The organism is Xylanibacillus composti (assembly GCF_018403685.1).
In the GTDB taxonomy this organism is placed as follows: Bacteria; Bacillota; Bacilli; order Paenibacillales; family K13; genus Xylanibacillus; species Xylanibacillus composti.
On record NZ_BOVK01000013.1, the window covers coordinates 57,672 to 114,904 of the forward strand.

General features: G+C 52.8%; 55 protein-coding genes and 1 other RNA gene (1 of these 56 only partly in view). 36 read left to right on the plus strand and 20 right to left on the minus strand.

All coding sequences use genetic code 11. The annotated features are described in order from the left end of the window. Nucleotides 1-143 precede the first annotated feature (143 nt). The 3 genes from XYCOK13_RS04955 to XYCOK13_RS04965 all read left to right on the plus strand — a co-directional run bounded on the left by XYCOK13_RS04955 (nt 144) and on the right by XYCOK13_RS04965 (nt 4,543). Nucleotides 144-2,348 (plus strand): alpha-galactosidase, encoded by a 2,205-nt coding sequence (locus tag XYCOK13_RS04955; protein WP_213410779.1) that lies wholly within the window; start codon nt 144-146, stop codon nt 2,346-2,348. A gap of 186 nt (nt 2,349-2,534) precedes the next feature. Then, on the plus strand, nt 2,535-3,182 hold the full coding sequence (locus tag XYCOK13_RS04960) for a bifunctional 4-hydroxy-2-oxoglutarate aldolase/2-dehydro-3-deoxy-phosphogluconate aldolase (RefSeq protein ID WP_213410780.1): 648 nt from the start codon (nt 2,535-2,537) through the stop codon (nt 3,180-3,182). Between the two features lie 119 nt (nt 3,183-3,301). Further along, nucleotides 3,302-4,543 carry a CapA family protein gene (locus XYCOK13_RS04965; RefSeq protein ID WP_244865003.1) on the plus strand — a complete coding sequence of 414 codons (1,242 nt, stop codon included), beginning with the start codon at nt 3,302-3,304 and terminating at the stop codon, nt 4,541-4,543. 136 nt (nt 4,544-4,679) lie between these two features. On the opposite strand, the gene XYCOK13_RS04970 is transcribed toward XYCOK13_RS04965, so the two are convergent. Then, on the minus strand, nt 4,680-5,867 hold the full coding sequence (locus XYCOK13_RS04970; RefSeq protein ID WP_244865004.1) for an HD domain-containing phosphohydrolase: 1,188 nt from the start codon (nt 5,865-5,867) through the stop codon (nt 4,680-4,682). Nucleotides 5,868-6,020: 153 nt separating this feature from the next. Between XYCOK13_RS04970 and XYCOK13_RS04975 the strand changes: the two genes are divergently transcribed. From XYCOK13_RS04975 to XYCOK13_RS05005, 7 genes are all read left to right on the plus strand, one after another. Beyond that, nucleotides 6,021-6,851, plus strand: a complete 831-nt coding sequence (locus XYCOK13_RS04975; protein WP_213410781.1) for a DUF92 domain-containing protein — start codon at nt 6,021-6,023, stop codon at nt 6,849-6,851. Nucleotides 6,852-6,878: 27 nt separating this feature from the next. Next, entirely contained in the window at nt 6,879-7,964 is a 1,086-nt protein-coding gene (locus XYCOK13_RS04980; RefSeq protein ID WP_213410782.1) for a M42 family metallopeptidase, read from the plus strand. Nucleotides 7,965-8,081: 117 nt separating this feature from the next. Continuing rightward, nucleotides 8,082-8,669, plus strand: a complete 588-nt coding sequence (locus tag XYCOK13_RS04985; RefSeq protein ID WP_213410783.1) for a guanylate kinase — start codon at nt 8,082-8,084, stop codon at nt 8,667-8,669. 345 nt (nt 8,670-9,014) lie between these two features. Further along, the gene (locus XYCOK13_RS04990) at nt 9,015-9,830 is read left to right on the plus strand and encodes an undecaprenyl-diphosphate phosphatase (RefSeq protein WP_213410784.1); all 816 of its coding nucleotides are present in this window, start codon (nt 9,015-9,017) and stop codon (nt 9,828-9,830) included. Nucleotides 9,831-10,298: 468 nt separating this feature from the next. Further along, nucleotides 10,299-10,991 (plus strand): hypothetical protein, encoded by a 693-nt coding sequence (locus tag XYCOK13_RS04995; protein WP_244865005.1) that lies wholly within the window; start codon nt 10,299-10,301, stop codon nt 10,989-10,991. 202 nt (nt 10,992-11,193) lie between these two features. Then, entirely contained in the window at nt 11,194-11,466 is a 273-nt protein-coding gene (locus XYCOK13_RS05000) for a rhamnogalacturonan lyase family protein (protein ID WP_373314324.1), read from the plus strand. Further along, complete coding sequence (locus XYCOK13_RS05005; protein ID WP_244865006.1) at nt 11,420-11,626, plus strand: RICIN domain-containing protein; 207 nt, start codon at nt 11,420-11,422, stop codon at nt 11,624-11,626. The genes XYCOK13_RS05000 and XYCOK13_RS05005 overlap by 47 nt, the downstream gene beginning before the upstream one ends. A gap of 192 nt (nt 11,627-11,818) precedes the next feature. On the opposite strand, the gene XYCOK13_RS05010 is transcribed toward XYCOK13_RS05005, so the two are convergent. Beyond that, complete coding sequence (locus tag XYCOK13_RS05010; RefSeq protein WP_213410786.1) at nt 11,819-12,493, minus strand: TerC family protein; 675 nt, start codon at nt 12,491-12,493, stop codon at nt 11,819-11,821. Between the two features lie 109 nt (nt 12,494-12,602). Between XYCOK13_RS05010 and XYCOK13_RS05015 the strand changes: the two genes are divergently transcribed. Continuing rightward, entirely contained in the window at nt 12,603-12,845 is a 243-nt protein-coding gene (locus XYCOK13_RS05015) for a LexA family transcriptional regulator (RefSeq protein WP_213410787.1), read from the plus strand. Between the two features lie 86 nt (nt 12,846-12,931). Here the strand turns inward: XYCOK13_RS05015 and tatC are convergent, their stop codons facing one another. The 8 genes from tatC to XYCOK13_RS05055 form a co-directional block, all read right to left on the minus strand. After that, a complete protein-coding gene (tatC, locus tag XYCOK13_RS05020) occupies nt 12,932-13,651 on the minus strand; it encodes a twin-arginine translocase subunit TatC (RefSeq protein WP_213410788.1) in 720 nt (239 codons plus the stop codon). Nucleotides 13,652-13,674: 23 nt separating this feature from the next. Further along, entirely contained in the window at nt 13,675-13,893 is a 219-nt protein-coding gene (tatA, locus tag XYCOK13_RS05025) for a twin-arginine translocase TatA/TatE family subunit (protein ID WP_213410789.1), read from the minus strand. 57 nt (nt 13,894-13,950) lie between these two features. Further along, a complete protein-coding gene (locus tag XYCOK13_RS05030; protein ID WP_213410843.1) occupies nt 13,951-15,585 on the minus strand; it encodes a PhoX family protein in 1,635 nt (544 codons plus the stop codon). A 192-nt stretch (nt 15,586-15,777) separates the two neighbouring features. After that, entirely contained in the window at nt 15,778-15,996 is a 219-nt protein-coding gene (locus XYCOK13_RS05035) for a DUF2905 domain-containing protein (RefSeq protein WP_213410790.1), read from the minus strand. A 99-nt stretch (nt 15,997-16,095) separates the two neighbouring features. After that, a complete protein-coding gene (locus XYCOK13_RS05040) occupies nt 16,096-16,488 on the minus strand; it encodes a LapA family protein (protein WP_213410791.1) in 393 nt (130 codons plus the stop codon). A gap of 609 nt (nt 16,489-17,097) precedes the next feature. Then, nucleotides 17,098-18,909, minus strand: coding sequence for an oligoendopeptidase F (gene pepF / locus XYCOK13_RS05045; RefSeq protein WP_213410844.1), 1,812 nt, complete (start codon nt 18,907-18,909; stop codon nt 17,098-17,100). Nucleotides 18,910-19,179: 270 nt separating this feature from the next. Beyond that, nucleotides 19,180-19,362, minus strand: coding sequence for a hypothetical protein (locus XYCOK13_RS05050; protein WP_213410792.1), 183 nt, complete (start codon nt 19,360-19,362; stop codon nt 19,180-19,182). 153 nt (nt 19,363-19,515) lie between these two features. Further along, nucleotides 19,516-19,749: a hypothetical protein gene (locus XYCOK13_RS05055; RefSeq protein ID WP_213410793.1), complete on the minus strand. Its 234-nt coding sequence runs from the start codon at nt 19,747-19,749 to the stop codon at nt 19,516-19,518. 217 nt (nt 19,750-19,966) lie between these two features. Between XYCOK13_RS05055 and XYCOK13_RS05060 the strand changes: the two genes are divergently transcribed. After that, on the plus strand, nt 19,967-20,746 hold the full coding sequence (locus XYCOK13_RS05060; RefSeq protein WP_213410794.1) for a class I SAM-dependent methyltransferase: 780 nt from the start codon (nt 19,967-19,969) through the stop codon (nt 20,744-20,746). A 113-nt stretch (nt 20,747-20,859) separates the two neighbouring features. Here the strand turns inward: XYCOK13_RS05060 and XYCOK13_RS05065 are convergent, their stop codons facing one another. Then, nucleotides 20,860-22,056, minus strand: coding sequence for an MFS transporter (locus XYCOK13_RS05065; protein ID WP_244865007.1), 1,197 nt, complete (start codon nt 22,054-22,056; stop codon nt 20,860-20,862). Between the two features lie 127 nt (nt 22,057-22,183). Then, a complete protein-coding gene (locus tag XYCOK13_RS05070; protein ID WP_213410795.1) occupies nt 22,184-23,533 on the minus strand; it encodes a multi antimicrobial extrusion protein MatE in 1,350 nt (449 codons plus the stop codon). A gap of 181 nt (nt 23,534-23,714) precedes the next feature. Here XYCOK13_RS05070 and XYCOK13_RS05075 point away from each other — a divergent pair, with 181 nt between their 5' ends. From XYCOK13_RS05075 to XYCOK13_RS05095, 5 genes are all read left to right on the plus strand, one after another. Beyond that, nucleotides 23,715-24,053 carry a hypothetical protein gene (locus tag XYCOK13_RS05075; RefSeq protein WP_213410846.1) on the plus strand — a complete coding sequence of 113 codons (339 nt, stop codon included), beginning with the start codon at nt 23,715-23,717 and terminating at the stop codon, nt 24,051-24,053. A gap of 112 nt (nt 24,054-24,165) precedes the next feature. Continuing rightward, nucleotides 24,166-24,786 (plus strand): hypothetical protein, encoded by a 621-nt coding sequence (locus tag XYCOK13_RS05080; protein WP_213410796.1) that lies wholly within the window; start codon nt 24,166-24,168, stop codon nt 24,784-24,786. Between the two features lie 28 nt (nt 24,787-24,814). Next, on the plus strand, nt 24,815-25,858 hold the full coding sequence (locus tag XYCOK13_RS05085) for a tetraprenyl-beta-curcumene synthase family protein (RefSeq protein ID WP_213410847.1): 1,044 nt from the start codon (nt 24,815-24,817) through the stop codon (nt 25,856-25,858). After that, nucleotides 25,855-26,820 (plus strand): 6-phosphofructokinase, encoded by a 966-nt coding sequence (pfkA, locus tag XYCOK13_RS05090; RefSeq protein ID WP_213410797.1) that lies wholly within the window; start codon nt 25,855-25,857, stop codon nt 26,818-26,820. Before XYCOK13_RS05085 ends, pfkA begins: the two co-directional genes overlap by 4 nt. Nucleotides 26,821-26,867: 47 nt before the next feature. Beyond that, the gene (locus XYCOK13_RS05095) at nt 26,868-27,377 is read left to right on the plus strand and encodes a ferritin (RefSeq protein WP_213410798.1); all 510 of its coding nucleotides are present in this window, start codon (nt 26,868-26,870) and stop codon (nt 27,375-27,377) included. A gap of 615 nt (nt 27,378-27,992) precedes the next feature. Here XYCOK13_RS05095 and XYCOK13_RS05100 read toward each other — a convergent pair. From XYCOK13_RS05100 to XYCOK13_RS05110, 3 genes are all read right to left on the minus strand, one after another. Further along, on the minus strand, nt 27,993-29,234 hold the full coding sequence (locus XYCOK13_RS05100; RefSeq protein ID WP_213410799.1) for a putative glycoside hydrolase: 1,242 nt from the start codon (nt 29,232-29,234) through the stop codon (nt 27,993-27,995). Between the two features lie 293 nt (nt 29,235-29,527). After that, nucleotides 29,528-29,722 carry a hypothetical protein gene (locus tag XYCOK13_RS05105; protein ID WP_213410800.1) on the minus strand — a complete coding sequence of 65 codons (195 nt, stop codon included), beginning with the start codon at nt 29,720-29,722 and terminating at the stop codon, nt 29,528-29,530. Nucleotides 29,723-29,982: 260 nt separating this feature from the next. Then, on the minus strand, nt 29,983-30,801 hold the full coding sequence (locus tag XYCOK13_RS05110; protein ID WP_213410801.1) for a YitT family protein: 819 nt from the start codon (nt 30,799-30,801) through the stop codon (nt 29,983-29,985). Between the two features lie 245 nt (nt 30,802-31,046). On the opposite strand from XYCOK13_RS05110, the gene cshA reads away from it, so the two are divergent. From cshA to XYCOK13_RS05155, 9 genes are all read left to right on the plus strand, one after another. Continuing rightward, complete coding sequence (gene cshA, locus XYCOK13_RS05115; RefSeq protein ID WP_213410802.1) at nt 31,047-32,600, plus strand: degradosome RNA helicase CshA; 1,554 nt, start codon at nt 31,047-31,049, stop codon at nt 32,598-32,600. Nucleotides 32,601-32,752: 152 nt separating this feature from the next. After that, complete coding sequence (locus tag XYCOK13_RS05120) at nt 32,753-33,535, plus strand: YesL family protein (protein ID WP_244865011.1); 783 nt, start codon at nt 32,753-32,755, stop codon at nt 33,533-33,535. Nucleotides 33,536-33,843: 308 nt separating this feature from the next. Continuing rightward, nucleotides 33,844-34,028: non-coding RNA, 6S RNA (gene ssrS / locus XYCOK13_RS05125), on the plus strand. Between the two features lie 139 nt (nt 34,029-34,167). Beyond that, a complete protein-coding gene (locus tag XYCOK13_RS05130; RefSeq protein ID WP_213410804.1) occupies nt 34,168-35,445 on the plus strand; it encodes an ROK family transcriptional regulator in 1,278 nt (425 codons plus the stop codon). A 5-nt stretch (nt 35,446-35,450) separates the two neighbouring features. Then, a complete protein-coding gene (locus tag XYCOK13_RS05135) occupies nt 35,451-36,635 on the plus strand; it encodes a galactokinase (RefSeq protein ID WP_213410848.1) in 1,185 nt (394 codons plus the stop codon). Between the two features lie 5 nt (nt 36,636-36,640). Further along, on the plus strand, nt 36,641-37,630 hold the full coding sequence (galE, locus tag XYCOK13_RS05140; protein WP_213410805.1) for a UDP-glucose 4-epimerase GalE: 990 nt from the start codon (nt 36,641-36,643) through the stop codon (nt 37,628-37,630). A gap of 34 nt (nt 37,631-37,664) precedes the next feature. Further along, nucleotides 37,665-39,230 carry a UDP-glucose--hexose-1-phosphate uridylyltransferase gene (locus tag XYCOK13_RS05145; RefSeq protein WP_213410806.1) on the plus strand — a complete coding sequence of 522 codons (1,566 nt, stop codon included), beginning with the start codon at nt 37,665-37,667 and terminating at the stop codon, nt 39,228-39,230. Between the two features lie 134 nt (nt 39,231-39,364). Then, nucleotides 39,365-40,330 (plus strand): Gmad2 immunoglobulin-like domain-containing protein, encoded by a 966-nt coding sequence (locus tag XYCOK13_RS05150; RefSeq protein ID WP_213410807.1) that lies wholly within the window; start codon nt 39,365-39,367, stop codon nt 40,328-40,330. Nucleotides 40,331-40,408: 78 nt separating this feature from the next. Then, entirely contained in the window at nt 40,409-40,798 is a 390-nt protein-coding gene (locus XYCOK13_RS05155; RefSeq protein ID WP_213410808.1) for a DUF1499 domain-containing protein, read from the plus strand. 55 nt (nt 40,799-40,853) lie between these two features. On the opposite strand, the gene tpx is transcribed toward XYCOK13_RS05155, so the two are convergent. Then, a complete protein-coding gene (gene tpx, locus XYCOK13_RS05160) occupies nt 40,854-41,372 on the minus strand; it encodes a thiol peroxidase (RefSeq protein ID WP_213410849.1) in 519 nt (172 codons plus the stop codon). Between the two features lie 173 nt (nt 41,373-41,545). Between tpx and XYCOK13_RS05165 the strand changes: the two genes are divergently transcribed. Together XYCOK13_RS05165 and gltC are read left to right on the plus strand one after the other, a co-directional pair. After that, nucleotides 41,546-42,163 carry a rhomboid family intramembrane serine protease gene (locus XYCOK13_RS05165; protein ID WP_213410809.1) on the plus strand — a complete coding sequence of 206 codons (618 nt, stop codon included), beginning with the start codon at nt 41,546-41,548 and terminating at the stop codon, nt 42,161-42,163. A 55-nt stretch (nt 42,164-42,218) separates the two neighbouring features. Then, nucleotides 42,219-43,103 carry a glutamate biosynthesis transcriptional regulator GltC gene (gene gltC / locus XYCOK13_RS05170; protein WP_213410810.1) on the plus strand — a complete coding sequence of 295 codons (885 nt, stop codon included), beginning with the start codon at nt 42,219-42,221 and terminating at the stop codon, nt 43,101-43,103. 92 nt (nt 43,104-43,195) lie between these two features. Here gltC and XYCOK13_RS05175 read toward each other — a convergent pair whose 3' ends face one another. Then, the gene (locus tag XYCOK13_RS05175) at nt 43,196-43,876 is read right to left on the minus strand and encodes a zinc metallopeptidase (RefSeq protein ID WP_213410811.1); all 681 of its coding nucleotides are present in this window, start codon (nt 43,874-43,876) and stop codon (nt 43,196-43,198) included. A gap of 648 nt (nt 43,877-44,524) precedes the next feature. Between XYCOK13_RS05175 and XYCOK13_RS05180 the strand changes: the two genes are divergently transcribed. The 3 genes from XYCOK13_RS05180 (at nt 44,525) to XYCOK13_RS05190 (ending at nt 47,797) form a co-directional block, all read left to right on the plus strand. Then, nucleotides 44,525-45,856 carry an ammonium transporter gene (locus XYCOK13_RS05180; RefSeq protein WP_213410812.1) on the plus strand — a complete coding sequence of 444 codons (1,332 nt, stop codon included), beginning with the start codon at nt 44,525-44,527 and terminating at the stop codon, nt 45,854-45,856. 123 nt (nt 45,857-45,979) lie between these two features. Continuing rightward, entirely contained in the window at nt 45,980-47,047 is a 1,068-nt protein-coding gene (locus XYCOK13_RS05185) for a DUF294 nucleotidyltransferase-like domain-containing protein (protein ID WP_213410813.1), read from the plus strand. 15 nt (nt 47,048-47,062) lie between these two features. Next, nucleotides 47,063-47,797 (plus strand): exonuclease domain-containing protein, encoded by a 735-nt coding sequence (locus XYCOK13_RS05190; RefSeq protein ID WP_213410814.1) that lies wholly within the window; start codon nt 47,063-47,065, stop codon nt 47,795-47,797. 6 nt (nt 47,798-47,803) lie between these two features. Here the strand turns inward: XYCOK13_RS05190 and XYCOK13_RS05195 are convergent, their stop codons facing one another. Further along, on the minus strand, nt 47,804-48,223 hold the full coding sequence (locus XYCOK13_RS05195) for a M67 family metallopeptidase (RefSeq protein ID WP_213410815.1): 420 nt from the start codon (nt 48,221-48,223) through the stop codon (nt 47,804-47,806). Between the two features lie 62 nt (nt 48,224-48,285). Then, nucleotides 48,286-49,596 (minus strand): MFS transporter, encoded by a 1,311-nt coding sequence (locus XYCOK13_RS05200; RefSeq protein WP_213410816.1) that lies wholly within the window; start codon nt 49,594-49,596, stop codon nt 48,286-48,288. Nucleotides 49,597-49,730: 134 nt separating this feature from the next. Here XYCOK13_RS05200 and XYCOK13_RS05205 point away from each other — a divergent pair, with 134 nt between their 5' ends. Further along, nucleotides 49,731-50,258 carry a TlpA family protein disulfide reductase gene (locus XYCOK13_RS05205; protein WP_244865010.1) on the plus strand — a complete coding sequence of 176 codons (528 nt, stop codon included), beginning with the start codon at nt 49,731-49,733 and terminating at the stop codon, nt 50,256-50,258. Between the two features lie 118 nt (nt 50,259-50,376). Here XYCOK13_RS05205 and cimA read toward each other — a convergent pair whose 3' ends face one another. Beyond that, nucleotides 50,377-51,996, minus strand: coding sequence for a citramalate synthase (gene cimA, locus XYCOK13_RS05210; RefSeq protein ID WP_213410818.1), 1,620 nt, complete (start codon nt 51,994-51,996; stop codon nt 50,377-50,379). Between the two features lie 201 nt (nt 51,997-52,197). Between cimA and XYCOK13_RS05215 the strand changes: the two genes are divergently transcribed. The 4 genes from XYCOK13_RS05215 to XYCOK13_RS05230 all read left to right on the plus strand — a co-directional run. After that, the gene (locus XYCOK13_RS05215) at nt 52,198-53,508 is read left to right on the plus strand and encodes a DNA polymerase IV (protein ID WP_213410819.1); all 1,311 of its coding nucleotides are present in this window, start codon (nt 52,198-52,200) and stop codon (nt 53,506-53,508) included. Nucleotides 53,509-53,627: 119 nt separating this feature from the next. Further along, on the plus strand, nt 53,628-53,864 hold the full coding sequence (locus XYCOK13_RS05220) for a ferredoxin (protein ID WP_213410820.1): 237 nt from the start codon (nt 53,628-53,630) through the stop codon (nt 53,862-53,864). Nucleotides 53,865-54,128: 264 nt separating this feature from the next. Further along, nucleotides 54,129-55,940 (plus strand): cache domain-containing sensor histidine kinase, encoded by a 1,812-nt coding sequence (locus tag XYCOK13_RS05225; RefSeq protein WP_213410821.1) that lies wholly within the window; start codon nt 54,129-54,131, stop codon nt 55,938-55,940. Nucleotides 55,941-55,965: 25 nt separating this feature from the next. Next, nucleotides 55,966-57,233, plus strand: the 5' portion of a protein-coding gene (locus tag XYCOK13_RS05230) for a response regulator (RefSeq protein WP_213410822.1). 235 nt of this gene lie beyond the right edge of the window; 1,268 of the gene's 1,503 nt are visible here — the first part of the coding sequence; it begins with the start codon at nt 55,966-55,968; the stop codon falls past the right edge of the window.

The window sequence follows — 57,233 nt, forward strand, 5'->3', positions numbered from 1 at the left end:
GAAGCCGTACGTTTTGGCCGTACTGTCCATTTCCATTGCGCAAAAACATCATAAATCCATGAAAAGCTAGCAAGAATCCATTGAACCCTTGTCAGCGCAACAGGTAAACTGAAGAGTAACATACGCAAGGGAGATGTACATAGATGACTATACGTTATGATGAACATCGGCGCATCTTTCATCTGCAGGCTGCCGAGACTAGCTATGTGTTTCAGATTGCAGGCAATGGACAGCTGCTTCACTTGTATTGGGGGAAGCGCTTACGCGACTATTCCTCATCGGAGAACCGCTATGTGCCGGAGACCAGAGCGTTCGGCACGCAAGCGCCGTTCGGCGATGTCCTGGCCTCGCCGGAGACGGTGCCGGCCGAATGCCCGACGTTCGGCACCGGCGATTATCGGACGCCGATGCTGCATGCCCAATATGCGGACGGTTCTACCGTTTCTTCAATTGTATACGAGTCTCACCAGATCTATAGGGGCAAGCCGCAGCTGCAAGGCCTCCCCTCTACCTACGCGGAGAAGGAGGAAGAAGCGGATACGCTGGAGCTAGTGTTGCGGGATTCGCTGACCGGGCTGAAGGCCGTGCTGCTGTACACAGCGTTCCGCGATTTCAATGCGATCACACGCAGCATTCGGCTTGTCAATGAAGGCGAGCAGGCAATTCAACTGCAGAAGGTGCTCAGCGCTTCTCTTGACCTGCCTCATGCGGACTATGATCTGCTGCACCTTTATGGCGCATGGGCGCGCGAGCGCAGTGTGGAGCGGGTGCGCCTGACGGCAGGCACGAAGTCGATTGAGAGCCGGCGCGGCGCAAGCAGCCATCAGCACAACCCGTTCATCGCGGTGATGGAACGGGGCGCGGGAGAAGATCATGGTCAAGTATACAGCATGAATTTGGTATACAGCGGCAACTTCGTGGCAGAGACGGAAATCGACTCATTCTGCTCGCTGCGGATGAATATCGGCATCAATCCGTTCGATTTCAGCTGGCTGCTGGAAGCCGGCGAGTCATTCCAGACTCCGGAGGCAGTCCTTGTGCATGCCGCGAACGGTCTGGGAGAGATGAGCCGCACGTATCACAAGCTGTATCGGACACGCCTCTGCAGGGGGCGCTATCGCGATGCGGCGAGACCGGTTCTGATCAATAACTGGGAAGCGACGTATTTCGATTTCAACGCGGACAAGATTGAGCAGATTGCTGCGGCAGCGGGAGAATTAGGCATCGAGTTGTTCGTCCTGGACGACGGCTGGTTCGGACAGCGGCACAACGATGCCAGCTCGCTTGGCGATTGGTTCGTGAATGAGAAGAAGCTGCCCGGCGGCTTGAAGCAGCTGGCAGAGCGGGTTCAGGAGAAGGGCCTGCAATTCGGCCTGTGGTTTGAGCCGGAGATGATCTCGCCGGACAGCGAGCTGTACCGCGCTCACCCGGATTGGTGTCTGCATGTGGAAGGACGGGATCGCATGCCTTCGCGCAATCAATACGTTCTTGATTTCTCCAGAGCGGATGTGCGCAAGGAGATCGCCAAGCGAGTGAAGGACATACTCCAGTCCGCTCCGATTACGTATGTGAAATGGGATATGAACCGCCACATGTCGGAGGTGGGATCAGCGGCGCTGCCGCCGCAAAGACAGCGGGAGACGGCACATCGTTACATGCTTGGTTTATATGAAATGCTGGAGGAGATCACCAGCGCCTTCCCGGATGTCTTGTTCGAGAGCTGTTCGGGCGGCGGCGGCCGCTTCGATCCCGGCATGCTGTACTATATGCCGCAAACCTGGACAAGCGACAATACAGATGCCATGAGCCGCTTGTATATTCAATATGGAACGAGCATAGTTTATCCGATCAGTTCGACGGGCGCCCATATTTCCGCTGTGCCGAATCATCAGCTGGGCCGCACGACATCGCTCGAAACAAGAGGACATGTGGCGATGACCGGCAATTTCGGCTACGAGCTGGATTTGTCCACGTTCTCCGAAGAAGAACGGGCTTTGGCCAGGGAGCAGGTAGCCGCGTACAAGCGCCATCGCGAGCTGATCCAGTTCGGCGAGCACTATCGCTTGGCCAGTCCGTTCGAGGGCAACACGGCGTCCTGGATGATCGTCTCGCAAGATCGGACGGAGGCGATCCTCCTGTTTGCGCGCATTTTGGCAGAACCGAATGTGAGCAGGCTGCGCATTCGGCTGAAGGGTTTGAATGAACAGGCGGACTATCGATTGAAATCGCTGGGTTCCCAGCCGGTCGAAGGCGTGTTGGGCGGAGACGAGTTGATGCAGGCCGGACTGCTGCTCCCTAGCCTGAAGAGGGATTTCGACAGCATCCTTGTTCATCTGGTCCAGGTTTAGTCCTCATTCTTTAGGAAGCGCAAAAACAATGAAAGCTGCCTGTTGGCTTAATGCCTGTCAGGCGGCTTTTTCTTACGTTAACGAGGGAAAATATGCTATAAATATGCTATCATAGGAGTACTTGCAGGCATAAGGGGTCCTTATCATATTCCGGCTCGCACGATTTGTGGGAAAGGCGGCAACGAGATGCACAAGAAACAAGGAATAGCGGAACTGGAACGCACCCGGATCATTTCGATCGTTCGCGGGATCGCAGGCGATGACCTGTATAAGCTGGCGGAATTGCTGCTTGAGGCAGATATTCCGGTAATGGAGGTAACGCTCAATTCGCCTGATGCGTTGGCAGGCATAAGCGAGCTTCAGCGCCGTTTCGGCGGGCAGATGTACATAGGAGCGGGAACCGTGCTGGATATAGGGGATGCGGAGCGTGCGATGGAAGCGGGCGCATCCTTCCTGGTGACCCCCAATACGGATGAGGATGTGATTCAGCTGGCCGCGAGCCGGGACATCCCGATATACCCCGGGGCAATGACGCCTACGGAGATCGTGCGCAGCTGGAAGGCGGGGGCAGCAGCAGTGAAGATATTCCCGAGCGCATCGATCGGCCTCTCCTACATCAAGGAATTGCAGGGGCCATTGAGCCATATTCCGATGATAGCCGTTGGCGGAGTGACCGCAGCCAACATTGCGGAATTTCTGGCTGCAGGCTGCTATGCCGTAGGCGTGGGCGGGTATTTGGCGGACAAGCAGGCGCTGGCAGCTGGAGATACGGCAGCAATCCTGCAGAAGGCCAAGGAGTTGCGAGCACAGGCGGATCGGTGGAAACAGCTATGAAATCAGCCTGTCCATATGATATTCGAGTCCTATACCAATGACAAGAAGAGGGTGGTCCTGTGACAGCATCCCGTAGAGAGAGGGCAGCAGCCACGAGGAGGAAAAAAAGAAGGGCGGTTTTGCGCAAAGTAACGTCTTTGGTCTTTGTGCTGGCATTCGGCGCAATCATCCTGATCGCGGCTGCTTGGTTCATGGACAGCTATTGGCCGATCGGCGGCAGCGGGAACGATGAAGTTGCATCGAATCGGACTGACCAGAACGCGGGGACAGGGAATGCCGGGGGAGATCCGGCGGATGATGCGCAGTCGGGCGGCAAGGCAGGCAGCACGCCGGAAGTCGAGTCGCCAAATACCGACGACGAGATTGACGGCGGCGAAGAAGGGATTGCCAGCGGGAAGGAAATCGTTCGTCTGGCATTCGTCGGTGATGTGCTGCTGGGCAGCACAGTTTCCGGCTTGCTCGAAAATTATGGCTATGATTACCCTTATACGCATGTGAAGGAGCTTCTGCAGAAGCCCGATTTGACCGTTGCCAATCTGGAGACACCCATAACCGACAGAGGCGAGCCGGTCGACAAGACCTATGTATACCGCAGTTCTCCTCAAGCGCTTCCGGCGTTCAAGGAAGCGGGCTTTGATGTGGTCAATCTGGCGAACAATCATATCTTGGATTTTGGCGCAGAGGGCCTTCTGGATACGCTTCAATACTTAAAAGAGGCCGGCATTTACCATGTAGGGGCAGGAAAGAACGGGCAGGAAGCATTCGCGCCAGTGTATGTGGACCAAGACGGTATTCGGGTCGCATTTCTCGGCTTCAGCCATGTTGTGCCGACCGTCGATTGGAAGGCAAGGAACATGTCGGAGCGCGAACCTACCGGTCACCCGGGTGTAGCAGATACTTATGATTACACACGCCCGGTCGAGACCATTGCCAAGGCAAGCGAACAGGCTGATCTGGTGATTGTGCTGGTGCATTGGGGCGTGGAACGCGAGGAGTCGCCGAGGCCGTATCAAGTCGATTTGGCCAGGAGGTATATTGATGCGGGCGCCGATTTGATCGTCGGTTCCCATCCGCATGTCCTGCAAAGCTTTGAGCAGTACAACGGGAAGTGGATTGCTTACAGCTTAGGCAATTTTATCTTTACCACGAATGATAATCCAAGGACGTGGGAATCCTCCATTTTGGAAGCGGCTTGCACGAAAGACGGAGAATGCGAGCTGCACATTACGCCAGTGCTGACTAAGGCGGCGCAGCCGGTTGTCATGGAAGGAGAAGAAGGCAGGGCGCTGCTCTCGCGTCTTGATGCTCTGTCCGACGGTGTTCGCATCGAAACGGATGGACGGCTTGTTGCGGAGAGATAGAGGGTTTACAGCGTGCATCCATTTGAATGACGCAATAAGGAGAGAAGTGGTCCGGCTCTGTCCGAACCAGGCGTGACGATCCGTTAAAGGCGCTTAAAAAGGCCACTTTCTCCATGTATCCCGATGCTGTGAAGTGTTATTCGGGGACATCGGCGTTCAATATTTCATCGCTGTACAGATCGCGGACTTCAAGAATTTTCGGCAGCTGTTCCATGAAGACGTCGACTACTTGCGGATCGAAGTGCTGTCCTCGCTCTTCCTTGAACAGGTTGAGGATGCGATCAAGCTCCCAGGCTTTTTTGTAGACGCGGTCGCTGCCCAGCGCGTCGAACACATCGGCAATTGCCGTGATTCGTCCATAGATATGAATCTCCTCGCCAGCCAATCCTTGGGGATAGCCGCGTCCGTTCCATTTTTCATGATGCTGGTGGGCAACGATTGCTGCAGCCTTGAGAATGTGCCGATTGGAGTTTTTGAGCAGGTTGTATCCGATCATCGTGTGGCTCTGCATAATCTTGAATTCTTCATCGGTCAGTTTGCCGGGCTTCTTCAGCACAGCATCAGGAATGGCAACCTTGCCAATATCATGCATTGGAGAAGCCATCTTCAAGACATCCGCTTCTTCCAGGCTCATCCCGAGTCCGACTGCAATCAGATAGGAGTATTCCGCGACGCGCTTGACGTGATTGCCGGTTTCCTTGGAACGGATTTCTCCAATTTCTCCCATCGTGAAGATGATTTCCTTCTGCGTTTCCTCAATTTCATTGGTCAGCATAGCGGATTCCAGTGATTTGCCTGAGTAGGAAGCGGCCAGTGTCAGATACTCCATGTCCATGGCGGAAAAGACTTGCTGTTCCGTCAGCTTGTTGACGGCTTGGTAGCAGCCTGTAATTTCGCCCTCATTGTTGCGGAACGGAATGACCATGAGCGCTTTCGTCCGGTATCCGGTCAGCTGGTCTGTTGTCAATGCTCCGCTGCTGAGCACATGGCGATACTCATCATTGTTGTAGGCATCGTCTATGAAAATCGGCTTGCCAGTGGCAACGGCAAGTCCGACCAATCCTGCGCCTACCGGTATGCGCAGCTCGCTGACGCCGTGCGCCACCTTGGTCCAGAGCTCCTGCTTCTGCTGATCCAGCAGCCACACCGTACAGCGGTCTGCTACCACCATTTCGCGTCCCATATCGGCCATATGCATCAGAACCCGGTCCAAATTTCGTTCATTGGCGATTTTGGCCGTATAGTCAAAGATCACCTTAAGCATCTGTTCTGGTGAGAGATCGTTTTTTTTTCTCTCTGTATCGATTGCTTGTTCTTCGTGCACGAAGGCTCCTCCTTGCTTATGTCGGGGTGCGTCAGTTTAGTAGACTATGTAATTCCCCGCAGCGGCTTCAACCTCCTGCTTGCCCAATGATTTTTCATAAATGTTTCTGCGTGCTATCATGGAGGGGACTAGTTACAGGGGAGGGAAGCGATTATGCAGGAATGGCTGCAGGAACCGGCTGTGCGTCTGCTGGCTGGATTGCTCGGAAGCGGAACGGTCACATGGGCTGCCTGGCGCAAACAAAGCCTGTCTGGTTCGGGGGCTCTGGCGGCCATCGGGGTAGGGACGATAACCGTTGCAGCGGGAGGGGCGGCATGGTTCAGTCTGGTTCTGGCCTTTTTCATCAGTTCCTCTCTCCTGACGCGTTGGAAGCAGGCGAACAAAGCGGCGGCGGAAACGGCTTACGCCAAGGGCGGGCGCCGGGATGCGGGCCAGGTGCTCGCCAACGGTGGGATAGCTGCGGGCATGTGCGCCTTGACGCTGATCTCCGGATTGGACAGCGGTATGCTGTATGCCGGATTTGCAGGAGCGCTGGCAGCGGCGACAGCCGATACTTGGGCGACAGAGATCGGCGGGTTGAGCCGCAGGAAGCCGATCCATATTTTGACCGGCAAGCGAGTTCCTGCCGGCACATCTGGCGGGATTACGCTGCTAGGCTGTGCGGCTGCCATTGGAGGCGCGCTGTTGATAGCGGTGTCGGCGGCGCTTCTCAGCGATACGGGCGGAATCGGCATGCTGCTGACTATCGTCGCAGCGGGTGCAGCAGGAGCGGCTGTAGATTCTGTCGTCGGAGCAGTGTGGCAGCGCATGTACCGCTGCGGGAGCTGCGGCAGAATCGTGGAGAGAAGCGAGCACTGCGGCCAGCCGACCAAGCCTGTGCGAGGCTTGAGCTGGATGAACAATGACGCCGTGAACGGCTTGTGTACGGCTGCAGGTGCCTGTGCAGGGATCATCCTGCATGTATGGCAACAGGGAAGCATATGAATGTAGGCAGATCAGGGAGGAATTCAAATGCATGATCAGACGCTAGAGCTGTTTCGCACGTTGACAGAATGGCCGGCTGCGCCGGGTTTCGAACGGGAGCTTCGGCAATATGTGGCCAAGCGGCTGGCCGCCGTATCCGATGAAGTTGTCTATGATCGCATTGGCGGTGTTTTCGGTGTCCGGCGCGGAGATCCGAATGGTCCTCGCATTATGGTTGCCGGACATCTCGATGAGGTCGGCTTTATGGTGACCGCTGTGACGGACAATGGCATGTTGAAGTTTCAGACCCTGGGCGGGTGGTGGAATCAGACGCTGCTGGCTCAGCGCGTGCAAGTGGTGACAACGAAGGGAGCTTTGCCGGGCGTCATTGCTTCGATTCCGCCGCATTTGCTCAAGGACAGTCAGCGCAATGCGCCGTTGGAAGTCGAGCAGATGCTGATTGACATCGGCGCAGACAGCCGTGAGGAGGCCGAGCAGATGGGGGTGCGTCCCGGTGTTCAGGTCGTCCCCGTTTGTCCGTTTACGCCGCTTGCCGGAGGCAAGAAAATCATGGCGAAGGCGTGGGACAACCGCTATGGAGTCGGACTGGCAATCGAACTGTTGGAGGCTCTTCAGCAAGAGCAGGCAGAACTGCCGAACGTGCTCTACGCGGGGGCCACGGTGCAAGAGGAGCTTGGCCTGCGCGGGGCAGAGCCGGCAGCCCGGCTGATTGAGCCGGATTTGGCCTTTGTTCTGGATGCCAGCCCTGCCAATGACATGAGCGGAGACAGGAAGGCTTTCGGTCAGCTTGGCGCGGGCGCATTGCTGCGGATTATGGATCGGACGATGGTGACGCGCGGAGAAATGATCGATTTCGTGCGCGATACAGCCGAAACACACCGGATACCTTACCAGTACTACGTCTCGCCGGGCGGTACGGACGCCGGCCGTATTCATCTTAGCGGAATTGGCGTGCCTACGGCTGTCATCGGCATATGCGCGCGCTATATTCATACAGCCGCATCGATTATCCATGTCGATGATTACGCGGCAGCCAAAGAGCTGCTGCTTCGCCTCGTAAAGGCAGCGGACCGCAGCACCTTGTCTACGATAATAGGGGAAATAAGCGAGTAAATTATTTTTTGCGCGCCCATTTCAGCTAATGCCGAATTCGGCAGTTTATGGTATACTTAAGTATATCTCATTGGATTTTTCGATGCAGCCGAGATTGGAATCAAAGGAGGGAATCCCATGTATCAATTAAAGGAAAAGGAAATGATTTTCGTCTTTACCGGTCCCGACGGCTCCGGCCGCAAGACAGTTGCAGATATGGTTGGTTCTACATTGGGCATTAACAAAGTGCTGTCTTACACGACGCGTGCGAAGCGTCCAGCGGAAACGGACGGGCAAGACTATCATTTTATTTCGGAAGATGAATTTAAGCGAGCGCTTGCCAACGATGAGTTCATTGAGGCTGTTGAGATTGACGGTGTTCATTACGGCATCAAGGACAAGGACATAGAAGAAATGTTCCGGGACAATGATTTTATATACCTGATCCTTAACGCAGAAGGCGCTCGCATGCTGAAACAGCGCTATGGCGAAAAGGTCACGAGATTGTTCATTTATGTCGATCGGGATATCATCATCGAGCGCCAGAAGGAATTGGGCGTCAGCGATGAGGTGCTCGACCAGCATTTCAAGCATTATGACGAGGATATGGCCTATATGCCGGAGTGCAAGCATGCCTTCGAGAATATGGATCTGGCCCACACCGTTTTTGCTGTGACCAATGTGCTGGAGCAGTACATGAGTCGCGATTTGCTGGAGAAGGACTAAGATTTGAAGCAGCTTGTATAGCCTCGTGAATAAAAGCAAAACCGAAGAGCCCGGCGACATAGCCGCGGCTTCTTTTTTGGCCCGTACGGTATAGCCTTGAAATAGAAGGTTACTCATAGTGGCCAGGGTCGGGCGCAGGCCCTTGTTGCCCCAGTGCCCGGTTTCAAGCAGACATGCCGGCATTTGCGTTACCCCTTTAAGTGATCGATGGATATTATTGAGGTGGCTTGGCGAAGCTAGGCTTCCCTTCGCAAGTATGATGGACCGCCCATGATGGGGAATCTGCATTGAGGCTTGCGGCTCATTTTGCGGGAAAAAATTGGATGAGGAGACGGAGAGAAAATCATGGAAGAGCTGCTGCTCATTATCAAATATGCGGTTATGGGGGTTGTCCAAGGCTTTACTGAGCCTATTCCCATTTCCTCAAGCGGACATGTCGTCATTATCAAGCATTTATTCGGGATTGAGGTTGAAGGATTGAGCTTCGAGGTATTTGTCAATTTTGCCTCATTGTTGGCCGTTCTGATTATATACAGAAAAGACATTGTTCAGATGGTCGCCGGGGTTGTCCGATTTGTGCGCACGCGCGATGCGGACAGCCGCAAGGAATTTAATTTCTTTATGTATTTAGTACTGGCTACTATTCCCGCTGGCGTTATCGGCGTACTCTTAGGCGATGTGATTAGCAATTCGTTATCCGGCATCCATGTGATCGGGTTCGCCCTTCTCGTGACGAGCGTCGCGTTGTGGGCTATCCGCAACCTGCGGGGGCGCAGGCAGGACGCAGACTTGTCTGTGCGGGATGCGATCATCGTCGGGCTGGGACAAGCTGTAGCGCTTATTCCGGGCATCAGCCGGTCCGGGGCTACCATTGTGGCGGCGATGGCATTGGGTATGAAGCAGGAAACAGCATTGAAATTTTCCTTTTTTCTCTACATCCCGATCAGCCTTGGGGGCATGGTGCTGGAGGCTCCGACACTGGCGGAGGATTTGCGGATGAATAGCAATCTGATCGTTCCGTACATCCTGGCATTCTTCACTTCGCTTATCGCCTCCTACTATTCGCTTAGGTGGTTTATGGGCATTATGGCTCGCGGCAATCTGAAATATTTCGCCATGTACTGTCTCGTTGCGGGATTGGCGGTCATCTTTTTCCTGTAGACACTTCGGGTCTTGCTTGTGCAAGGGGAAAGCGGGCAGTTTCATGCGAACGTTTTGTAAGCATGCGCTCTCACATGCATGTTGTCCTTCGAGCAGGTTCGATGCAGTTCTCCCCCTCGCTTCTCGCATGAAGCTCTGTGGCTTGAGAGGTTTGTACGAAAAATCGTACAAACGAGAGCGCAAAGCCAGCCGAATGTGGGGGTTTGCACGAAAAATCGTTCAAACGCTCCGGCATGCCGCCGCGCCCCTTGGCTTTGCACGAAAAATCGTACAAACGAGAGCGCGAAGCCAGCCGAACGCGGGGGTTTGCACGAAAAATCGTTCAAAACTGATTTTGGGGACAGGTATCCTTGCAATGGCAGAGCACTTCAGCTAAAATGAAAATAGTTATCATCACATGTGGCGAAGCACGCCCCGATTTTCCTTCAGTTAGAAGGAAGTCGGGGCGTTTTTGTTAGCCGGGAAAGGGTGAGGGACTTGAGTTTCGAAATCGAACATGAAAAATGGCTGAAGAAACATTTGTCCAGTCGTTATGGGGAACGGAAAGATGCGTTGAGAAGGGGGCATGGGTACGGCAACCGCCTCTTTGCAGAAAAAATATGGTGGTCGCTCATGGGCGATTTCACGGGGCTGCATCCGGAATACGAGATAAAGGATTGGAGGGGGCGATCCTATTACGTAGACTTCATATGGACATTGGGCGGACATCGGTTCGTATTTGAAATAATGGACTATGGCTCTCACGGCACCGATCGTACGAAATATCGATTGGACCTGAATCGCGGGTTGTTTCTACAAGCACAAGAGTGTCGCGTGCTCACCATTTCATTGGATGAGATGAAAGAAAATCCATCGTTCGTGCTTGCTATGGTACAGAGCGTGCTGGCCCCCTATCTTGCGGCAAGCCAGAGCGGGTCCGGAACAGTCTATCGGAAATTTGGCAAAATCGAGCGTCAATTGATGCGTCTAGCGATCCGGCACGGTCGTACCGTTTATCCGCCGCAAGCTGCGAGAGAACTGGAAATTCACAAGCAGACCGTTGTCAAGTACTGCCGAAAGTTGGTGGATCAAGGAAAGTTTCGTGCAATTCCGTCAGGAACTTCTGGAAAAATATATCGTTATGAGTACATTGGAACAATGCAAAGTCCTGACCTATTATAAAAACAAATTGCGAACAGCCCCTCTCACGCAGCAGATTACCCGATAGCAGGGGCTAGACTCGACAGTATGCCGATTCGTAAACAGCCCTTCTTACTTGATCGAACGCAGCAGATTACCCGATAACAGGCGCGAGACTCGACACCTTGCCGATTTGTGAATGGGCCAATAAGACGTCGGCTTTTTGATGATAGTTCACTGAAAAATGAATTGTTGGGAAAGGAAGATTTGCTACAATATAAATGAAAACGCTTGCAGAGCGGGGGCGGAGCTTTGGGCGTCAAACGGGGTCGGCTTGCTCACCGTGACCGGACAACTAATCAGCAACACGATTCCGAATTCGATCAACTTTGGCATTTGGTGGGACGTCAAGTTGCTGCGGGAGCTTCTGGATCATACGGGAGGCACCGGGAAGATCGACAAGTGGAATTATGATAACGGCGGCAGCAATCAAACGTTGGCATATCGTCGCCCATAACGACGGCACTTACAAGTTGATTAGCCAGCACAGCGGCAAAGCGCTCGATGTAACGGATCATGGGACGGCTAACGGCACCAATGTGCCAAATCTGGAGCGACAATGGGCTTCCGGCCCAGAAGTGGACATTGATCAAGCAGTAAGGTTGTGTCAAGTATAAAGGCAACAATGCCGCATCATCGAGAGAGTGCGTACACTAGGGCGAAACGAAGATTAGGAACGGTATTCGGAGAATGCGTACGCACTTTAAGCGGGAAAGGGGCTGGCACCCCAGCCCTTTTTTTCTAATTGGATCCCTATCCAGTCTAACCGTGCCATTAGACCCATACAATTTTCGATCCATGCGCGGTTATCATGCAACCGCTTGATGTTCCTTATGCTTCGCACGGTATCCAATCCAAATAACCGCAGCGATGAGAGCGATAATAAAGGACCATTTCACAACCGGCGCTTCGAATAGACCATGAATCAGCGGTTCTTCGGTAATCATTTTGCCTGCAGTCAGCGCAAGCACCCCGGTCCCAATATATATGATAACCGGAAAGCGCTCCATCAGTCTCAGGATCAAGGTGCTTCCAAATACGATAATCGGCACACTGATCAACAGCCCGATGACCACTAGCATGAAATGTCCGTGTGCGGCGCCTGCGACAGCCAGGACGTTGTCGATCCCCATCACCGCATCAGCAATGATGATGGTCCGAATTGCCGCCCCGAGCGTTACCCCCGCTTTTACGTTGTCATGCTTCTTCTTGTCGGACAATAAGTTATAAGCGATCCAGACGAGAAGAACCCCGCCTGCCAGCAGAAGTCCCGGAATTTTCAACAGCCATACGGCTACCAAGGTGAACGCTGCCCGGATCCCGATGGCGCCAACTGTTCCCCATACAATGGCCCTTTTCTGCTGATGACTCGGCAGCTTCCGTGACGCCATGCCGATGACAATAGCGTTGTCTCCGGCCAGAACAAGATCGATTACGATAATGGAACCGAGCGCCGCCCAAAATTCCGCCGAGAATAAATCCATGAGTAGCAGCCTCCTTACTTATGCGATGCTGATCTTACTATGTTCACTACGAGCAAAATCATGCATAACGGCCAAGCAAACCTGCATATCATGAGGTACTTCTGTAATTGTGCCAATCATGCAAAGGAGGCCAGTCCAAACCATCATGGCGCAGATCTCCAAGGGAGAAGCCAAGCGGCGGCAAATTCTGATCCTCATTCGTCAGTGTGAGTCGGAAAATCGGCAGCCATCTGTTCGATTTATGATGGAGCGCACTGGCATTCGCTCGTACGATGCATTGAGCCGGCATATTAAGGTGCTGCAGAGCCGGGGCGAGCTGAAACAAACTTTCAGGCTGTCAGGTAGACAGTAAGGGAGGGAAGGCTCGCGGAACATGGAACAAGGCTGTCCCAAGTCCGGACAGGAGCTTGGAACAGCCTTGTTCTTGCCGGCGGAGAATTACGCCGCTTCCTGCTGCGCCAGTTTTTTGCGGTAGACGAATTTGGACAGGCTGACGCTGATTTCATAAAGCAGGAACAAGGGGACGATGACCAGGATGTCCGATACAATATCGGGCGGTGTAATCGTAACTGCTATAATGGTCAGTATGAAATAAGCGAGCTTGCGCGCTTTCTGAAGACGAACCGGGTTGATGATGCCCAGCTTCGTCAGAAACATGACAACGGCCGGCATTTCGAACAAGAACGCAAAGGGCACGGTCATGTTCACCATGAAGCGGAAATACTTCTCGGCCGTGTACATCACAAGAAATTCTCCGGACATCCGTTCCAGAAATTCAAGCACCATCGGAAAGAGAATGAAATAGCCAAAGCAAAGTCCGATGAGAAAAAGCAAGGTCAATACCGGCACATACGCGAGCGTGGAACGCTGCTCCTCCCGGGTTAGGGCAGGCTTGACAAACCGCCAGGTCTGGTAGGCGGCGACGGGGATCGTGGCCGCAATGGCAAAGACGCCGGCAATCAGCAAGTACACCCAAATAATATCGGTTGGACCCAGAATGGCAAGCTTGTCCTCCAGGCCGCGCACGAGCCATCGATACAAATCCTTGACATACAGAAACGAAGCGCAGAAGGCGACCAAGAACGCCACAAGTGTACGAATCAGGCGGCTGCGCAATTCCGCCAGATGGCTGACGACGTTCATTTCAGTTTGCTGCATCGGTTGTTCCTCGTTCTTGCACGTCAGTGCGAGTTTTTCTCGGCTGCTTGCAGCGATTTGCCGGAAGCGTCTGTTTCATCCTTGTTGTCGTTGTTGACGAGCTCGCGCGTGGCGCTTTTGAACTCGAGCAGCGTGCGGCCGAAGGCGCGACCAAGCTCTGGCAGCTTGGAAGGCCCGAATATGATTAGGGCTATGATTAATATCAGTATAAGCCCGCCAATGCCAATATTGCCGAAGGGCATAGAAGTCAACTCCTTGTCATAGGTTGGGTTGCTGGCTGAACCTGGGTCAAGTCCCGATTAGCTCAGTCTGAACCCTGTGATGGCGACAACAGCAGGGCGAGGTTGATTGTCGCCTGGCCGGTGCGGCCACATGCTGGTCGGATTGCTTGGATCTTCAGTATTTTCACCCGGATGCTGAACAGCCAGGAACAATGTGCGCTCATCCGGCGTGAACCAAGGGCCGGTCAGCTCTGATTCAACCGGTCCGGAGGCGAACTGCAGCGCTTCTCCTGTGCTCGGTCCGGTAGTCGGGATAACGAACATGCCATTGTTTTTGAATGATTTGAATACCCCGGAGTTCAGACTGCTGGAGGAAATGTCTGTCACTGTCCAAAGGTTTCCGCTTGCGTCAAAGGTCAGATTGTCTGGTGCGGAGAAGCCGCTTTGGCGTCCGCCAGCCGCAAAGATTTCAAAGTCGAAATTCATGGCGCCCAAGTCACTGTTCTCCTCGAAGAAGCGGGTAATATGGCCGTGAATGTTGCCATGGCTGTCGTTGTTCGTATGGGCAATGAACAGTGTGTTGTCGAACGGGCTGATTTCAACGTCTTCCGGACGGTCCGTTGGCGTTCCGCCGAGCAGCATGGCCGCATCGTGCGCATGTACGACTACATCGCCTTGTGTCTTGAATTTCGCCAGCAGCTCGTCCTTGTTGGAGGCTTTTTCCGCTGCTGCACGTACAGCCTCGATCGTCATAGCCACCCATGCGCCCTTTTTCATGTTTGCCACATAGAGCGTGCCGTCTTCCAACAGCCTCGAGTTGTTTCTGCCAGCTGCGGGGTCATACTTGCCGTTGGAGATAAACTTGTAGACACAGGCATCCCTTTTGTCATCGCCCATGTACACAACGACTCGTCCATCCTTGGACAGGCCCATTGCAGTGTTCTCGTGGTTGAACCGGCCGAGCGCGGTATGCTTGCGTACCTGCCAGTTGGCATCGAACGGATCCACTTCGATAACCCAGCCATAGTGGGTATCATCCAGCCCGGCATCGCTCGCAGTTCTCTCGAAATTCTCCTCACAGGACAGCAGGGTATTCCATAAAGTCATGCCGCCCGAACAGTTGGCGAACGTTCCTTGCACGCTTGTTGCACCGTTGACGGATGGCGTGCCGGCTGCAGGGCCGGTCAGCGTGAAGGGAGTCAGACCTGTTACGCGTCTGCCGTAAACCGAGGTCGGATCCATCTTCCATACGCCGTTCTGATCCCGGTACACCTTTAGAATAGAGCCGCCCTGATTATAGAGCAGCTTCTCAATTTGGGCGTTCGTCAGCTTGCCGTTGACGGCTTCGCCCTCCACCCACAATGGATTCGTATACTCATGGTTGACCCAAAGCAACCCTTCCTCGTTCGAACCGTTAATGGGGAAAAATACGGTGAAGTCGTTGTTGTAACCGAACGTATCTCCTGCCTCATTGATCACATCGCCATAAGCTGCGATAACGTCATACTTGAAGCCGCTTGGCAGAACCAGCTCATCTCTGTCAGTAGGATCAATGGGATTGAAATAACCGGAGACGCGATTTGTCTTGAAGCCGAACAGATGGTCGGCTGTTGCGGCTTGTACCTTGTCAGTCAGCGATCCGAGACCAGCCGATGCTGCAGCCAATGCGGCTGCGCCGCTGCCGAGGTAGGTAAGGAAGGTGCGGCGGTTCATTTGGCCCGGCTGCTTTTTTTCCTCATGCAGATCGACTTGTTCTTCTTGTGTAAGCTTTTCCATTCGAATCTCTCCTTCTATCTATGAAATTCAATTGCTTTCACAGATAGCATAGCGGAAGAGTATTAATTGAAGGTCATCCCGATTTGAATCCTTTGTAAAATTGTATGAAAATGATGTAAGGAGAGGGGGCTATTTCATGAACCAGCGGATGACATACGTGACGAGGGAGAGAACGACGCTTAAGACGAGGCAGGTGACAATGGGGAAATAGAAAGAAAACCCTTCTTTCTTGATGGCAATATCGCCGGGCAAACGGCCAAGATGAAGAAACTTGCTGGCGAATGGCCATAGCAAGCCAATCACGATCAGACCGATGCCGGCGAAAATAAGCAGCTTGGACATATTCATGCAAATTCTCCATCCTCTCGTATAAGGTATTTGCGCAAAGCAGCCGCCCCTTGATTAGAAGGGCGGCGATATTTTGCAGCGTCAGCCATTTGCGTCTGGCTATAGCTTTTGCTCGCTTGGGGGAATGGGCGAAGGTTGCGAATGTTCGTCAACTGGCTCGTTTACTTCGGATTCAGGGTCAGATCGAAGCGTCTCCTCGGACTCGGATGCATGCAGATCTTGCAACCCGTCGGCATCGCTTCCATGCTGTTCAGCCAGCTGCCGCTCTAGACGGCGAAGCTGCCGCTGCAGGCGATATTGGCGTACCATGCCGATGGAGCCAATACTCAGTCCCCCTAGCAAAGCGGAGATCAGGATTACAAGAATAAGCGGGAAATCGGCAGATTGGCCGAACCAGTATTGGACGGGTACAGGGTCCATATTGGCTAGCGCAAAAAGCGTGATTAATAAAGCAAAAACAAGTGCTGCAATCAGTGTCCATTGCATGCGCATAGCGCGTCATCCTCCTCTTCTGCAAACACGGGGCAAGCCAACCAACGGTGCTGATGTTATAGTTTCCCCCTTCTCCTGCCATTATACTATAATGCATATTCCCTTCTAAATCTTATTTTTCCCGCAATGCAGGGTGACAGGCTCGCTGTTGTTTCCTCGATCCTTCAATTTCGCAGACGGGTGTCTCCACTTGTGCTGAAATAGTAGTACTACCAATAAATAAGGGTAGGAATGTTATAAATACGAATGAAAACAGCGTTATAAGCCGCATGTATTACCCGTTTACCATTAATTGTGGAAGCGAGAGTAAGTATTTATAGCAAAAGGGTAATAGATCATTCGTCATAAAAGAAAAGCTCGTGCAAACAGTGAATTCCCTACCATTAAAGAATAGTAGTACTACCATTCATATTCGTATGCAGCATTTGTCAAGTATGGGAAAGTGAAAAAGTTGTATGATTCTACAGAAAAAAAAGAGGCAAACCGGAATATTCCAGTCGGCCTCAATATTCCAATGGCGCGTGCATTTCCTTCGTGTTGATCCTTTGTCTCCAGCCATCCGAACGAGTGGCCTCCTTGGGCCGGCTTGGGCGGCAGATCAAGCTGCTGTTACTTCAATAGCTTGGCTGTCTCTTCCATTTCTTCGATGATCGATTCGAACACACTCATCGCCTCGGCGATCGGCTTCGGCGAAGACATATCGACACCGGCTTTTTTCAAGATGTTAATCGAGAAGTCGCTGCCGCCGCTCTTCAGGAAGCCCAAATAGCGGTCCACAGCCGGCTGCCCTTCCTCCAAAATTTGCTTCGAGAAGCTCGTAGCGGCAGAGAAGCCCGTCGCATATTTATACACATAGAAGCTGGTGTAGAAATGCGGGATGCGCGCCCATTCCATTGCGATATCCTTGTCGACGACCATGCGATCGCCGTGATATTTCTTGTTCAGCTCATAGTAAATGTCGCTCAACAACTGTGGAGTAAGCGCCTCGCCTTGCTCGGCCTTTTCGTGAATGATCTTCTCGAATTCGGCGAACATCGTCTGGCGGAAAACGGTAGTGCGGAACTGGTCGGCATAGTAGGTGAGCAAGTACATCTTGCTCTTCGGATCTTCTGTACGCTTGAGCATGTAGTCCATCAGCAGCGCCTCGTTCAGTGTAGACGCTACCTCTGCGAGGAAGATCGTGTACTGCGCGTCACGATACGGCAGATGGGTATCCGACAAGTACGAATGCATCGCATGGCCCATCTCGTGCGCCAGGGTGAACATGCTGTTCAGATTGTCCTTGTGGTTGAGCAGCACATAAGGATGGGTGCCGTATGCGCCCCAGCTGTAGGCGCCGCTGCGCTTTCCTTCGTTCTCGTAAATATCGATCCAGCCTTCCTCAAAGCTGCCCTTCAGCACCTTCAAGTATTCCTCTCCGAGCGGCTCGAGGCTTTCAATCACTTTTTGCTGCGCTTCCTCATAGGGAATGGTCATCTTGGCTTCTTCAATGAGCGGAGCAAACAGATCGTACATGTGCAATTCGTCTACGCCGAGCATTGTTTGGCGCAGATCCAAGTAACGCTGGAGAAGCGGCAGGTGTTGATGGATCGTGTCAATCAGGTTCGTATACACTTCCTTCGGAATGTTGTCGCCATAAAGGGACATTTCCAAAGCAGACGGATAATTGCGGACCTTGGCATAAAACAGGTTTTTGGTTACATTCGCATTCAGCGTAGCAGCAAGGGTGTTTTTCTGCTTGGCGTATGTATCGTACATCGCCTTGAACGCATTTGCCCGCACTTCGCGGTTTTCACTCTCGAGGAATTGTATATACGATCCGTGTGTCAGATCGCGTTCTTCTCCATTCTCGTCCCGTACCTTAGGAAACTTCATGTCCGCATTGTTGATCATGCCAAAAATCGTGTTAGGCGCTTGTGAAAGGTTGCCGACTTGAGCCATGAGCGCTTCCTGTTCTTTAGGGAGCACATGCGGTTTTTGGCGGAGCATTTCCTCCAGTGTAAACTTGTAAGCAGATAGTTGAGGATCGTCGATAAATCCCTTGAGCGTCTCTTCAGGCAACGCCAATATTTCCGGGGTAATAAAAGACAAGGCTTCGCTAACTTCGACGCTTAGCTTCTTGGCTTTTTCAGACAAGGCCATATAGGTTGGATCGGCTGTATCTTCGTGATGACGCATGTTGGCGTACACATAAAGTCTTTCCATATGCAGCGAGATGTCGTCCTCCAGCTCGAAACAAGCCTTTACACTGGATGCATCTTTCAACGTGCCCTGAAATTCGGCTACTTTGTCCAGTTGCTTCTTGACGATTGCATACTCCTGATCCCATTCGTTCTGATTAGCGAACAGATCCTCCAGCTTCCAACGATGCTCTGCTGGCACGTCGGAGCGCTTGGTTACTTGGCTACTGGTCTGGCTCATCGAACTCCTCCCATCACTTTGACGAATCGTCCGGATGCTGAAGCTCTCCTGGCTTCCTCCGGTTTGGCTGCCGGTCTCGCGGTCTGCGAGCATTCCGGAAGTCTGCACAACTGCTGCGCATAAAGCTACCGTGCAAAAGGCTGCGGCAGCTCGGGTTCCAGCCTTACTCATGGAAACACGCCCCTTCATACCGAAGTTCGTTTTCCATAGTATGGCTTTCTCTTTTATTTATTATAGCGTGAATCCAGGGATGATTACAAAAAAACAAGTCTATGTAAACGAAGTGAAAAAGGCGACGACCAGTGAACCGAACGAGACTAGCACGAGCACTAGCGCAATGATCGCCAAGGGACGGCGCAGGACCTCAGGAATTTGGTCTTTCTTCAGAATCACTGCAAAGGCGAATCCGAAGGAAGCCAGCAAAAAGATAAATAGCGAGGACCAATCTTCCATGACTGTGATCTCCTTTCCGGGAGCGATACCGTTATTTGCTCATTATAAGGGAAGAAATGATTGGCTGTCGATGGCAGCCGGGCAGCCCGCACAGCATGGAGGCCGTGCGGGTCGCCATGAATGATGCCGCAAGACCGAAGCAGGTTTGGAAATTCAAACCTCCCGAAGCTTGGCGAGGATTTCCTCGCGCTCTTCCGGCGTGCCGGGAAAGCGATCGGCTGCGAACCTTTGCTCTGCCCAGTTCATCAGTTCGGGTCTGCTTAGGAACGTATGGGCTTCTTCCCCCCATTGATCCGAGATCTCCCGTACAATAATTTGCCGGCCATGCACTTCCACGTTCAACATGTTCCATTTGTCCGTTTTGTAAATTTGCACTTTTTTGATCATTGATTATGTCCTCCGTTCCGGATCTGCGGGTACGCTTGTCAAGCTGGCACCGGCATCTCACGCCTTATTATAGCATGTTCGCTCCGTTCTACGAAGCTGTCCATGGCATGAATTGGTGGGCCATTGCTAATTGATGTGGTAAGATGGACATGCAAGTGAATGAGCCGCTTGCGTATGAGAAGTGTTGAGATGAGCTGAGAAGAGGAGAGGGTAAACGATGAGCAAGGAAACAAAGCGTCCCGCATCAAGCTTGAGCAAGGCAGATGAGCAAGCGGGAAATGAAAGCCGACAGCCCCGGTACGATCAGGCGGGCATTGCCATGACCTGCCGTTCGTATGCCGAGTATGCGGCAATGTTTGATCTTGGCGAGGACAAATCGCTGCTGAAAGGGCCTGTGCTGGATGTAGCCGGCGGAGCGTCATCCTTTGCAGCCGAGCTGTGCGAGGCAGGGGTAGAGGCTTTGGCCGCCGATCCGCGGTATGCGCTTTCGCCCAAGCAGATTTTGCAGGAAGCCGAAGAAGAAATTCGCCTGTCCACGGCCAAGCTGGATCAAGCAAGGGAGCATTTCGACTGGGACTATTACGGTTCGCTGGAGCAGCATGAACAGCTGCGCAGGCAGAGCTTGGAGCGATTTGGCAGCCATTACAGCTCGGAATCGCGCCAGCAGGCTTATGTGCCGGCTAGCTTGCCGAACCTTCCGTTTGCCGACGATCGATTTGCACTCGTTGTATGCAGTCACTTTTTGTTTCTGTACGGGGATGTTGGCAATGAGGACTTTCATGCACAAGCTCTTAGCGAGCTGTTGCGAGTGTGCCGCCCCAGCGGAGAAGTGCGGATATATCCTCTTGTCAGTCTGCCCGAGTTTCGTCCTTATCCAGAGTTGGACGCACTGCTGGAGAGGCTGCCCCAAGAGCTGGTCGAGGCAAGACTTGTCCCGTCGCGGCTGCCCTTTATCCCAGGCTCCCACACACAGCTGGTGCTGAAGAAGAAGGGATAACGCTAAATGAAAACAGGCTGCCTGACTCGGTATTCTCCGAAGTCGGGCAGCCTTTATCCATTTCCGGGCATGTTAGCGCTCGGCTTTGTGCGATCTTCGATTCGTGCACCATGCTATGCGGCGTTCCTGCGGGACAGATGCGCTGCGAAGAAGCCGACGCTGGCTATAGCAGACAGAATAATAGCGGCGACATACAGCGTATGGGCATCGATGGCATCGTAGACCCAGCCGCCAACCGTACCGCTGATCAAGCCTGCAACGCCCACCCATGTAACCGTGAACACAGCCATGCCGGTTGATTTGTACTGATCCGGCACGATTTGCTGCAAATAACGCAGCGCCGTGAACAGGAACATGCCGAAGGTCACGCCGTGCATCAGCTGAACCGCCGCGATGCCGACCGGCGAAGAGACAGTAAAGGTAAGCAGGAAGCGGATACAGTACAGAATGCCGACAATGCCCAGGAGCGGCAGCTCCTTAAACCGGTGTCCATATTTGCTGAGCAGGAAGAACACCGGGATTTCACTCATGGATGCGAACGTCCACGCGAGACCGACGATAAAATTGCTGGCGCCGCGCTCCTGCATGTACAGGCCAAGAAATCCGTCATTGACCCGATGACCGAGCATGAGGACAAAGACGAGTCCAAGGAAGATCAGAAATTTGCGGGACGTCAGCACCGGTATGATGCCGGAGAAATCCATTTTGCTCATAGTGCCTTGGCGCTCTTTCAATGGCGCACCCAGGATTAGGCTGACAACAATGGTTGCGAACATCAGGTAGACGGTCCATTCCGCGCCAGTCAGGCCGAGCAGCCAGCCGAAAATCAAGCTGGAGGACGCAAAGCCGACGGAGCCCCACATGCGGAAGGACGCGTAGCTTTTTTTCGTGTTGCGGATCGTCAGCAAAATTTGGCTGTCATTCAGTGGATTCATCGGCGTTTGGAAAAAATAAAAAAACAGCATAATGACGGTCAACATGGCGAAGGAGCTATGGTAAATCATGCCGATCACCATGAAAAACTGTCCGGCCAGACAGATCATCAATATTTTCTTGATCGTGTTGTACCGGTCGCTGATGACACCCCAGAACAGGTTGGCAAAAATCCCGGCCAAAGGACCGATGGAGTATAGGGTTCCGATTTCAAGCTTGGAATACCCTTGAGATTCAAAGTACAGCGGCAGCTGCGAAATGATCAGCGCCATAGTCATGTAGAAGCTGAAGGAGAAGGCCTTCAGGTTTAAGAAATTGCGGTTTTGCGCTGCGTCATAGGATGGATCAGCCATTTGGCCAGCTTTCTCTTGTTGCATCGTTTCTCTCCACTCTTTTCTTTTTCTGATTCTCGTACAGGGTTGTATTTATTAATGAAATTTCCGCTATGCACATGCTGGCCAAACTTGCTTATTTAAGATGCCCCATTATGTGCTGTCAGCCGCTTCAGCTCTCTATCTGTTTGCGTTGAGCTTGCCTGTGATCTCGGGAAAACCGCGGCATCCGCTCGTTCCTTCTGACCACGTAGGCTGCAACTGCCAATTCCGCCACAACTCCGAGCGATTGTCCGGCTGCCCCGATCATCGCATTCCAAGAAGGGAACAGCGCCACCAACACGACCAGCAAGGTGATCGTGGTGACGATATTCGCCGATTGCGACCAAACCATCGCCCGAGTTTGCCCGGCCAGCATTAGCCTGCCATTCATGTAGTCCAGCCAAGGGAAGGCCAGAGACAAGATGATAAATACGCGAAGGGCCTGGATCGTTCCATCCAGCAGCTCGCCTTTGGCGCCAAGCATGGCTTCCACAATCCAGTTGCCGAACGAAGTGAAGCCGAGCAGTGCCAGGAGCAGTGCCGGAATCAGGCTTAGCACTGCAACGAACCGCTTGACCAAGGCGGCGTTGGCCTGGAAAAAGTTGAGCACGAGCTGGTGGACGTACGAGAAGAAGCTGTTCACCAGATGCATCAAACTCATGGCTAACGCAAAGGACGCGACAGCTAACGTGAAATCTACGGTTTTGCCCAGCATGATGTTCACCGCAGGCCCGACCAGGACAGAGATGAAGGCGGACAGGACAAACGGTCTGTAAAATTGGAGGATCGGTTTGGTATTCGTCACCGGGTGCTCCTCCAAGCGATTCGGGAGCTTGTTGGCCAGTGTGCGCCCCTCCCAGAACGCAACGGCAGCCTCAATGGCCATCCCGGCGAGAAAGATGATCGCTCCAGCTTGACCGGTACGCACCAGATCGTTCATCAGCAGCAATTGCGCGAGCAGGAACATCGCGGCCAGCCGCACAATCATTCCGATCGTCAGCCACTTCGTTCGCATATTGGAAATGATGATGCCATGATACAGACAGCGGATGCCGGAGAACAGCGTGACGAACATGAGGATGCGGAATGCATCGACAGTTGCCCCGATCAGCTGCTCCTCTACCCCGAATACATGCCGGAAGATCAGACCTCCGATAGGCGTAAAAGCGGCAATCGCCCCAATCAGCATCAATATGGCGAGCGTGCCGAAGGTGACCTTGGACATCGCCCGGAAGGAGACCTTGTCCCTGACAAGCGCGGAGCAAGTCTGCCGCAGGAGCACTGCCGGCTTCTCAATGATGGCCATAAAGCTTAACGCGATCGCATATGCAGCAATGATAGGCGCCGGGTTTTCCGCTCTTGCCAGTGTGCCGTTAATGATGACATGCGAGATCGTTACCAGGCTTGCCGAAATACCCAAAGGAAGAAAAAAAGCGGCCATCCGGCCTGCTGTTACTGTAGTCGTTCGCTCTACGTCCATATCAGCACCCCTTAGTGCATTAGTATATCACGTTTCGCCAAGGACGGATGGGGGGAAAATTTGAAATGTTTTCACTGGTGTGGGACAATTCGATCATGATACATTAAACGTATGGCATTTGAACGGAATCAGACAGCAGGTCTGATCCATGATTGCGGCAAAGAAGGCAGGTTTTGTGGACATGACGGCAAGCAGCGGATTTACATTTGAATGGGATGAGAGACTGGGCATCCGGCTGCCCGTGTTGGAACGGGAATTTGATGCGTTTCTACCGGAGGAGCAGGAAGCCATTCTGGGGGAGTGGGAACAGATCCGGGGAAGTATTCCGGATCGCATTCGCGAGCTCGAGCAGCGCATCAACCTGAAGCAGGACGAACTTGGCAAGGAGCTTGACTTCGCCCGGTCCTGCAGGCTGAACAGCGAAATCGCGGAGCTGGCTTCGCGCATCAACGATTTGCAAATATGGTATCGGGTCAATCAAGAGCTGGATGGGGGAAAAACAGGGAAATCGCATCAGTAGCCATTTTATATTATAATGATGAAACAGGCAGATGGTTTTGCCGGCGAGGGGCGAACGGTACGAGGCAGAGGCAGGAATGGACAGCCTGTCACACACGAAGGAGGGGTACTCGATGGAGCAACAAATCATCATTCAAGCGGCCATCCGGCTTTTTAACCGGGAGCCGGTGCAGGCATTATCCCCTGAACACAGCTGGGACGAATCCTTGGGGAAGGAGATCCGTGCCTGGGATCCCGGAACGAGTGCTCATGCACGCGCGTTAAAATCGGGCCTGCTGCTTTGGAATGACGAGCTTGACGAATCGCATGCGATTTCCCAGTCGCTTGATACGCAGGAAGGCAGCTATTGGCACGGGATCATGCACAGGATGGAGACGGACTATAGCAATGCGAAATATTGGTTTGCCCGGACAGGCAAGCATGACGTGCATTCCTCCTTGCTGGAAGTTTCCAGTGCGTTGATCGAGCAGAGCAGGGAAGAACTGCTGCATGCGATCGAAGAGCTTTCCTCCAGAAAGGCGGCACACCGCCGCGCCTGTCTTTCTATTGCGGAGTGGGACAGATGGGATGCCTCTACATATGTCAACCTGGTGGAAGCGCAGTCGCATGCGGATGATGAAGCGAGCGGACGTCTGCTCAGACGCATACAACGTACGGAGATGGCCTTGCTGCTCGACTATTCCTATCATGCGGAATTTGGGGGAAGGTTGTTTGAATCGCTGGTTCAATCCTAATCGAGCGCCGGGTAACCCGCTTACACTGATGCTGCGCATGTATCGCTCCATCCTGCCGGAAGTTGACCGGCAGCTGGCTTACTGGCAGGAGGAGGCCGAGCGCATTCCAGATCCCGAACTGCGCAAGCAAGCGTTGGCCAGCATGCGAGACAAGCGGTTTCATTGCCAGGGGGGAGCCGTGTACGCCGCCATGAGGCCTGAGCAGGCGCATGTGCTTATCCCGCTAATCGTCGCGCTGCAAACGATAAGCGATTATCTGGACAATTTGTGCGACCGCAGCACTTCGATGGCTCCGGAAGATTTCCGCAGCCTGCATCAGTCAATGCTGGACGCTATCGATCCGGGAGCGGCATTGCAGGACTATTATCGCTATCGGAGCGAGCAGGATGACGGGGGATATTTGCATCGGCTGGTTCGCACTTGCCAGTCCTGCATATGCATGCTGCCCTCTTACTCGCTGGTGATGGAGCAGCTGCGTGAATGGGTAAGCTTGTATGCGGATTTGCAGGTGCACAAGCACATTCGGCATGACGCCAGGCTGCCTGCCTTGCTGGACTGGTTCGAGCAACGGAAGGACTTGGGGACCGATTTGCGCTGGAACGAATATGCAGCCGCAACCGGATCCACATTAGGCATGTTTACCTTGTTCGCATTGGCATCGGATAAGCATCTGGCCGAGGATGCCGTGAACCGAACCGCAAGAGCCTATTTTCCATACATAAACGGACTGCATATTCTGCTCGATTACTTGATTGACCAAGCGGAGGATGAAGCGGGCGGGGACTTGAACTTCTGCAGCTATTATACAAGCGGGGAAGAAACAGCGTCGCGCATTCAATGGTTTGCCGAGCAGGCGCGCATGCAGGCGTTGGGATTGGCGGAGCCGGCTTATCACGGCATGGTTGTGGAAGGCTTGCTGGCCTTATACTTATCGGACCCGAAAGTGGAGGGCCAGCACAATGTCCGTCAAATCTCCAAAAGACTGATGAAGCGAAGTCCGCTAGTGCGGTTGTTTTTTTGGATCAACAGTGTTTGGATACGATACAAAACCGACAGGAGGAAATCGAGATGACCGTAAAATCTATCGCTGTTTTAACTTCCGGGGGTGACTCCCAGGGCATGAACGCTGCCGTGCGTTCTGTCGTGCGCAGCGCCCTGTATCACGGCCTTGAAGTTCATGCTGTGCAGCGCGGCTACTTGGGCCTGATTACCGATGATATCCGTCCGATGGATCTGCGCAGTGTAGGGGATATTATTCAGCGGGGCGGCACGATTCTGCAGACGGCTCGCTGCAAGGAGTTCATGACGCTGGAGGGCCAGCAAAAGGGTGCGGAAAATTTGCGCAAGCGCGGCATCGACGGCATAGTCGTCATTGGCGGGGACGGCTCCTATCAAGGGGCGAGCAAGCTTAGCCAGCAGGGCATTCGCACGATGGCGCTGCCCGGGACGATTGACAATGACATCCCGTTCACCGATTTCACAATCGGATTCGATACCGCTGTCAGCATCGTTGTGGATGCCATCAACAAGCTGCGCGATACGATGACATCGCACGAGCGGGCTTCCGTCGTTGAAGTTATGGGCCGCCATTGCGGCGATATTGCGCTCTATGCGGGACTGGCAAGCGGCGCGGAAGCGATTCTGGTGCCGGAGGTTCCTTATGATATGGACCGAATTGCGGCCCGCATGAAGGAAAACTTCGAGCATGGCAAGCGGCACAGCATTATCGTTGTAGCGGAAGGCGTCGGCAAAGGGGATGACATTGCCAGAGAGCTGACCGAGCGTACGGATATGGATCCGCGGGTAACCGTGCTCGGCCATATCCAGCGGGGCGGTTCCCCTACCCACAACGACCGCATCCTGGCGAGTCGGCTTGGCGATTATGCCGTGCGTCAGCTCTTGGCGGGCGATTCCGGCAAGGCGCTCGGCATTGTGAAGGGCGAGCTTACGGCTACGCCGATTGATGAAGTAATCGGAGCGAAAAAGCCGTTCAACAAGGAGCTGTACGATCTGACTCTGCGGCTTTCGCAATAGGACCGTAAGACAACTGATACGAATGAACTTAAAAGGAGTGTATGGCCATGATTAGCGAACAGCTGCTGAAAGAATTGAATGAGCAAATGAACTATGAGTTCTACTCTGCGCAAGTGTATCTGGCGATGGGCGCATACTGCGCGGAAGAGAACTATGACGGGTTTTCGAATTTCTTCCTCGTGCAAGCCGAGGAGGAACGGTTTCATGCAATGAAAATTTTCCGTTATATCGACGCATTGGGCAAACGGGCGATCATTACCGGCATGGATCACCCGAATAACGATTATGAATCGGTGCTGCAGGCATTTGAGCACGGCTACCGCCACGAGCAGGAAGTGACGAGAAGGTTCTACCGCTTGTCCGACCTGGCTTACAGCGAGCGCGAGCATGCGACGATCCATTTCTTGAAATGGTTCATCGATGAACAGGTCGAGGAGGAAGCGCTGTTCGACGGACTGATCCAGAAGCTGAAGCGAATTGAGAACGACAGCAATGCGTTTTTCATGCTGGATGCCGAGCTGGCCAACCGGACCTTTACTCCGCCTGCGGAAGAATAGGACGAGCTAGCTTCATCGCGGCTTTGGAGTACAGAGCGAGACTGCCAGTCCGAGGGACTGTGATGGTTTCGCTCTTTTTGGTTTCCGCACTTCAGCGTACGGCTTTGCCTGCGTCGTGCAACACCCGCTCTGAATCCGTGCAACCAGATTTTAGCGGAAGCGGCTGGCCTTATTTCAAGCAAAACTGATAAAGTCGGAGAATTAGCGGACGTTACCGGACTTATTCGCCTGACTCACACTGGTATACATATGTTGGACTCAGAATAAGACCAGTCCGTTCGCTTATATGACAGACTACTTTGGCGCTTGATGAAATAAGTCCACGATTTTCCTCTAATAGCCGCACGTAGAGACACTGCCTATTCTGCTGCCTTAATGAAAAGAAGCTGCCCCCAGTCCAATAGACTGTTGAGACAGCTTCTTATGCAGTCGCCGGGCTCTCAGCGGCAGGTACGAGTTCTATACCAGTTCTCGCAGGCGTCGGCAGGTACTGTGCCATGGCTTGCAAGCGCGACAGCAGTCGGGTCGAGCTCTCCAGCAGCGCCTGCCGCATGGCAACTCCTCGCAGACAGGCTCCTCGCCGTATAGCTCACTCCGCTAGAGCGCCAGTCGATGCTACGTTTCCGGGTCCAGATCATAATCGACTCCGGCGGTGTATCGGTTGGAAGCGTTCCAGAGCAGAAATTCGTCGATGCCTTGTTCCTGCATGGCCCGAATCTGCGCTTCGACTTCCTTCTTGCCATAAGGAATATAACCCGGCACCCAGGAAGCTGTGAAATCCTGAATCCATGGCCGGATGATCGGTTTGAGCTCGCCGATTTCCTCCAGCTTTGTGTGCGTGTCTGCCATAGCGCCATAGATGACTTCGTACGGGCTGGCATCCGGCACCTTCTGGCCAAACCATCCCGTGCTGTAATGGCTTGGATAGACCATCGGGCAGATGACATCCACATATTGCGAGATTTTGTTGAAATCCTGGCCGATCCCCTCGGCCGCAGGGACAGAAGCAGCGTAGCCGAATATATCGACGGAGACGCGAACGCCGAGCGGTGCCAGCTCCTCCCGTGCATATTGCACGAAATCTGCCACGGCTTCAATTCGGCTTCGTTCGTCCTGGTAGTAGGTCAGTTTGTCCGCTCTTGTTTCAAATCCTTCAGGGAACCGAACGTAGTCAAATTGAATCTCCTTGAAGCCAAGTGCGGCAGCTTCCTTCGCTACTTCTATATTGTAGTCCCACACCTCTTGAAGGTACGGGTTGACGAAGCTCTCCGGGTTGTGCGGCTTTCCGTTGTCCCACACGGTGCCGTCCGGGCGAAGGAAAGACCATTCCGGCTTCTTCTTGGCGATAATGGAATCCTTGAAGACAACAATCCTTGCTATCGGGTAAATGTCGTGCTCCTCCAATGTATCCATAAGTGCAGGTATGTCGCGTATAATTTTGGTGGTTGTCCCCATCTCTTGAAGCTTCGGGTTTTCTGATGGATAAGTAATGTTGCCCCAATCGTCTTTCACATCGATGACCATGGCATTCAACTCGGTATCGTCCATCAGCTGCAGCAGCGATTCCATTCTAGCACCTGCCGCGCTGTGAGCAGTGACATAGATGCCTCGCACTACAGGGGCTTCTTCCCGTTGGGGATCAAGCTTGACCAGCAAGTCTGATTTGCCGGATTCGCCGCTAATGCTGGATGAACCCCCATCCAGAACTGGCTTGCCGGCATTTCCCTCCGGAAGCTGTGCAATGATCGCATGCTTGGAGTCTAGGGATGCCTGTATGAGCTGCTCGAAGCTTGCGTCAGGCTGCGCTTCCTCCACATTGCCCATCAGCAGCAGAAGTGAAGCAAGTAAAATGTCCATGAAGTCGGTCTCCTTTGTGTTGGACGCCGTTTGGCTCGTCCGTTCTCCCCTTTGGCCGCATCCAGCGAATGGCTTTATCGGATGTGTACGCAACAAGCCAAGCTTCTATGCGTCGTCTGGAAGTATTCCCTACGTATAAAGGTTTCAGCTGCGGGATATACTGATAGTTTTATTATAACGGACAGCTTTCGACTTGAACATTGGAAAAAATGACGTTTTTCAACAATTGCTGCGGCAGCAGGAGAATGACAGACTACTAATATTCTTGCAGCTTACAAAAAAAAAGACGCCCATTAATGAAGCAGGGCGTCCTTCTGGTGCTCGGCAATGCTGTGCTGGATAATTTCCAGCGCGCCTTCCGTATCAAGTTTGTCCATGCCGTCCCGCAGAACGATAAGCGATTCCAATTCGTTCTCTGTCAGGAACGGATATAGATCCGGGGTAAAGCTCTTCACGATCCTGGCCAATTTAACAGCTTCCGGTTCCATCGCTATCACCCTTCCAATTGGTATTCATGACCTTTGGAAAAAGCAAACAAGCTAGTTGCGAGAATAGAGCGGTTAAACACCAGAAATACCGAATTCGTCAACAACATCCTATGACAAATCCGTACCTCATTATACCATAGAAGCTGTCTCGTGAAAGACCCTTTTTTTTAACAAATTGCAATTTATTTGATTGTCCCTCTGCGCTTGCACATGTCAAGAAGGCGGCCTTGACGCTTGCCGGCAAGTTGTGAAAGCCTCCTTCAAGTGCGCCTGAATTCGCCCAGCACCCCGACAGTCGGGACGACGTTGACGAACGCTTTCGGGTCGGTTTCCCGGATGATGCGGCGAAGCTCGGCCAATTCGTAGCGGGTTGTCACGGTCATCAGCATATCCTTTTCCGTGTGGGAGAAGGCGCCTCGCGTATGGACGACGGTAACGCCGCGCGGCTTTTGGAGCAGTTTTGCAAGGATGGCATCCTTGCAAGTGGTGATAATAAAAGCGGTCACCTTTACATGTCGGATGTGAATGGTGTCAACCACCTTGCCTCCGACATAAATCGATAGCATGGAGGCCAGCGCATCGTTCCAGTTGAACATGTACCCGAGCGCAATGACGACAATACCGTTCAGACCGGACAGCAGAGTGCCTAACGGGAAATCGCGCTGCCGGGTAAGGATGGAGCCGAGAATGTCGAAGCCGCCGGTGGACCCGCCGAAGCGCAGCGAGATACCGGTGCCGATCCCGACGATGACACCGCCGAAGACGGCCGAAAGCAGCAAATCTTCGGCCACCGCCCGCACCGGAATCCATTCAAGGAACCAGGATGTGAACAAGACCGAGAGGATGCTGTAGAAAATAAACAATTTGCCAATGACGAACCAGCCCCATATCAACAGGGGAAGGTTCAGGATGAAGTAGAGGATCGCGATGTCAAAGCCGCTCCAATAGCCAATAATCATCGATACCCCCGAGACGCCGCCGCTCAGCATCTGATGGGGAATGAGGAACAGATTGAACCCGCAGGCCAGTATGGCCGCGCCTAAAATCATGATGAAACTGGGGATGGATTTGTTCAGCATTCTAAGGTTCTCCTTTGCTTTACTGGAATTCCCTGCATGGCCCGTGTTATACTTATATAAATTATCTGTTGTACGGCATAATCGTATGTAACGACTAGCTCCGATAATGGAGCTTTTCTGATGAATAGCGGCTGGCAGGCGGAACTTGCCGCAGGCGATTGGACGCCGTGCGAAAGATGATATGACCATTCACAAATATAGAGGGAACTGTATGATTCCCGGAAGGAAAAGGAGTAGGACCCATATTGAAAACATTTCAGGAACTAGAACTCGAACCCAAGGTACTCAAGGCGATTACGGAGCTTGGATTTGAGGAAGCGACACCCATTCAGGAGAAGGCTATTCCCATTGCAATGGCAGGCCGCGATCTGATCGGCCAGGCACAGACAGGTACAGGCAAAACCGCTGCATTCGGCATCCCGCTGATCAATAAAATTCCTCCGACAGAAGACCGCATTGTTTCGTTGATCATGGCTCCAACCCGCGAGCTCGCCATTCAGGTAGCAGAAGAAATCGGCAAGCTGTCCCGGTTCAAGGGATTGCGCTCGCTGCCGATTTATGGAGGCCAGGATATCGGCAAGCAAATTCGCGCATTGAAGAAGCGCCCGCAAATCATCATCGGTACGCCAGGACGGCTGCTGGATCACATTAACCGCAAGACCATTCGGTTGGACTACGTGCAAACTGTCATTCTGGACGAAGCCGACGAGATGCTGGATATGGGATTCATGGATGATATTACTTCGATCTTGAAGCTGATTCCCGAGGAGCGGCAGACGATGCTGTTCAGCGCAACGATGCCTCCGAACATCCAGAAGCTGGCGCAGCAATTCCTGCGCAATCCCGAGCATGTATCGGTCGTGCCGAAGCAGGTGAGCGCTCCGCTGATCAATCAGGCGTATATTGAGGTGCAGGAGCGCCAGAAATTTGATGCGCTGTGCAGATTGGTCGATATGGAAGCGCCAGAGCTGGCAATCATCTTCGGACGCACAAAGCGCCGTGTGGATGAGCTGAGCGAAGCGCTGCAAAAGCGCGGCTATTCGGCAGAAGGGCTGCACGGAGACTTGTCGCAAAATCAGCGCGATACGGTGATGCGGAAGTTCAGGGACGGCAGCATTGATGTGCTGGTGGCGACAGACGTTGCGGCGCGCGGCTTGGACGTGTCGGGTGTGACGCACGTCATCAACTTTGACCTGCCGCAAGACCCCGAGAGCTATGTGCATCGGATCGGCCGGACGGGGCGCGCAGGCAAGGAAGGCGTGGCCTGGACATTTGTGACGCCGCGCGAGATCGATCACCTGCACTTCATCGAGAAGGTGACCAAGCATCGGATTATGAAGAAGCCGTTGCCAAGTGTGGCTGAAGCGATGGAAGGCAAGCAAAAAATTATGGCGGAACGCATTCTGGAAGTCGTGCAAAGCGATAATTACCAGGAGTTCAAAGGCTTGTCCATCCAACTGCTCGAACAGTATGATTCGGTTCATCTGATGTCTGCGGCTCTTAAGCTGTTGACAGGCGAGCAGAACGAAGTGGAAATTAACCTGACGCCGGAAGATCCGATTCGCGCGAAGAAGCGCAAGCCTGACATTCGAGGCGGCAATCGCCGTTACGGCAGCAGCTATGGCGGAGGCAACCGCGGAGGCAAGACTGGCGGAGGCAATCGCGGCTATCGCGGAGACGGGCGCGGCGGACGCAATGAACGCGGGGATCGAGGCGGCAGCCGTTATGCAAAAAGCGGCAGCAGCAATCGCTACGGCGGCGGGGATTCTTCCTTCTCCAAAGAATCGAATTACCGCTAAGTAAGCATCATCGAAGAGCCGGTTTCGCCGTCGGAACAGCGGCGGAATCGGCATTTCTTTACGCGGTCCCGCGAATAGGCAGCATAGGCCCTCTAGGTTGTCTATATTAGCGGGCTAACTTACATGACGCAAAAGGAGTGGTTGCATTGGAAATGAACGGATTTATGGGTGGGTTGTACCGTATTACGGAATGGATTATGCGCTTCTCAGTGACCAATGTGCTGTGGGTGCTGTGCTCCGCCCCGTTTTTTTTCTTCGGACTTAGCTTGCTTACAGCGGAAAATACGGAACAAATACGGAGCGTGCTCTACTTGATGGCTGCCGTAGCCCCCTTTACCTTGTTTCCGGCAACTACTGCCATGTTTACGGTTGTGCGCAAGTGGATTATGGGGCAGGAGGATGCCCCCCTGCTGCGCACCTTTTTCAAGGGATTTAAGGACAATTATGTGCAAAGCCTGTTGGGCGGCTTGCTGTATACTGTGATCTATGCGGTCATGATCATGAACTTCCAGTTTTACAGCGCACAAGCGAACCTATCCGGAATTTTGGCTATCATGTTCCTTGTATTTATGGTCGTGCTCGGCATTTCAGCCTTCCATTTCTTTTCGCTGACAGCGCACATGTATATGTCGACATTGCAGCTCTTGAAAAATTCGGTGCTGATCACCATAGGCCGACCGCTTACCTCCATCATGATTGCGTTATCGGCTGGCGTCATCCTTTACATAAGCTTTTATCAGTTTCCTTTTCTGATCCCGTTTTTTATGGGCAGCCTGATTGCGTATATGGCGTTCTGGCACTTTTATCGCGTGTATCAGAAGGCGTTGGATATCCAGAAGCAGAAGGAAGAAGCGGAAGCGGCCGCCGATGAAGAGGACATGGACATGCTTGAACGGGCCGAGGCGGATTTGACAGAGGAATCGTCCAAGAAATAACGTGTTCCCTGCACTCCCAGCAACTCCTAGCGGCTCGACGTTTACTTTTGCCGGAGAGCGGTCTATAATAGGGATAAGCCAATCAACGAAGTACGGAAGCAACACAATCCGCGAAAAGGAATAGGCTAAGCTTCAGAGCTTTTCTTCACTTTCGCCGGGTTAATTTAGATCGGGCCCCGCGAAAGTAATCGGAATAAGCCTCCGAGCTTTTCTTCACTTTCGCCGGGTTAACTTAGATCGGGCCCCGCGAAAGTAATCGGAATAAGCCTCCGAGCTTTTCTTCACTTTCGTGGGTTAAGAAAAAAAAGAATATCCTGCGTTGTGCGTATGGTTCCATAATTGTTTTGAACCAATGATTGTTTCACGGGATTCCAACATCTTGTCGTGGCTGACATGCCCCCAAAAGGGGACTTCAAAAGCGGCATTGCGGTAACCCACCTGCGAGAGCGGGTTCATGAAACAAGTAGAACTATACGGCAATAGCGGGTATTTTTTTGCCCTTTAATCGCCAGAGCTGAACAGCTCCCATGTGATCCCTCCGTTACTTCCAAGTGCAGAGGATTGGGCTTGCTGCTGCTTCTGGCTTGTGCTAAACTTACTTTATTCAATAAAAAAAGAAAGGAGGACGAAGCATGGTTGTTCAGACGGACGGAGCCAACAAGCGCGGGACACCAGCAACTGCAAAAGCCTCGCTCATCAAGGATATTAACACCGCAGCGGTTCTAGGCATTGTACGGGAGCAGGAGATGGTCTCGCGAGCAGACATTGCGAAGACGTGCGGACTTACACCGGCTACGGTGTCGAGCATCGTGAGTGATTTGCTTGAGCTCGGGATTGTGAGGGAAACGGGAAGCGGGACATCAAGCGGTGGGCGCAAGCCGACGATGATTGCCCTAAATGAAAGGGCATGGGGAGCCATTGGCCTCGATCTTGGACCTCGCCAGATTCACGCCGGGATCGTCGATTTGCATGGAAAGGCGGTTCATGATGAGATCGTTCCGCTTCCAGCTGATCGATCAGAAGCTGCCATCCTTGGCTTGATGGACCAAGTGACAGATCGCTTGCTGAAATGGGCAGCATCCCGTTCCATGCGCATGGTTGGTCTGGGAATCGGCGCGCACGGGCTCGTCGATCCGAATGCGGGGGTATCCCTGTATGCGCCGGCCTTCCAATGGAAGCAGGTCGCAGTACGCGAATGGTTCAATGATCGGTATGAGCTTCCCGTTATGGTAGACAACGACGCGCGCGCGATGGCAGCGGGGGAGAAATGGTTTGGGGCCGCGCAGCAGGCGGAGAGCTTTGTATTTCTGAACGTTGGAACAGGCATTGGTTCAGGGATTTATCTGAATGGCCAGCTGTTGTACGGCGCGCATTTCGGAGCAGGGGAAATTGGCCATATCCCCATTTCTGATGACAGCCAAGAAATTTGCTATTGCGGCAAGAGAGGCTGCCTGTCGACATTCGCCTCCGGTCCGGCTTTGGAGAAGCGCGCGCGCATCGCTGTGAGGCAGGGCGCAGACAGCCTGCTGGAACAGCTGTCGGCAGGGAAGCCGGAGCGTATTACCGGCCAGCTGATTCATCAGGCGGCCATGCAGGGGGATGAACTCGCCGTTCGCCTATTGCGGGAAACCGGGGAGCATATCGGCAGCGCGTTGGCGATGATGGTGAACGTTGTCAACCCGGATATGATCCTGATCGGAGGCGGCGTATCGGAGGCAGGCGAATTTTTGTTCCATCCTATTCGCGAAACCGTGCGCAAGGAAGCCATGGCAGTCAACACGGAGCGCTTGTCCATCATGCCCGGGCAATTAGGCGCTGTATGCGGCGTTGTAGGTGCAGCCACACTGCTGTTGCAGGAAGTGTTTGCTCAGCCTAAGACATATTTGACTAGGGGAGGAACCTTGATATGAAGAGAATGGACAGACACAGACAGACTTTGACCGCAGCCTTTCATGAAGCATTCGACAATGCGGGAAAGGGAGAGGGTGGCTTGCGCTTCTTCTTCGCGCCAGGACGAGTCAACATGATTGGCGAGCACACCGATTACAACGGAGGGTACGTGTTCCCGGCAGCGCTCACCTTCGGCACCTGGGTGGTTGCTCGCAAGCGCCCGGATCGCAAGCTGCGGTTCGCCTCGCTGAATTTCCCGAGCATCCATGAATGCGATTTGGATCAGCTCGTATTCGCGGAGCATGACCGTTGGGCGAATTATCCGAAGGCTGTGCTGGCCCACTTGCAAAAGCACGGGTACGACAGCTCCGGCTACGACTTGCTGTATGCCGGCAATATTCCGGGCTCCGGCTTGTCCTCTTCCGCTTCCATACAGCTCGTCACCGCATACGGCATCATGCGTTCGGAAGGCCGCGAGGTGGATCCGGTGAAGCTGGCATTGATTGCGCAGGAATCGGAGAACCAGTTCATGGGCGTCAACTGCGGCATCATGGATCAATTTACGGTGGCCATGGGCAAGGAAGAGCATGCCATCCTGCTGAAATGCGATACGCTGGATTATGAGCTTGTTCCGTTCCGACTAAGCGGCTACAAGGTGCTCATCGCCAATACGAACAAAAGCAGGGGACTCGTCGATTCCGCCTACAACGAGCGCCGCGCGCAATGCGAGCAAGCGGTGGCGGACTTGCGTGCCAGTTTCCCGGATTTGAAGGTGCTGGGTGAATTGAATGCGGAGCAGCTGAAGACGCACATGCATGTTATTGGCGACAGCATCGTGCGCAAGCGTGCCGCCCACGTCATTGAGGAGAATGATCGGGTGCTGGCTTCCGTGAAGGCGTTGAAGCGAAATGACCTGCAGCAATTCGGACAGCTGATGAATGCCTCCCACGCTTCGCTGCGCGATTTGTATGAAGTGAGCTGCCACGAGCTGGACGTACTCGTAGAGGAGGCATTGCAAGTGGAAGGTGTTCTCGGTTCGCGGATGACCGGGGCCGGCTTCGGCGGATGCACGGTATCCATAGTGGAAGAGACTCAGGTAGATACGTTTATTGAACGGGTGGGAGCAGCCTACAGAGAACGAACCGACTATGAGGCTGAATTCTACGTCGCTGATATCGGAAACGGCGTACATGAGAAAGAGGAGGAATAGACGGTATGGCAGTATTGGTGACAGGAGGAGCCGGCTACATAGGCTCCCATACAGTGGCGGCCTTGTTAGAGCGGAATGAAGAGGTAGTGGTCGTTGATAACTTGTCGCAAGGACATCGCCAAGCGGTGTTGGGCGGCACGTTGTGTGTGGGCGATTTGCGGGACCGTTCTTGGCTGGATACCGTATTCCAGAGCCATCACATCGAGGCGGTCATTCACTTTGCTGCCAGCTCCCTCGTGGGAGAAAGCATGCAGGATCCCGGCAAGTACTATGACAACAACGTTTCCGGGACATTGGCATTGCTCGAGACGATGCGTCAGCACGGTGTGAACCGGATCGTGTTTTCCTCAACCGCGGCAACTTATGGCGAGCCGGAACAGGTGCCCATTCGGGAGAATGATCGGACCGTTCCGACGAACACATACGGCGAGACCAAGCTGGCGATGGAGAAAATGATGAAATGGTTCGATTCGGCCTATGGGCTGAAATATGTCTCCCTTCGCTACTTCAACGCAGCCGGCGCACTGCCGGATGGCCGGATCGGCGAAGACCATCATCCGGAAACCCATTTGATTCCGCTTATCCTGCAGGTGCCGCTTGGACAGCGCGAGCACATTTCGATTTTCGGGGATGATTATGCCACTGCGGATGGCACTTGCATTCGCGATTATATCCACGTGTGCGATTTGGCGGATGCGCATATACTGGCGCTGGAAAAGCTGCGGCAGGGCGGGGCAAGCAGCATTTACAACCTAGGAAGCGGGAATGGTTTTTCGGTGAAAGAAGTGATCGATGTCTGCCGCAAGGTGACCGGCCACCCGATCCCTGCTGTGGTACAGCCGCGCAGGGCGGGAGACCCGGCTGTGCTGATTGCATCCAGCGAGCGTATTCGAGCTGAGCTGGGCTGGCAGCCCAAGCGCGATAGTCTGGAGACGATTGTGGGAGACGCGTGGCAATGGCACCAAGCGAATCCGAATGGATACGGGCAAGATTAGCGGAAGCATGTGACAGCTAGGAGGAGGGGGAAATATGAGTCTGGCAGCGGATGTGGAAAGGCTGCTGCGCTATGGCCAAGCGCACGGGCTGTTGAAGGAGGAAGACCGCATTCCGGCACGCAATGCGTTGCTGGATTTGTTCAGGCTGGAAGAGCCGCTGGAAGGGGAGGCATACGACACCATTCAGGCTGAGCCGGTTCCCGCGATGGTCACAGAAATTATGGACCGTTTGCTCGATGAGGCTTACCGGAGCGGGATTATGCCCGATAATACCTTGACCTGCCGCGATCTATGGGATGCGCGCATTATGGGCTTGCTTATGCCGCGACAGTCGGAAGTGGCAAGGCAATTTTGGAATACGGCAAAGCGCTCCATCCGTCAGGCGACGGACGAGTTTTACGCCCTGTCGCAGGCTTCGAACTATATCCGCATGGACCGAATCAGCAAGAATGAATATTGGGTTTGCGATACCCCTTATGGTCAACTGCAAATTACGATTAACTTGTCCAAGCCGGAAAAAGATCCGAAGGAAATTGCTGACGAGCGCAATGCGCCGAAACGGAATTATCCCAAATGCCTGCTATGTGTGGAAAATGTCGGTTACGCCGGTCGGCTCAATCATCCCGCCAGGCAAAATCATCGTGTCGTACCGGTGAATATCGCAGGAGAACACTGGTATTTGCAGTATTCGCCGTACGTATACTATAACGAACACAGCATAATCTTCTCGGCCGAGCATAGGCCGATGCAGATTGAACCGGCTACCTTCACGCGATTGCTGGATTTCGCAAGCCAATTTCCGCATTATTTCGTCGGTTCGAATGCGGACCTGCCGATCGTGGGCGGTTCGATCCTTAATCATGATCACTTTCAGGGAGGCAGGCATGCGTTTCCTATGCAGCGGGCAGAGGCAGAGAGGCTGTATGCCCATTCCAGTTACCCGGGTGTGACAGCCGCACTGGTGAAGTGGCCGCTATCTGTCATTCGGCTTTCCGGGAAAGACCGGAATGCGTTGGCCAGCCTCGCAGCAGAACTGCTGGCGCATTGGCGTTCTTACGAGGATGGCGATGCAGAGATCATCGCCTTTACCGAAACGGACGGCCGAAAAATTCCGCATAACACGATAACCCCGATTGCCCGCGTGAATGAAGACGGCGAGTATGAGATGGACCTGGTGCTGCGCAATAACAGAACTTCGGAAGAGCACCCGCATGGCATTTTTCACCCGCACCAGGAACTGCATCATATCAAGAAGGAAAATATCGGATTGATCGAAGTGATGGGATTGGCTGTATTGCCTGGCAGACTGCAGGCCGAATTGAGGGAAATTCGTGCGCTGCTGACCGGCCAGCGGCATTATGATGCAAACGAAATAAAACGAGATGAGGCTCTCGCCAAGCACGGATCATGGATTGAGGAGCTGGTTCGCCGCTCGGGAACCGGACTGACAGAAGCGCAAGCCATGCGTGTGCTGCAGGAAGCGGTAGGAGACAAGTTTCTGCAAGTGCTGGAACATGCGGGGGTATTTAAGCAAACGGCTTCGGGGCGATCCGCATTTGATCGCTGCATGGCAAACGCAGGATTGCAGAGGACTAAATAGGACATTTGCCGCATCGTCCACTCCTCCTCAGGGGAGATGTCAGAAATTACAAAGAGGAATTTCCTTACTGCTGGCGAAACATGTCCAATAGACAACTAGATGTGCAGCAATGGCAGTCGCAGGAGGACAATCGAATGAAACCAGCAAGAAGTTTTCTGTTCGGCATACTTGTCGGTGGCATTTGTACAGGCAGCATTGGCTTTGCCGCTTCCGAATCTGTACAAATCGAGGTTACGATGCCGCAGGTGACATATTGGTTCGACGGCAAGCGGGTGAACGACGAGGAAGCATCGAGCGCACCTGACACGATCGCCTACGAAGGTGTCTATTACGTTCCGGCTCGCTCGTTCGCAGAAGGGCTTGGCAACGAGGTGGAGTGGGATGCTGATTCCAAGGAGGTGCATATTCGCTCCGTTGAGAAGCTGGCCTTTGATGTGATCGGCGAAGAGGAAGTGCCGGAGGAGCTAGCCGGCTGGATCGAGCAGTCCTTGCCGCTCCCGATGGCGCAGGTTAGGGAATACAAAGGAAATACATACATATTGATTACTAGGGGAAAGCAGGCGACTGGCGGTTACGGCGTGGAGGTTCTGGAGCTCAAGCGGTATAAGGATGAGATAGAGGCAGTGGTGGCGTTCGCAGATCCGGCCAAAGGAATGCTGATGACAACAGAGGTTTCCTTCCCCTATGTCCTCTTGCGTGTAAGAGGGACGGAATTGCCTCCCGTTCATTTCTACGAAGTGCAAGGGGAGGACATAGCGGAATGGACCGGCCCGAATCTGCCCGCCATTGTCGAGGCAGGCGAGTCCATAGCCTTGTTTGCACCGCATTGGGATCGCGGCACGCTCAAGATTAGCGGCGCGGCGAGATCGTTCGCAGGGCAAGTGTCTGTCGCACTGACGGATGAAAGCGGACGCATTCTGCAGGAGCAATTGGTTCAGGCTTCCGCGAATGCTCCGGATTGGGGAAGGTTTGAAGCGGAATTTGACTACGAGAATAGGCCGGAGATGCTGTCCCTAGTCATCGAAGTGATCGCTTCACAGGAAGGGCAGGAGGCTGAGCAGCTGCAAGTTCAGTTAGCTGTGCCTGCGCCGCACAAATGAGCCGTGGTAATAGATGACAAAGCATGATATGATAATAGACAGCGGAAACTTCGGACAACGGTAAGGAGGCACATCCAGTTGTTGAAACGAAATTTGGCTGGTATCATCAGAAGCCACGAGAGCACAGGGGAGAAAGCGCGTTACCCGGAACTGAAGACTCGATACTATCGACTCTCCAAGGAACAGACCTGGGAAGAAGTCGTGACAATCCTCAAGAAAATGCCAGGCTACAAGCTGCTCCACGAAGTGAAGAGCGTAGGCGAAATTGTCCTGGAGAAGAAAACGGCGCTTGGCCGTGTGCAGGACATTACAATGACCTTGTTCGCCATTACGCCGGCAAAAACAGCGATCGACATCTACTCGGCATCGCGGGGGTCGTTCGGGGACTTTGGATCCAATTATCGAGTTATTCAGGAAATTTTCAAGCAAATTGACCGCAAGCTTGCTGCTTACAAAGAATCGCAATAACGGCAATAACCGCAGGTTCGCCTGCGGTTATTGTTTGTCCATATATGTGCTTGTCTTAACCGATCAACTGCTTGGCAGCCGCAACGGCTTGCTCATAGTTCGGGTGCTCGGTCATTTCGCTTAAGTACTCAACATAAGAAATCGTGTCATTCTTGTCGACCACAAAGATAGCGCGCATGTCCAAGGCCAGTTCCTTGATGAATACGCCGTAGGCGGTTCCGAAAGAGCGATCTTTGTAATCGGACAATGTGACGACCTTGTCTACGCCGGCTGCACCGCACCAGCGGGCTTGTGCGAACGGAAGATCTACACTGACAGTCAAGATGACCACATCGTCGCCGAGATTGGCTGCTTCCTCGTTGAAGCGGCGGGTTTGCGCATCACATACGCCAGTGTCCAGAGATGGAACCACGCTGATGAGCTTTACCTTCCCTGCATAGTCACTCAGGCTGACTTGTGTCATCAAGTCTTTGTTCAGCTTGAAGTCGGGGGCTTTGTCTCCGGCCTTCAGCTCAGGACCTACCAGTGTAATCGGGTTGCCTTTTAATGTGTAGCCGCTGCGTTCTTGTGCCACCATTCATTCCTCCTAAACGAAATTTAGATGATTTTAGCAACATTCTTGTTTATTATAAGCATTATGCGGGCAGCTTGTCCAATGATGAAGGCGTATAAAAAAGTACAGTTTTTTGTTGAAACCATTAGGGGGCTCAAACGTTATATATAGGGAATGCTAGAGGAGGCTAAGGAATGATATTCCTTCGTTACGAAAGCTTTCGCGGCTTTCTGAAATTGTATCCGGTCACATCGGCGCTCATCAGTGCCAATTTGATCATGTTTATCCTGACGATGCTCAACGGCGGCTCGACGAATCCCGAGACACTGTATCGCTTCGGCGCGCTGTACCCGCCGCTTATGGATGGGATGTCAGATATGTGGCGCTTGGTGGGCGCGATGTTCTTGCATGCCGGCTTCGATCATTTGCTGTTCAATATGTTTGCATTGGTCGTGTTTGCGCCGCCGCTTGAACGTGTGTTCGGCAGCATGCGCTACGGGATTTTCTATTTCCTGTGCGGGATCGCAGGCAGTGTGCTTAGCTTGACTATGCTGGCGAATGTCTTGTCTGTGGGAGCCTCCGGCGCGATATACGGCTTCTATGGAGCGTATCTTTATTTGATACTTTTTCGCAAGCAGGCGCTCGACCCATCGTCACGCAAGACCATTCAAATTATTCTCGGCATAGGGATTGTGTACTCCATCATTGTGCCGCAGGTGAATATTTGGGGGCATCTGGGAGGATTTATCGCAGGATTTCTTCTGTTCCCCTCGTTCATACGCAGGTTGAAGAAGCCGCCGCAATCCGGATAGCCGGATCTCGCATCGTTCATTATGGGGTTGAAAAGGGTTGGAGGTAAAGTGACAAGTGGAGTTCAGACAGCTGCAATATTTTATTGAAGTGGCTAAAAAACAACACGTAACACAAGCGGCAGAAGAACTGCATGTGTCCCAATCGGCCGTCAGCCGCCAAATTCATCAGCTGGAGGAAGAATTGGGCGTGAAGCTGTTCATCCAGCAAGGTCGCAATTTGAGCTTGACTCCGGTAGGCCGAATGTTCCTGGAGCGAGCGGAAGCGGTCATGACGGATCTGCATCGCGCTGTTCATGCGGTTCAGGAGTTTATGGACCCGGAGCTCGGCGAGGTCCGCATTGGATTTCCCCACAGCCTTGGCGTGAATATGGTTCCCCGGATTATATCCATGTTCCGGCAGGAGCACCCGAATGTTAGGTTTCGCTTCAAGCAGGGGAAATACAACAGCCTGATACAAGCGGTGCTGAGCGGCGAGGTTGACTTGGCTTTTATCTCCCCGTGCCCGCAAAAGCACGATCAGCTGTCGGGCGAAGTGCTGCTGACCGAAGAGCTATTTGCAACGCTGCCGCCCAATCATATATTGGCAGGGGAACGTGCCATCAAGCTGGAGCAATTGAAAAACGAGCCGTTCGTCCTGTTCGGAGAAGGCTATTCCTTGCGTCCGATCGTGTGGGAGGCTTGCCGAAGAGCTGGATTTACGCCGAAGATCAGCTTTGAAGGAGAGGAAACCGATACGATCCGCGGCTTGGTTGCCGCCGGCATGGGGGTAAGCTTGCTTCCCGAATTGGCTTTGAAAGATTGCTCGGGCTTGCAGCCCGTCAAGGTGAAAATTGCGGATCAGAAGGTAACCCGGACAATCGGCATTATTCGCCGCAGAGAGGAGAAGCTGCCGACGGTAGCTGAGGTGTTCCGCCGATTCCTGATGTCTTATTTCAACTAAAGCAATAACAAAAAAACAGGGGCTGTTCCGAAAGTCGACGCGGTATCGTCGATCTTCGGCAACAGCCCCTTTTGTCGTACTGGCGGTATGTCCTATTCACGTCGATTCAAGAAGATCATCACGAACTTCAGCAGCTGAAGCAGGGAGATCAGAGCGGCCGCGACGTAAGTCAAGGCTGCCGCATTCAGTACCTTGGCTACACCTTTTTCCTCATCATTCGTAATGAAGCCTTCCGCGATCATTTCTTCACGGGCGCGATTGCTGGCGTTAAATTCAACCGGCAGTGTGACGAGCTGGAAAGCTACGGCTGCGCTGAAGAAGATGATGCCGAGCAGCAGCAGGTTGGTGGCGGAGAAGAACAAGCCCGCCAACAGCAGGTATGGCGCAATCCCGGATGTGAAGTTTACAACCGGGAACATGCGATGTCTCATGACCAGCATCGGGTAATCGACCTTATGCTGGATGGCATGGCCGACTTCATGGCAGGCCACGGACAGAGCCGCAATCGACCGCTCATGGTATACGGGCTCAGAAAGCCGAACTACGCGGTGAATCGGATCATAGTGGTCGGACAGCGTCCCTTGTACCGGCTCAATCGGCACATCGTGCAATCCGTTGGCATCCAGCATGCGTCGGGCCGCTTCATAGCCGGTCATCCCCGAGCTGTTGGCGACCTGCGCCCAACGGTTAAATGTTCCTTTGACCCGAAACTGCGCCCAAATGGAAATAATGAACGCGATGATAATCAGGATGTCCATAGGATGAAAAAACATGGCTGCATTCCTCCATCTATTATGTTTTTTTTCATGACTGAAAGATTGGTGTTCCTTACTCTTCCCATCCCTTCCATACGCACCAGCGGTCGTTTGGTTTCAAGATTGTTTGGCGAGATTTTCTGAGCATGGAGCAACCGGATAATAACAGGTTGTCCTTCCTATGGTGCGGACATATATACGATAAGATTATTTTATAAAACGCGGGGAAATGCCGTCAATAGCAGACAACAAGCCAATCATCGTTCGCTAATTCACAATCGGATCATCATGAGGTTGCAGTACCGTTAGTATTCACGATTTTTCCCTTTTCAATCGGAAGCGGCTTGTGCGCGTGAGAGACGAAATGAGAGGTGTTTGCGAATCGCTTTTCATGTAAGGTTTTGTTGCAATTAGAGAGTTCGATTGTTTCGATTTATGCAGATAGAAGCAGATGTTCTCATTTTCTTATATGGAAGCGGGGGATTTCTGGCAGAAAATTATAAGGATAAATTTTGAATATAAGGAAAAGGAAAATAACTGATGTCAGGTTTTTTTTACTAATTCAACGGAAAAGACGAATTATCAGCCCTTTCCCAAAGCGGATTCTTCGGTTTTTTTCATTTTTTTTGCGTCAATGTATTGTCAAATTCTAAGTAAGCCCCTATAATGACATTAAGGATTTCATTAGGTGTTAAATTACCTTACACAAGAGGAGTGGTCAATGTGGAATTTCAATTGAATGCCCTATGGGTCATGATCGGTGCAATACTTGTTATCTTCATGCAAGGCGGATTTATCATGCTGGAGACAGGTTCGACTCGTATGAAGAACGCAGGCCATGTGGCAGGCAAAACGATATTTACGATTGGTCTTGCCGCAATTATTTATTGGATGATCGGTTGGGGGATCGCTTACGGTCCAAATGGCAATCTGTTTATTGGCTTAGGCGATTTCTTCTACAATCCATACAATAGTGGAGACGATTTGCCGAACTCTGTATCGTTTGTGTTCCAGTTCGCCTTTGCGGCCATCTCGCTTTCCATCGCTTGGGGCGGATTCGCAGAACGCGGCAAGCTGCCGGCTTACCTGCTGTTCACGATCGTGTTTATCGCTTTGATTTATCCTATGGTGGCGCACTGGATCTGGGGCGACGGCTTCCTGGCTGAGGACGGTGCGCAGGATTTCGCAGGTTCGACTGTCGTTCACTTGACGGGAGCTATGGCAGCGTTGGCGGCAACAATCTTGCTGAAGCCGCGTATTGGCAAATTCAACAAAGACGGTTCGGCCAACAACATTCAAGGTCATAACCAAGTGTTCACTACATTGGGCGTGCTGATTTTGTGGGTTGGCTGGTTCGGCTTCAACGGGGCCTCCACGCTTGGCGTCGATGATACAGCATTCTTCGGCTATGTTGCGTTCACGACTTTGCTGGCGACAGGCGCTGGCGCAATTGTATCCCTGCTGACAGTATGGGCGCTTTCCGGGAAAGCTGACATCGGCACGATGCTCAATGGTACATTGGCTGGTCTGGTAGCCATCACAGCATCCTGTGCGTTTGTTGATCCGTGGGCAGCCGTCGTTATCGGCGCCATTGCAGGGGCATTGGTCTATGCAAGCATGAGATTTTTTGAGAAAATGAAAATTGACGATCCTATCTACGCACTTTCGGTTCACGGCGCTGCGGGGATTTGGGGTACACTGGCCAACGGCTTGTTCGCCACGGAGGAGCTCGCTGTTAATCAAGTAGGCGTAGGTCAGGCAGGCTTGTTCTATGGCGGCGGCTGGAAGCAGTTGTGGGTACAGTTCGAAAGTGTAGTTGTCTGCGGTATCTTCGCCTTCGTGGTCTCGTTCGTCGCTTTGTTGATTATTAAGGCGTTGGTAGGACTTAGAGTTACGGAAGAGCAAGAAATTATGGGTCTAGACCTCAGTGAGCATGGCAGCTACGGCTATCCGGAGCATATGACCAATTCCGGCAAGACAACTGGTGTGAACGGCTGAGGATAAGCCTGGCGATAGCAATGCATATCAGTGGCGGGGCGGAGTGAATCCGCCCCGCTGTTCTTTTCTTACTCGCGAGAAACGTACATGTTCAGTGAAGGGTGTGGAAGGTAGGGGAGGCACTTGGGCAATATCGATTGGAAGCATTGGGAACATGCTGTTAAGGAAAGCGTTTCGCCTAGCGCATTGCGACAAGTTCGGGAGCAATTTCATGAGACGGCGAGCGAGCAAGCTGTCGGCAGATCTGTAGGGGAATCCATCATGTTCATCAACCGCATGCATGACATGCTTATCAAGAAATGTCTGCAATTCAGTGAAACACAGATGGAGCAGGAAGGCTGGGGAAGGCCGCCCTCGGCTTATGAGTTTTTGCTGCTGGGAAGTGCCGGACGCAGAGAGCAGACATTGTGGAGCGATCAAGACAACGGGCTGGTCTATCCGCCGCCTCCAGAAGCGGAGGAAGAACGCTACGAGCGTTATTACCTTCAATTGGGCGCGATCATGGTGGAAACCTTGGAGGCGGTCGGCTATCCGCCGTGTGAGGGCAATGTGCTTGCACGCGAGCCATCGTGGTGCAAATCCGTCAATCAATGGGTTCACTTGCTCGATCAGTGGCTGGCTGACCCGACGTGGGAGCATGTGCGCTTCATGCTGATCGTAGCGGACATGCGGTCCTTGTCCGGCAGCGGCGCGCTTTGCGCCAAATTGAAGGAGAAGCTGTTTCAAAGCGTCAAGCGTGACAAGGAGCTTCCGGAACGTCTGCTGTACAACGCGTTGCGTCATAAGGTGCTGCTTAATGTATTCGGCGGTTTCGTGAAAGAATCTTATGGCGAAGCTGCAGGCAGTATTGATATCAAGTATGGCGCTTATATTCCGCTAGTGAATGGCGTCCGGCTCCTTGCGATTACAGCCGGCATCATGGAGCCTGCGACGATGGGACGCATCTCGCATTTGGCAGCGCGCGGCTTGATAAGCGAGGCGATGGGCAAGGCGCTGATCGGAGCGTTTCAAACCGTGCTCGACCTGCGCAGCCGTTCGCAATTCCGGCTCGTTAACGGCGCATATGAAGGGACGGGCATGGTTGATTTTGCCGAACTGACGAAAGAGGACAAAGACGCCTTGAAACAGGCGCTCAAGACGGGGGACGCGCTGCAGAAATTTCTGCGGAAACAAATTGGCGCTTCCCGGTAATGCGGAGGGAGCAGGATGGACGAGAGGAAAAAACAGCAAAGTTTATGGAGGTTGTACAAAATGGGGGGGATTGCCCCTGCGGTCGCTTCCGCTTTCGGCGCTCAGAATGCGCAGCAGATGGCTTTCATCCGTTCCGTGATGAAGCAGAAGCGCAACGAGCCGAAGTTTGATACGCCGCTGGACGACCTTCAGGTAGTCATCTTCGACCTGGAAACGACGGGATTCTTGCACGCGGGCGGGGATGAGATCATCTCTATCGGTGCAGTCAAGGTAACCGGAAGGGAGCTTGACGAGGAACAGAGCTTCTACAGCCTGGTGAACCCGAATCGTCCTATCCCCGAAGACATTCAGGCGCTCACTGGCATCACGGACGAGGAGGCCGGGCAAGCGCCAAGCTTGATCGATACCCTGCAGAAATTTATGGGATTTGTGGAACGGCGTATCCTGATCGCCCATGGTACCGGACATGACAAGCAATTTCTGAATGCTGCGCTCTGGCGCACATCGCGGATTACTCTGACGCATCGGGTGCTCGACACGATCCTGGTGGCGAAATGGCTCAATCCGAATCTGTCCACCTATGGGCTGGATGAGCTGCTGGATTTGTACAAGATTCCGGTGACCATACGCCATCATGCCCTCGAAGATTCGCTTATGACGGCAAAGCTGTGGCTGTGCTTTCTTGAAGAGATGAGGCAGCGCCAGGTCGCTTCCCTGGGTGACCTTTATGCGCATTTAAGCAGGCATTAACCAAGTTTATGTAACGATAGTATAAGCCATTGGCAGAAAATCAATAGCAGCTTCGCCCCCGTGGGCGAAGCTTTTTCGTATGCGGTAGCAGGCCAGCTCGGGGCTGCGGCGGTCCCGAAAAGAGGCGATCCAGTAGCTGGGGAGATCGGGCCAGTAGAGCTGGTGATCCGCCTCGGACGGCACGGCCGCACTGAATGGATGGCTGTGAACCAGCCCGATCACGGGTTGATCCGGCGCATAAATCAAGGGAATCCATTCAGCCGGGTCCAGTGCAAATCGGGTCCGCGGGTGTGGAGAGCAGTTCCGCAGCGGCTGAAAAGCTGTAATCGCATGGTGCGCACCGAGAAAAACGCCGCATCCTTCATTGGGCAATGAGGCGGAGCAATGTGCCATTGCTTGCTCATAGGCCTGTACAGTAACGTGCATGATCGACCTCTCCTTTTCTGCTCGTAATCTGTCTCCATTATACGAACAGGTTTGCAGAGGCATCAAGCGTCTTGCAAATGCTTGTCGGGCTTGATCAGGAAGAAAACAAGTCCCAACGTAAGCAGCGAAAGCGCAGAAACCATAATAAACACATAGCGGTCATTGATTCCCATAAGCCAACCGAACAGCGGCGGGCCGAAGGCGACCCCTATGAAGCGAAGGCTGCTGTAAAGGGAGGTGATCATGCCGCGCTCCTGCTTGGAGACCGAGCCTGTAATCATGGTGTTCAAGCACGGAAGCAGCAAGCCGGTGCCAATGCTGCTCAGCGTCAGCAAGCCGATAAAGACATAAATGTTTTCACGGAAAAAGATCGTGAGCGTAAGGGAAGCTGTAGCCAAGGCCAAACCAATATTCATGAGCCAGCGCATTAGCAGCCCGTTCTTTTTGATTACACTTCCCGTAATGTAGGAGGTCGTCACCATGCCCATCAGGGGGATGGCAAGGACGAGACCTTTCATAACGCCATCAATATTGTATGGCCTCTTCTCCAAGATATCCGATAAATAAAACAGGACGCCGAACAGGATGAACAGGGCGAGCGAGCCTGCGAAAAAGGCGGTGATGAGCCATCGTCCCTTTTGCTTGAGAATTTGACCGATATCCTTCAAATATTTTTTCAGTCCGGGGGCCTTTTTCTTGCTTTTCGGCTCCTTGATCAAAAAGATGACCGCGATTAGCGACAAGGCGCAAAACGCGGGGAAAGCGAAAAAGGCTGCATACCAGACGATCAGCGCGAGCAGCGATCCCAGAATTGGACTTAAAACCTTGCCGCCGCCATTGGAGGCTTCGATTAATCCGAGCGCCTGGCTCTCCGTACCGCCTTTATACATATCGCCGACAAGCGCCATGGCGATCGGAGCCGTACCGGCCGCGCCCAGGCCTTGGATTGCTCTTGCCGATATAATCACCGGGTACGATTCCCAGACAGCGCCAAATCCGGCCAGTATGCCGGCAGCCCCATACACGATAAGCGAGGGAATGATGACGGCTTTGCGGGAAAACCGGTCGGACAAATAGCCGAGAATGGGGATAAAGATGCCGGCTGTTACAGAGAACAGCGTAATCGTCAGGCTTGTCTGGAATTGCGTGATGCCAAGGGCGCGCTTCATATCCGGCAGCACCGGGATCAGCATGGAGTTGCCCAAAACCAGAACGAGTGGAATCGAAGCAAGCGCGAGATATTCCCAAACCTTCCCTTTTCCGGTTTCGTTCCCGCCATTCCCGCCATCCTTTGCTTTCGGCGGGCGTTCGAGCGACATGTCGCTTTCGAACGTAATAGGCAGAACCGAACGTCGCTGCTTAGTTTTTTCCATAACGATGCCTGTCCCTTTCTTCGTGAAGTGTATGTATATCTTTCCCCTGCGCGTTCGTTGCATTCTTTTTGAGAAATGGGAATAAATAAGGTATGATGGAAATGCAGGAACGCTTGGCTTGAAGGAGGATGCATGTGAGGAATTTGGCTGTGATGCTTGTCATCGTTGCATTGGTCGGCGTCGCTGTTTACCAAAATGTCATATCGGAAAGCGCCGCACTGCCTACAGAGGAAGCGCCCAAACAGAATTTTTTGGCGCCGAGCTTCTCAGCGGAAACGATGTCCGGGGACGAAATTGAAATCGGAGGGGCGCGCGACAAGGCACTGCTGTTGAATTTCTGGGCGGCCTGGTGTCATCCGTGTCATACCGAGGCGCCGGATTTGGCAGCGTTCGCGGACAAGTACAAGGACGATTTGGATATTGTAGCCGTGAATGTGACGAACATCGATGATCTGGACAATGCGAGGGACTTCGTAGACGAATACGGGTTTACATTCCCAATCCCTCTCGACCCGAAAGGGGACATACAGAAGCTGTACAATGTTTACAGCTATCCGACGACCTTTCTGGTGAATCGGGACGGGGTCATTCGCCACGTGATCCTGGGCATACGCCCTCCGAACGATCTGGAGCGCATGATCAAGGATACGATAAAGGGATAGCAGGACGAAAAAAGCTGCGCACCAGTCTTTGCATGACTGGTGCGCAGCTTTTCGTCTATCTCGTGCACGGCTGGGCACGCATGATCTAGCTGACCTTCGATTCCATGTCGAGGGCAGATCAGTGATTGACCAGGCCCAATCTTTCCCGCTGCTCGTCCTTGGCCGGATCGATCCGGCTCTTGCCGATCAACGAATAGCGGATGCTGTCCACAAGCGCTTGCCAGCTCGCTTCAATGACGTTCGTAGACACGCCTACCGTGCTCCAGGTGTTCTGGAAGTCGGTTGATTCGACGAGCACGCGCACTTTTGCGGCAGTGGCATCCTTCTCGTCGAGCACTCTCACCTTGTAATCAGACAAGTGCATATCCTGAATATCCGGATAATATTGCAGCAGCGCTTTGCGCAGCGCATTGTCGAGGGCGTTGACCGGACCGTTGCCTTCGGCAGCCATGTATACCTCTTCGCCGTGAACCTTCAGCTTGACGATCGCTTCAGACACGACAGGCTGATCAGCGGTTTTCGCAACCAGCAGCTTGAACGATTCCACCTCGAAGACGGACTCCACCTGACCGGATGCCTGACGAAGCAGCAGCTCCAGGGAGGCATCGGCGCCTTCGAATTGATAGCCTTGATGCTCAAGATCCTTGATATCCTGGATGATCTTCTTGGTCTCGCTGTTGTTCGCGTTGAAATCGATTCCGAGCTCCTGCGCTTTGAACACAAGGTTGCTTTGACCGGCAAGCTCGGACACAAGAACCCGCTGCTTGTTGCCGACAAGCTCAGGCGTTATGTGCTCGTAGGTCTTGGCATGGCGCAATATCGCCGATACATGAATGCCGCCCTTATGCGCGAATGCGGCCGTGCCGACAAAAGGCTGGTTGACAGGCATGTTGACATTGGCAAGCTCGTTGACGTAGCGGGCAACATTGGTCAATGTCGCAAGCTGTTCCGGAGAGATGCATGTGTAGTCCAGCTTCAGCTGCAAATTCGGAATGACCGAGCATAGGTTGGCGTTGCCGCACCGTTCGCCAAAGCCGTTGATCGTTCCCTGCACCTGGCGGGCGCCGGCCTGAACGGCGGCGATGCTGTTGGCTACGCCAAGTTCGCAATCGTTATGGGCGTGGATGCCGATCTGCACGTTGACCTTGGATTTGACATCCTTCACGATGTCTGTAATTTCATGCGGGAGCGTGCCGCCGTTCGTATCGCACAGAATGATCCAATCCGCCCCGGCTTCCTCCGCTTTCTTGATCGTGGCCAGCGCGTATTCCGGATTGTTCTTGTACCCGTCGAAGAAGTGCTCCCCATCGTAAATCACTTCCAGCCCGTTGTCCTTCAAGTAGCGAACCGAATCGTAAATCATGGCGAGATTTTCTTCCAGCGTCGTCTGCAGCGCCTTGTGCACGTGGAAATCCCATGACTTGCCGAAGATCGTGGCGCAGGAAACGCCTGCATCCAGGATGGCCTTCAGGTTGGCATCCTCCTCAGGCGGCGTCAATTTGCGCCGCGTGCTGCCGAATGCGGTGATCTTGGCATGCTTCAGCTTCAAGTCTTTTACCCGATGGAAAAATTCGATGTCCTTGTTGTTGCTTCCGGGCCAACCGCCTTCAATATAATGGACACCCATTTCATCCAGCTTCAGGGTGATTTTCAGCTTATCCTCTACCGAGAGGCTGATTCCTTCACCCTGTGTGCCATCACGCAGAGTGGTATCGAATATGGTGACTGCCTTGCTCATAGTGCCCTCCTTCAATTTCATCGCAACAGGTGCATGTTAATTTCTAATTATAGCATGCTTTCGACCCGCGTGGACAACGATTGTGTTTTTTCTTTTCCGAAAATATACGGTTCGCACGAGACAAGAGCGGCCGAGGTTGACCTGCCAGCGAAGCCGGGCTATGATCGAATGAACGAGGCCAGAACAGGTGATGATCAGCAAATGAAAAAGGTGGACGATTTCTATCCGGCAAGAGGGCGGATTGTGCTGCATATTGATATGAATGCCTTTTACTGTTCGGTGCACGAGGCGGAAGATCCCGATACCTATAAGGGCAAGCCGTGTGCAGTAGCCGGCAGTGTGGAGCAGCGGCGAGGCATTCTCGTGACTGCTTCTTATGCAGCCCGAGCCAAGGGCGTGCGGACAGGCATGCAGGTGAGGGAAGCGCTGAAGCGATGCCCTGAGCTGCTGCTGATTCAGCCGGATTTCGCCCTCTATCGCCAATATTCCAAAAGATTCGTGAAAATCGTGGAAAGCTATACGCCGCTCGTGCAAGTCATGTCCATTGACGAATGCTATGCGGACATTACAGGCTCCAAGCAGTTCGGCACACCGATTGAAATTGCCCGCTCTATCCAGCGGCGTATCCGGGAGGAGCTGTCCTTGCCGTGCTCCATTGGATTGGCGCCGAACAAGCTGCTTGCCAAGGTAGCCTCTGATATGAAGAAGCCGAACGGCTTGACCGTGCTTCGCCGGCGGGATGTGCCCCAATTGCTTTGGGACAAGCCTTGTTCTTACATGTACGGCATCGGCGCCAAAACCGCAGCCAAGCTGGAGAAGCTCGGCATTCGCACGCTCGGCCAGCTGGCTAAGGCGGACGAGCGCCTGCTCAGCGACCGCTTCGGCATTATGGGGCCCGCCTTGATTCGTGCGGCCAACGGGATCGACGATTCGCCGGTCAATCCCGAACGCGAGCCGAACAAGTCGATCGGGCATACGACCACGCTGCCCGAGAACATCACGGCATACGAAGAGGCGAGCCGGGTGTATCTGAATATTGCCGATCAGGTTTGCCGCAGGCTGCGCAGGCAGAAGCTGGTTGCGCATACGGTCCAAATCACCATTCGCGACCCGGGCATGAAGACCATTACCCGTTCGCAGACGCTGAATTCCCCCACTGACGATGTGCGGGAAGTATACAAGGCAGCCTGCGAGCTGCACCGGACGCAATGGAAGGAAGGAAAGGAGATCAGGCTGCTTGGCATTACGCTGCAGGGACTGGAGGAGAAGGACAGGGCCGCGCGGCAGCTTGATTTGTTCAGTTATGAAGAAGCTCCCAAGCGGGACAAGCTGCTGGCGACGATGGACCGTCTGCGCGACAAGTTCGGCGAGAGTTCGCTCTTGACAGCGGGAATGCTGAGCGAAGATCCTTCCGCGCTTATCCGCGATCACAAGAGGAGAGGGACGAGTCTGCAGAAGGACATGTTATGGGCCGAGAACGAGGGCTCCGGGGAGGAGAATGATCCCTCCTAATCTCGCATAGAATAAGGGGAGAAATCCTTGAAATGGTTTGAACTTTGATTTGAATTGTATTATAGTGTATAGAGGAATAATAAAAGTGGCAATAGAAATCAGAGGAGGGCGTTTTATTCATGGCAAAATATACATGGGTGGAGAAAGATACTTGCATTGCATGTGGCGCATGCGGCGCAACAGCACCTGACATCTATGATTACGATGACGAGGGTCTGGCAGAAGTCATTTTCGGAGATGACGGAAATACTGGCACAACTGAGATTCCGGAAGATCTTTATGATGATATGCAAGACGCATTGGATGGTTGCCCGACCGATTCCATCAAAGTCGGAGACGAGCCATTTAACAAATAAGCTATACGGCCTGAAATAATAAGAACTGTCTGGTCATTATAGACTAGGCAGTTTTTTTTATTGTCCAGTTTCCGCGATTCAAAGCTCCTGCTGCGACGGCTCCCTTAATCGTGCCAACAAGAGTAGAAGGGATCAAGGAACGGGATGAGGAATATGTACGGGATAGAAAACCGCTTAAACCTCTGCGTGCATGGACCGTGAATCTAAGCAAGAGACAATCATTCATTAAGGCGTCCAGGCATTGTCAACGTAAAGGAGTTCGCGATGAAGAGAATGTTTCAAATGATCCGATATTTGATGCTGGAGAGAACCATTTCTCAGACGATCCTGTTATCCTATCTGCTAGTTAATTTATTGCTTCTGTTGCTGCTGGGCCTATTATCGATTCAGGACTCTACTAAAATCCTGACCGAAGAAATTATTGCATCCAGCAACAAAGTCATGGAGCAAGCCGCATCGGGATTAAGCTTCAATCTGGAGGAGACAAGACGTTCTTTGGTTTTGTTGGCAGGCAACTATGCAGCGATTTCTATTATGGGAGAGAAGAGTCCGGTCCAGATGAGCAATATTTTGCAATATGAACGAAGTTTGAAGGAAATCACTGCTGGCATTCATACGTATCAATCGTTAATCAGTGATGTCTTAATATTAGGCAAGAACGGCTATGTGCTTAATTTGGACGGCCGGAACTCACTAAACTGGGAATATGCGTTTGAAGAACAGCCGTGGGTTCAGGAAGCATTCAATACCAGGCAAAAAGGGAATTTCTTCAGTCTGGGTATCCACCTGCAGGATTATTATCTTCCGCACGACATTTCCCGTTATGAACAGCCGACTTTATCTGTTGCGATGCAAGTCAGGGGATTCGGCGGCAAAGTCGTGGGCGCCGTCATTGCCAACCTCGATCTGAATAAGATCAACGGCATGTTTGAACGAAGCGCCTATCAAAGCAGCGGGAACATCTTCCTGGTAGATGAAAATCGGCGGATCATCGTTCATCAAGACCGCAGAAAAATTGGAGAGACGCTTTATTTCGAAGGAATGAATCAGATCGATCGGGAAGCGGCAGGGAACTTCACGGCGAAGATCAATGACGATGAGCATCTGATTATTTATCAGCCTACACTGATCTCCGGATGGAAGATGCTTTCTACCGTTCCCATGACTGAGATCACAAATCAGTCTGCACCGATCAAGTCTAACCTCGCACGGATTCTTTACTTATGTATTGTGCTGAACATCTTGATCAGCGCATTTATAACCTATCGCATATCGCGTCCTGTAAATAAACTGCTGCGGACGCTGGACCGGATCGGGGAGGATGACGGGTCGCTCTATGTCTATGCCCAGCATTACCGCTATCGGGAGCTGAACTATATTGGGAACAAGTTCAGGGAGCTGATGATCCGGATTAATCAATTGATCGAACAAAACTACTTGTCCCAAATCTCTCTCAAAGAAGAGGAATTAAAAGCGCTCCAATCGCAGATCAATCCGCACTTCCTGTTCAACACGCTGCAGCTTCTGCAGACGGAAATCGTATGCGGGAATATGGCTTCGTCCAATCACATTGTAGTATCTCTCAGCAACCTGTTCCGATACTCGATGAGACAAGCGGAAGAAGTCGTTGAACTGAGGAAAGAAATCGAGCATGTTAAGGATTATCTGTATATTATGAATAAAAAGTATAATGACCGGATTTCGATATCTATGCATATCCCGCAAGACCTGCAATCTGTGCAGGTTCCCAAATTAATTTTGCAGCCTATCGTAGAAAATTCCATTCGCCACGGATTCGGCGACGATCGGCGAGAAGGCTCCATTCAATTGTATGCGGCCAGGGTGAGGAGGGGGCTGTTATTCATGGTCCGCGATAACGGGAAAGGGATGGATCAAGAAAGTCTGAGAATGCTACGCAAACATATCGAAAAGCCGAATCGCAAAACAGGAAACATCGGGCTTTATAATGTCAGCCAAAGAATCAAGCTGAAGTACGGGAATGAGTACGGCATCATCCTTCGAAGCTCGGAAGGCGCATATATGACAGTATATTTGATTCTGCCGGCTGTTCCTTGAACATAGGCATAGAGGGGGATTGGCAATGAAGCTACTGATTGCGGACGATCAGCAGTCTCTTCATACTTTTCTGAATACTATGATGAACTGGGAGACGCTCGGCATTCGAGAAGTCAGGCACACTTATGATGGCAGAGAAACGTTGCAAGCGGTGAGGGAATACAAGCCCCATCTGCTCATCCTCGATATTCGCATGCCGTTTATGAGCGGGCTGGATATGCTGAAAGAACTGCAGGATCTTCCGACGAAGCCCAGAACGATTATCCTCAGCGCTCATGACGAATTTGAATACGCGCGCGATGCGCTGCATTTGAATGTGGACCAATACATGCTCAAGCCTGTCGATCTCACATTGCTGCAAACGGCGATAGAGGGGTTGACGGAACAGATTCGGCATAACTATCAAAAAGTGCTTGCTCGAGAGTTTGGGAAATGGGTGCACAGCCGGGCGCTCCACGCGGAAGTGGTTGAGGCGATGAACGAAGCATTCAGGGTGCTTCAAATTGATCATTATGTACTGCTTGAGGTTCGCGGCGAGTGCCCTCCGGAGAACCTGCCGACTGACTGGATCACCAATCAGGATTCGGTTGCTTCCTTTAACCACTACCGCAAAAGTCCGGACGGATATGCCTGTCTTCTTGGACTGTCTGCGGATGTATCGGATGATGAGCTGTTGGTCCTTGTAAATCGTCTGTGGGCGTACTGGAGGAAGATGTATCCGAATGGCCAACTTTCCATCGGCATGAGCCGAAAGGCTCAAGACCCTTCTGCGATGCTGCTTGGATTGCAGCAAAGTGAAGAGGCCAGCAGCGCGTTTTTTTATTCCTCCGAACCGGTAAACGCTTACACCGGGGAGAGTTTCGCCAGTTCCTGGAACTTAAGCGAGTTCCACCGATATGAGAAGGGATTTGAGGAGAAGATTTCCTATGCTTACCATGTGGAGGCGATAGTTGAGCTTTCAGGCGAGCTGTTCCAGGATTTCCGCAGGAGAAGGCTCCATCCCGAGAAAGTGTATGCTTTGCTCCTGCAGTATCTGTATGCAATCGGTCACGCGAATCGTTGCAGCGATCTGAAGTGGTCAGAGACAGAAGAGATATCAATCGATTTTTTGAGAAGGTTTCGAACGGCGGACGATTTGGAGGCCATGTTTGTCCATTGGATACGAAGCTTGGGTAACCGGCAAGAACAAGCCCAGGGATGGAACGAAACGATCAAGCAAGTGAAGCAATATGTGCAGCTGCACTATGGTGAGGATGTATCGTTGCAAGCGATTTCGCAGAAGTTCTCCATCGA

Excerpts from the sequence above, each read along its gene's own strand:
- galE (WP_213410805.1), top strand. The coding sequence starts at position 36,641 with ATGGCAGTATTGGTGACAGGAGGAGCCGGCTACATAGGCTCCCATACA.
- XYCOK13_RS05010 (WP_213410786.1), bottom strand. The coding sequence starts at position 12,493 with ATGGATTTATTCTCGGCGGAATTTTGGGCGGCGCTCGGTTCCATTATC.
- pfkA (WP_213410797.1), top strand. The coding sequence starts at position 25,855 with ATGACCGTAAAATCTATCGCTGTTTTAACTTCCGGGGGTGACTCCCAG.
- XYCOK13_RS05060 (WP_213410794.1), top strand. The coding sequence starts at position 19,967 with ATGAGCAAGGAAACAAAGCGTCCCGCATCAAGCTTGAGCAAGGCAGAT.
- XYCOK13_RS05110 (WP_213410801.1), bottom strand. The coding sequence starts at position 30,801 with ATGCTGAACAAATCCATCCCCAGTTTCATCATGATTTTAGGCGCGGCC.
- XYCOK13_RS04980 (WP_213410782.1), top strand. The coding sequence starts at position 6,879 with ATGCATGATCAGACGCTAGAGCTGTTTCGCACGTTGACAGAATGGCCG.
- XYCOK13_RS05215 (WP_213410819.1), top strand. The coding sequence starts at position 52,198 with ATGAAAAAGGTGGACGATTTCTATCCGGCAAGAGGGCGGATTGTGCTG.
- XYCOK13_RS05055 (WP_213410793.1), bottom strand. The coding sequence starts at position 19,749 with ATGATCAAAAAAGTGCAAATTTACAAAACGGACAAATGGAACATGTTG.
- XYCOK13_RS05120 (WP_244865011.1), top strand. The coding sequence starts at position 32,753 with ATGAACGGATTTATGGGTGGGTTGTACCGTATTACGGAATGGATTATG.
- XYCOK13_RS05040 (WP_213410791.1), bottom strand. The coding sequence starts at position 16,488 with ATGCGCATGCAATGGACACTGATTGCAGCACTTGTTTTTGCTTTATTA.
- XYCOK13_RS05225 (WP_213410821.1), top strand. The coding sequence starts at position 54,129 with ATGAAGAGAATGTTTCAAATGATCCGATATTTGATGCTGGAGAGAACC.
- XYCOK13_RS05130 (WP_213410804.1), top strand. The coding sequence starts at position 34,168 with ATGGTTGTTCAGACGGACGGAGCCAACAAGCGCGGGACACCAGCAACT.
- XYCOK13_RS05175 (WP_213410811.1), bottom strand. The coding sequence starts at position 43,876 with ATGTTTTTTCATCCTATGGACATCCTGATTATCATCGCGTTCATTATT.
- XYCOK13_RS05050 (WP_213410792.1), bottom strand. The coding sequence starts at position 19,362 with ATGGAAGATTGGTCCTCGCTATTTATCTTTTTGCTGGCTTCCTTCGGA.
- XYCOK13_RS05145 (WP_213410806.1), top strand. The coding sequence starts at position 37,665 with ATGAGTCTGGCAGCGGATGTGGAAAGGCTGCTGCGCTATGGCCAAGCG.
- XYCOK13_RS05080 (WP_213410796.1), top strand. The coding sequence starts at position 24,166 with ATGGAGCAACAAATCATCATTCAAGCGGCCATCCGGCTTTTTAACCGG.
- XYCOK13_RS05190 (WP_213410814.1), top strand. The coding sequence starts at position 47,063 with ATGGACGAGAGGAAAAAACAGCAAAGTTTATGGAGGTTGTACAAAATG.
- XYCOK13_RS05195 (WP_213410815.1), bottom strand. The coding sequence starts at position 48,223 with ATGCACGTTACTGTACAGGCCTATGAGCAAGCAATGGCACATTGCTCC.
- XYCOK13_RS05165 (WP_213410809.1), top strand. The coding sequence starts at position 41,546 with ATGATATTCCTTCGTTACGAAAGCTTTCGCGGCTTTCTGAAATTGTAT.
- XYCOK13_RS05200 (WP_213410816.1), bottom strand. The coding sequence starts at position 49,596 with ATGGAAAAAACTAAGCAGCGACGTTCGGTTCTGCCTATTACGTTCGAA.
- pepF (WP_213410844.1), bottom strand. The coding sequence starts at position 18,909 with ATGAGCCAGACCAGTAGCCAAGTAACCAAGCGCTCCGACGTGCCAGCA.
- XYCOK13_RS05005 (WP_244865006.1), top strand. The coding sequence starts at position 11,420 with ATGATAACGGCGGCAGCAATCAAACGTTGGCATATCGTCGCCCATAAC.
- XYCOK13_RS05105 (WP_213410800.1), bottom strand. The coding sequence starts at position 29,722 with ATGGAACCGGAAGCTGTTAAATTGGCCAGGATCGTGAAGAGCTTTACC.
- XYCOK13_RS05035 (WP_213410790.1), bottom strand. The coding sequence starts at position 15,996 with ATGAATATGTCCAAGCTGCTTATTTTCGCCGGCATCGGTCTGATCGTG.
- XYCOK13_RS04955 (WP_213410779.1), top strand. The coding sequence starts at position 144 with ATGACTATACGTTATGATGAACATCGGCGCATCTTTCATCTGCAGGCT.
- tatA (WP_213410789.1), bottom strand. The coding sequence starts at position 13,893 with ATGCCCTTCGGCAATATTGGCATTGGCGGGCTTATACTGATATTAATC.
- tatC (WP_213410788.1), bottom strand. The coding sequence starts at position 13,651 with ATGCAGCAAACTGAAATGAACGTCGTCAGCCATCTGGCGGAATTGCGC.
- XYCOK13_RS05135 (WP_213410848.1), top strand. The coding sequence starts at position 35,451 with ATGGACAGACACAGACAGACTTTGACCGCAGCCTTTCATGAAGCATTC.
- XYCOK13_RS05095 (WP_213410798.1), top strand. The coding sequence starts at position 26,868 with ATGATTAGCGAACAGCTGCTGAAAGAATTGAATGAGCAAATGAACTAT.
- XYCOK13_RS04975 (WP_213410781.1), top strand. The coding sequence starts at position 6,021 with ATGCAGGAATGGCTGCAGGAACCGGCTGTGCGTCTGCTGGCTGGATTG.
- XYCOK13_RS05075 (WP_213410846.1), top strand. The coding sequence starts at position 23,715 with ATGACGGCAAGCAGCGGATTTACATTTGAATGGGATGAGAGACTGGGC.
- XYCOK13_RS04990 (WP_213410784.1), top strand. The coding sequence starts at position 9,015 with ATGGAAGAGCTGCTGCTCATTATCAAATATGCGGTTATGGGGGTTGTC.
- XYCOK13_RS04960 (WP_213410780.1), top strand. The coding sequence starts at position 2,535 with ATGCACAAGAAACAAGGAATAGCGGAACTGGAACGCACCCGGATCATT.
- XYCOK13_RS05065 (WP_244865007.1), bottom strand. The coding sequence starts at position 22,056 with ATGCAACAAGAGAAAGCTGGCCAAATGGCTGATCCATCCTATGACGCA.
- XYCOK13_RS05100 (WP_213410799.1), bottom strand. The coding sequence starts at position 29,234 with ATGGACATTTTACTTGCTTCACTTCTGCTGCTGATGGGCAATGTGGAG.
- cimA (WP_213410818.1), bottom strand. The coding sequence starts at position 51,996 with ATGAGCAAGGCAGTCACCATATTCGATACCACTCTGCGTGATGGCACA.
- XYCOK13_RS05150 (WP_213410807.1), top strand. The coding sequence starts at position 39,365 with ATGAAACCAGCAAGAAGTTTTCTGTTCGGCATACTTGTCGGTGGCATT.
- XYCOK13_RS04985 (WP_213410783.1), top strand. The coding sequence starts at position 8,082 with ATGTATCAATTAAAGGAAAAGGAAATGATTTTCGTCTTTACCGGTCCC.
- XYCOK13_RS05030 (WP_213410843.1), bottom strand. The coding sequence starts at position 15,585 with ATGAACCGCCGCACCTTCCTTACCTACCTCGGCAGCGGCGCAGCCGCA.
- XYCOK13_RS05180 (WP_213410812.1), top strand. The coding sequence starts at position 44,525 with ATGACATTAAGGATTTCATTAGGTGTTAAATTACCTTACACAAGAGGA.
- XYCOK13_RS05070 (WP_213410795.1), bottom strand. The coding sequence starts at position 23,533 with ATGGACGTAGAGCGAACGACTACAGTAACAGCAGGCCGGATGGCCGCT.
- XYCOK13_RS05085 (WP_213410847.1), top strand. The coding sequence starts at position 24,815 with ATGCTGCGCATGTATCGCTCCATCCTGCCGGAAGTTGACCGGCAGCTG.
- XYCOK13_RS05220 (WP_213410820.1), top strand. The coding sequence starts at position 53,628 with ATGGCAAAATATACATGGGTGGAGAAAGATACTTGCATTGCATGTGGC.
- XYCOK13_RS05000 (WP_373314324.1), top strand. The coding sequence starts at position 11,194 with ATGAATTGTTGGGAAAGGAAGATTTGCTACAATATAAATGAAAACGCT.